This window comes from Marivita sp. (assembly GCF_051251565.1).
In the GTDB taxonomy this organism is placed as follows: domain Bacteria; phylum Pseudomonadota; class Alphaproteobacteria; order Rhodobacterales; family Rhodobacteraceae; genus Marivita.
Genome location: NZ_JBPOFB010000004.1, coordinates 280,674 through 329,991 on the forward strand (window position 1 = coordinate 280,674; position 49,318 = coordinate 329,991).

General features: G+C 59.8%; 50 protein-coding genes and 3 tRNA genes (1 of these 53 running past the window's edge). 32 read left to right on the top strand and 21 right to left on the bottom strand.

Translation table 11 applies throughout. From position 1 onward, the window contains the following. Window positions 1-553 carry the 5' end (the start) of a serine--tRNA ligase gene (gene serS / locus ACSHXH_RS08055; protein ID WP_435671263.1) on the bottom strand. Its footprint begins 740 nt before the window's first position, so only the first 553 of its 1,293 coding nucleotides appear in the window; it begins with the start codon at window positions 551-553; its stop codon lies off the left edge, out of view. Between the two features lie 72 nt (window positions 554-625). Next, window positions 626-1,339, bottom strand: a complete 714-nt coding sequence (locus tag ACSHXH_RS08060) for a trypsin-like serine peptidase (protein WP_435671264.1) — start codon at window positions 1,337-1,339, stop codon at window positions 626-628. 164 nt (window positions 1,340-1,503) lie between these two features. Here ACSHXH_RS08060 and yajC point away from each other — a divergent pair, with 164 nt between their 5' ends. The 10 genes from yajC to ACSHXH_RS08110 all read left to right on the top strand — a co-directional run bounded on the left by yajC (window position 1,504) and on the right by ACSHXH_RS08110 (window position 8,473). Continuing rightward, a complete protein-coding gene (gene yajC, locus ACSHXH_RS08065; RefSeq protein ID WP_435671265.1) occupies window positions 1,504-1,791 on the top strand; it encodes a preprotein translocase subunit YajC in 288 nt (95 codons plus the stop codon). A 30-nt stretch (window positions 1,792-1,821) separates the two neighbouring features. Next, window positions 1,822-3,480, top strand: coding sequence for a protein translocase subunit SecD (secD, locus tag ACSHXH_RS08070; RefSeq protein ID WP_435671266.1), 1,659 nt, complete (start codon window positions 1,822-1,824; stop codon window positions 3,478-3,480). A 1-nt stretch (window position 3,481) separates the two neighbouring features. Further along, window positions 3,482-4,450: a protein translocase subunit SecF gene (secF, locus tag ACSHXH_RS08075; RefSeq protein WP_435671267.1), complete on the top strand. Its 969-nt coding sequence runs from the start codon at window positions 3,482-3,484 to the stop codon at window positions 4,448-4,450. After that, window positions 4,443-5,189 (top strand): sulfite exporter TauE/SafE family protein, encoded by a 747-nt coding sequence (locus ACSHXH_RS08080; RefSeq protein ID WP_435671268.1) that lies wholly within the window; start codon window positions 4,443-4,445, stop codon window positions 5,187-5,189. The genes secF and ACSHXH_RS08080 overlap by 8 nt, the downstream gene beginning before the upstream one ends. A gap of 26 nt (window positions 5,190-5,215) precedes the next feature. Next, entirely contained in the window at window positions 5,216-5,572 is a 357-nt protein-coding gene (locus ACSHXH_RS08085; protein WP_435671269.1) for an Mth938-like domain-containing protein, read from the top strand. Between the two features lie 158 nt (window positions 5,573-5,730). Beyond that, window positions 5,731-6,345 carry a heme ABC exporter ATP-binding protein CcmA gene (ccmA, locus tag ACSHXH_RS08090; protein ID WP_435671270.1) on the top strand — a complete coding sequence of 205 codons (615 nt, stop codon included), beginning with the start codon at window positions 5,731-5,733 and terminating at the stop codon, window positions 6,343-6,345. After that, on the top strand, window positions 6,342-6,998 hold the full coding sequence (gene ccmB / locus ACSHXH_RS08095) for a heme exporter protein CcmB (protein WP_435671271.1): 657 nt from the start codon (window positions 6,342-6,344) through the stop codon (window positions 6,996-6,998). Before ccmA ends, ccmB begins: the two co-directional genes overlap by 4 nt. A 58-nt stretch (window positions 6,999-7,056) precedes the next feature. Further along, the gene (locus ACSHXH_RS08100; protein ID WP_435671272.1) at window positions 7,057-7,785 is read left to right on the top strand and encodes a heme ABC transporter permease; all 729 of its coding nucleotides are present in this window, start codon (window positions 7,057-7,059) and stop codon (window positions 7,783-7,785) included. Continuing rightward, window positions 7,782-7,934: a heme exporter protein CcmD gene (gene ccmD, locus ACSHXH_RS08105; protein WP_435671273.1), complete on the top strand. Its 153-nt coding sequence runs from the start codon at window positions 7,782-7,784 to the stop codon at window positions 7,932-7,934. The genes ACSHXH_RS08100 and ccmD overlap by 4 nt, the downstream gene beginning before the upstream one ends. Beyond that, window positions 7,934-8,473, top strand: a complete 540-nt coding sequence (locus tag ACSHXH_RS08110) for a DsbE family thiol:disulfide interchange protein (protein WP_435671274.1) — start codon at window positions 7,934-7,936, stop codon at window positions 8,471-8,473. The genes ccmD and ACSHXH_RS08110 overlap by 1 nt, the downstream gene beginning before the upstream one ends. Window positions 8,474-8,886: 413 nt before the next feature. Here the strand turns inward: ACSHXH_RS08110 and acnA are convergent, their stop codons facing one another. After that, complete coding sequence (gene acnA, locus ACSHXH_RS08115; RefSeq protein ID WP_435671275.1) at window positions 8,887-11,589, bottom strand: aconitate hydratase AcnA; 2,703 nt, start codon at window positions 11,587-11,589, stop codon at window positions 8,887-8,889. Window positions 11,590-11,802: 213 nt separating this feature from the next. Here acnA and ACSHXH_RS08120 point away from each other — a divergent pair, with 213 nt between their 5' ends. Further along, window positions 11,803-12,501: a DUF1223 domain-containing protein gene (locus ACSHXH_RS08120; RefSeq protein WP_435671276.1), complete on the top strand. Its 699-nt coding sequence runs from the start codon at window positions 11,803-11,805 to the stop codon at window positions 12,499-12,501. On the opposite strand, the gene ACSHXH_RS08125 is transcribed toward ACSHXH_RS08120, so the two are convergent. Further along, on the bottom strand, window positions 12,465-13,391 hold the full coding sequence (locus ACSHXH_RS08125) for a lysophospholipid acyltransferase family protein (protein ID WP_435671277.1): 927 nt from the start codon (window positions 13,389-13,391) through the stop codon (window positions 12,465-12,467). The genes ACSHXH_RS08120 and ACSHXH_RS08125 overlap by 37 nt on opposite strands. 208 nt (window positions 13,392-13,599) lie before the next feature. Here ACSHXH_RS08125 and ACSHXH_RS08130 point away from each other — a divergent pair, with 208 nt between their 5' ends. Next, the gene (locus ACSHXH_RS08130) at window positions 13,600-14,367 is read left to right on the top strand and encodes an SDR family NAD(P)-dependent oxidoreductase (RefSeq protein ID WP_435671278.1); all 768 of its coding nucleotides are present in this window, start codon (window positions 13,600-13,602) and stop codon (window positions 14,365-14,367) included. Between the two features lie 32 nt (window positions 14,368-14,399). Beyond that, a complete protein-coding gene (locus tag ACSHXH_RS08135; RefSeq protein WP_435671279.1) occupies window positions 14,400-15,119 on the top strand; it encodes a sirohydrochlorin chelatase in 720 nt (239 codons plus the stop codon). Window positions 15,120-15,165: 46 nt separating this feature from the next. Here the strand turns inward: ACSHXH_RS08135 and ACSHXH_RS08140 are convergent. Continuing rightward, window positions 15,166-15,242: transfer RNA gene (locus ACSHXH_RS08140), tRNA-Ile, on the bottom strand. A 114-nt stretch (window positions 15,243-15,356) separates the two neighbouring features. Between ACSHXH_RS08140 and purM the strand changes: the two genes are divergently transcribed. From purM to rnd, 3 genes are all read left to right on the top strand, one after another. Further along, window positions 15,357-16,403, top strand: a complete 1,047-nt coding sequence (purM, locus tag ACSHXH_RS08145; protein ID WP_435671280.1) for a phosphoribosylformylglycinamidine cyclo-ligase — start codon at window positions 15,357-15,359, stop codon at window positions 16,401-16,403. Continuing rightward, window positions 16,400-16,993 (top strand): phosphoribosylglycinamide formyltransferase, encoded by a 594-nt coding sequence (gene purN, locus ACSHXH_RS08150; RefSeq protein ID WP_435671281.1) that lies wholly within the window; start codon window positions 16,400-16,402, stop codon window positions 16,991-16,993. The genes purM and purN overlap by 4 nt, the downstream gene beginning before the upstream one ends. Before the next feature lie 92 nt (window positions 16,994-17,085). Next, entirely contained in the window at window positions 17,086-18,243 is a 1,158-nt protein-coding gene (rnd, locus tag ACSHXH_RS08155) for a ribonuclease D (protein ID WP_435671282.1), read from the top strand. Here the strand turns inward: rnd and ACSHXH_RS08160 are convergent. Next, window positions 18,240-18,818, bottom strand: a complete 579-nt coding sequence (locus ACSHXH_RS08160; protein WP_435671283.1) for a hypothetical protein — start codon at window positions 18,816-18,818, stop codon at window positions 18,240-18,242. The genes rnd and ACSHXH_RS08160 overlap by 4 nt on opposite strands. A gap of 70 nt (window positions 18,819-18,888) precedes the next feature. On the opposite strand from ACSHXH_RS08160, the gene ACSHXH_RS08165 reads away from it, so the two are divergent. Then, the gene (locus ACSHXH_RS08165; RefSeq protein WP_435671284.1) at window positions 18,889-19,302 is read left to right on the top strand and encodes a SufE family protein; all 414 of its coding nucleotides are present in this window, start codon (window positions 18,889-18,891) and stop codon (window positions 19,300-19,302) included. Between the two features lie 126 nt (window positions 19,303-19,428). On the opposite strand, the gene trpE is transcribed toward ACSHXH_RS08165, so the two are convergent. The 6 genes from trpE to fabI form a co-directional block, all read right to left on the bottom strand. Further along, complete coding sequence (gene trpE / locus ACSHXH_RS08170) at window positions 19,429-20,943, bottom strand: anthranilate synthase component I (protein ID WP_435671285.1); 1,515 nt, start codon at window positions 20,941-20,943, stop codon at window positions 19,429-19,431. A gap of 4 nt (window positions 20,944-20,947) precedes the next feature. Continuing rightward, a complete protein-coding gene (locus ACSHXH_RS08175) occupies window positions 20,948-22,792 on the bottom strand; it encodes a SurA N-terminal domain-containing protein (protein WP_435671286.1) in 1,845 nt (614 codons plus the stop codon). Window positions 22,793-22,834: 42 nt separating this feature from the next. After that, window positions 22,835-24,031: an aminotransferase gene (locus ACSHXH_RS08180; RefSeq protein WP_435671287.1), complete on the bottom strand. Its 1,197-nt coding sequence runs from the start codon at window positions 24,029-24,031 to the stop codon at window positions 22,835-22,837. A 114-nt stretch (window positions 24,032-24,145) separates the two neighbouring features. Then, window positions 24,146-24,649, bottom strand: coding sequence for a xanthine phosphoribosyltransferase (gene gpt, locus ACSHXH_RS08185; protein ID WP_435671288.1), 504 nt, complete (start codon window positions 24,647-24,649; stop codon window positions 24,146-24,148). Window positions 24,650-24,668: 19 nt separating this feature from the next. After that, window positions 24,669-25,271 carry a LysE family translocator gene (locus tag ACSHXH_RS08190; RefSeq protein ID WP_435671289.1) on the bottom strand — a complete coding sequence of 201 codons (603 nt, stop codon included), beginning with the start codon at window positions 25,269-25,271 and terminating at the stop codon, window positions 24,669-24,671. A 7-nt stretch (window positions 25,272-25,278) separates the two neighbouring features. Then, window positions 25,279-26,085, bottom strand: a complete 807-nt coding sequence (gene fabI, locus ACSHXH_RS08195) for an enoyl-ACP reductase FabI (protein ID WP_435671290.1) — start codon at window positions 26,083-26,085, stop codon at window positions 25,279-25,281. A 169-nt stretch (window positions 26,086-26,254) separates the two neighbouring features. Between fabI and pdxH the strand changes: the two genes are divergently transcribed. The 5 genes from pdxH to ACSHXH_RS08220 all read left to right on the top strand — a co-directional run bounded on the left by pdxH (window position 26,255) and on the right by ACSHXH_RS08220 (window position 32,310). Beyond that, window positions 26,255-26,860, top strand: a complete 606-nt coding sequence (gene pdxH / locus ACSHXH_RS08200) for a pyridoxamine 5'-phosphate oxidase (protein WP_435671291.1) — start codon at window positions 26,255-26,257, stop codon at window positions 26,858-26,860. Between the two features lie 103 nt (window positions 26,861-26,963). Next, window positions 26,964-27,503, top strand: coding sequence for a cold-shock protein (locus tag ACSHXH_RS08205; RefSeq protein WP_435671292.1), 540 nt, complete (start codon window positions 26,964-26,966; stop codon window positions 27,501-27,503). Continuing rightward, complete coding sequence (locus ACSHXH_RS08210) at window positions 27,482-27,958, top strand: DUF192 domain-containing protein (protein WP_435671293.1); 477 nt, start codon at window positions 27,482-27,484, stop codon at window positions 27,956-27,958. The genes ACSHXH_RS08205 and ACSHXH_RS08210 overlap by 22 nt, the downstream gene beginning before the upstream one ends. A gap of 58 nt (window positions 27,959-28,016) precedes the next feature. After that, a tRNA-Pro gene (locus tag ACSHXH_RS08215) sits at window positions 28,017-28,093 on the top strand. 539 nt (window positions 28,094-28,632) lie between these two features. Next, window positions 28,633-32,310: a vitamin B12-dependent ribonucleotide reductase gene (locus tag ACSHXH_RS08220; RefSeq protein WP_435671294.1), complete on the top strand. Its 3,678-nt coding sequence runs from the start codon at window positions 28,633-28,635 to the stop codon at window positions 32,308-32,310. A 198-nt stretch (window positions 32,311-32,508) separates the two neighbouring features. Here the strand turns inward: ACSHXH_RS08220 and ACSHXH_RS08225 are convergent, their stop codons facing one another. Further along, window positions 32,509-32,967 carry an RNA polymerase sigma factor gene (locus tag ACSHXH_RS08225; protein WP_435671295.1) on the bottom strand — a complete coding sequence of 153 codons (459 nt, stop codon included), beginning with the start codon at window positions 32,965-32,967 and terminating at the stop codon, window positions 32,509-32,511. A 222-nt stretch (window positions 32,968-33,189) separates the two neighbouring features. On the opposite strand from ACSHXH_RS08225, the gene ACSHXH_RS08230 reads away from it, so the two are divergent. Next, the gene (locus tag ACSHXH_RS08230) at window positions 33,190-33,441 is read left to right on the top strand and encodes a hypothetical protein (RefSeq protein WP_435671296.1); all 252 of its coding nucleotides are present in this window, start codon (window positions 33,190-33,192) and stop codon (window positions 33,439-33,441) included. Window positions 33,442-33,508: 67 nt separating this feature from the next. Here the strand turns inward: ACSHXH_RS08230 and ACSHXH_RS08235 are convergent, their stop codons facing one another. Together ACSHXH_RS08235 and ACSHXH_RS08240 are read right to left on the bottom strand one after the other, a co-directional pair. Next, on the bottom strand, window positions 33,509-36,709 hold the full coding sequence (locus ACSHXH_RS08235) for a reductive dehalogenase (RefSeq protein WP_435671297.1): 3,201 nt from the start codon (window positions 36,707-36,709) through the stop codon (window positions 33,509-33,511). Between the two features lie 50 nt (window positions 36,710-36,759). Further along, on the bottom strand, window positions 36,760-37,431 hold the full coding sequence (locus tag ACSHXH_RS08240) for a helix-turn-helix transcriptional regulator (protein ID WP_435671298.1): 672 nt from the start codon (window positions 37,429-37,431) through the stop codon (window positions 36,760-36,762). A gap of 187 nt (window positions 37,432-37,618) precedes the next feature. Here ACSHXH_RS08240 and ACSHXH_RS08245 point away from each other — a divergent pair, with 187 nt between their 5' ends. The 4 genes from ACSHXH_RS08245 to ACSHXH_RS08260 are packed head-to-tail and all read left to right on the top strand — an operon-like array spanning window position 37,619 to window position 40,084. Then, complete coding sequence (locus ACSHXH_RS08245) at window positions 37,619-37,837, top strand: twin-arginine translocase TatA/TatE family subunit (protein WP_435671299.1); 219 nt, start codon at window positions 37,619-37,621, stop codon at window positions 37,835-37,837. Window positions 37,838-37,843: 6 nt separating this feature from the next. Beyond that, complete coding sequence (gene tatB, locus ACSHXH_RS08250) at window positions 37,844-38,296, top strand: Sec-independent protein translocase protein TatB (RefSeq protein ID WP_435671300.1); 453 nt, start codon at window positions 37,844-37,846, stop codon at window positions 38,294-38,296. A 1-nt stretch (window position 38,297) separates the two neighbouring features. Next, window positions 38,298-39,251, top strand: a complete 954-nt coding sequence (gene tatC, locus ACSHXH_RS08255) for a twin-arginine translocase subunit TatC (protein ID WP_435671301.1) — start codon at window positions 38,298-38,300, stop codon at window positions 39,249-39,251. After that, complete coding sequence (locus tag ACSHXH_RS08260; protein WP_435671302.1) at window positions 39,248-40,084, top strand: ATP-binding protein; 837 nt, start codon at window positions 39,248-39,250, stop codon at window positions 40,082-40,084. Before tatC ends, ACSHXH_RS08260 begins: the two co-directional genes overlap by 4 nt. A gap of 234 nt (window positions 40,085-40,318) precedes the next feature. On the opposite strand, the gene ACSHXH_RS08265 is transcribed toward ACSHXH_RS08260, so the two are convergent. From ACSHXH_RS08265 to ACSHXH_RS08280, 4 genes are read right to left on the bottom strand one after another with little or no spacing between them, the layout of a single operon-like run. After that, on the bottom strand, window positions 40,319-41,401 hold the full coding sequence (locus tag ACSHXH_RS08265) for a methyltetrahydrofolate cobalamin methyltransferase (RefSeq protein WP_435671303.1): 1,083 nt from the start codon (window positions 41,399-41,401) through the stop codon (window positions 40,319-40,321). Beyond that, window positions 41,398-42,057: an HAD family hydrolase gene (locus tag ACSHXH_RS08270; protein ID WP_435671304.1), complete on the bottom strand. Its 660-nt coding sequence runs from the start codon at window positions 42,055-42,057 to the stop codon at window positions 41,398-41,400. The genes ACSHXH_RS08265 and ACSHXH_RS08270 overlap by 4 nt, the downstream gene beginning before the upstream one ends. A gap of 6 nt (window positions 42,058-42,063) precedes the next feature. Next, window positions 42,064-42,990, bottom strand: a complete 927-nt coding sequence (locus ACSHXH_RS08275) for a methylenetetrahydrofolate reductase (RefSeq protein ID WP_435671305.1) — start codon at window positions 42,988-42,990, stop codon at window positions 42,064-42,066. Between the two features lie 27 nt (window positions 42,991-43,017). Then, window positions 43,018-43,314, bottom strand: coding sequence for a virulence factor (locus ACSHXH_RS08280; protein WP_435671306.1), 297 nt, complete (start codon window positions 43,312-43,314; stop codon window positions 43,018-43,020). A 265-nt stretch (window positions 43,315-43,579) separates the two neighbouring features. Between ACSHXH_RS08280 and ACSHXH_RS08285 the strand changes: the two genes are divergently transcribed. Next, window positions 43,580-44,692, top strand: a complete 1,113-nt coding sequence (locus ACSHXH_RS08285) for a Ppx/GppA phosphatase family protein (RefSeq protein WP_435671307.1) — start codon at window positions 43,580-43,582, stop codon at window positions 44,690-44,692. Window positions 44,693-44,695: 3 nt separating this feature from the next. Here ACSHXH_RS08285 and aroQ read toward each other — a convergent pair whose 3' ends face one another. Beyond that, window positions 44,696-45,133, bottom strand: a complete 438-nt coding sequence (gene aroQ / locus ACSHXH_RS08290; RefSeq protein ID WP_435671308.1) for a type II 3-dehydroquinate dehydratase — start codon at window positions 45,131-45,133, stop codon at window positions 44,696-44,698. A gap of 153 nt (window positions 45,134-45,286) precedes the next feature. Here aroQ and ACSHXH_RS08295 point away from each other — a divergent pair, with 153 nt between their 5' ends. The 4 genes from ACSHXH_RS08295 (at window position 45,287) to ACSHXH_RS08310 (ending at window position 49,154) form a co-directional block, all read left to right on the top strand. Then, window positions 45,287-45,973 carry a fumarylacetoacetate hydrolase family protein gene (locus tag ACSHXH_RS08295; protein WP_435671309.1) on the top strand — a complete coding sequence of 229 codons (687 nt, stop codon included), beginning with the start codon at window positions 45,287-45,289 and terminating at the stop codon, window positions 45,971-45,973. 119 nt (window positions 45,974-46,092) lie between these two features. Beyond that, a complete protein-coding gene (locus ACSHXH_RS08300) occupies window positions 46,093-47,028 on the top strand; it encodes a dihydrodipicolinate synthase family protein (RefSeq protein ID WP_435671310.1) in 936 nt (311 codons plus the stop codon). Between the two features lie 30 nt (window positions 47,029-47,058). Then, a complete protein-coding gene (gene hydA, locus ACSHXH_RS08305) occupies window positions 47,059-48,507 on the top strand; it encodes a dihydropyrimidinase (RefSeq protein ID WP_435671311.1) in 1,449 nt (482 codons plus the stop codon). Continuing rightward, window positions 48,504-49,154 carry an aspartate/glutamate racemase family protein gene (locus ACSHXH_RS08310; protein ID WP_435671312.1) on the top strand — a complete coding sequence of 217 codons (651 nt, stop codon included), beginning with the start codon at window positions 48,504-48,506 and terminating at the stop codon, window positions 49,152-49,154. Before hydA ends, ACSHXH_RS08310 begins: the two co-directional genes overlap by 4 nt. A gap of 89 nt (window positions 49,155-49,243) precedes the next feature. On the opposite strand, the gene ACSHXH_RS08315 is transcribed toward ACSHXH_RS08310, so the two are convergent. Then, window positions 49,244-49,318: transfer RNA gene (locus ACSHXH_RS08315), tRNA-Asn, on the bottom strand.

Consider the following 49,318-nt stretch of genomic DNA (forward strand, 5'->3'; position numbering starts at 1 on the left):
TGTCTAGCATGAACTGTGCCAGCGCGCGGTGCACGCGGGCGACTGCGCCCGACATCACGACAAAGCGCGAGCCCGAAAGTTTGGCGGCGGTTTCAAAGTCCATACCGGGTTGAACGCCGGGGATCTCGAAATGTTCCTTGGGCGGGAAATCAAACGCGCGCGCTGTGCCCCAGCGGTGGATTTCGACATTGTCGGCTTCGTCTGCGCCTTCGGGCACGTCGTCAAACGGCAGGTTGGGCAGACCCAACAGCAAGGTTTGCAACGTCTCGTCCAGCTCTTTGGCGCGGGTCTGCATCTCGGCAACGGCGGCTTTCTTTGCGGCCACCTCGTTGCGCAGGCTTTCAAACGCGGCTTCATCGCCCGAAGCTTTGACCTTGCCGATTTCCTTGGCCGCCTTGTTCTGATCGGCTTGGGCGGTTTCGGCCTCAAGAATGGCGGCGCGGCGGGCTTCGTCGATGCGCAACACTTCGGACGAGACCGGTTCCAATCCACGACGCGACAGGGCTGCATCAAACGCAGGGGGGTTCTCGCGGATGGCTCGGATGTCATGCATGGGTCTGGTCCTTCTGACTCGCAATGGTGTTGCGCGGCGTTATGCACCGGAATGCACCGCTTTGGTAGGGGGTCAGGGCTGTGGCAAGCGCGACACGGGAACCGCCAGCGCGCCAGATTGGCCCATCGCGCTTATCACCGCTGTTACGGCCCAGCCCGTTGTGGATTTTGCCAGCACAGGGCCGCCTGAATTGCCGGGCAAAACCGGGCAATCCAGCCGCAGCAACCCGGATCGCACATCCCCGTCACAGGTGAAGGACGCGCTGAGCATATGCGGACGGTGGGTCGAATAGGCGGTGATGCCAAAGGGCGGCGCAGGGTCAGTTTGTGACATGGGCAACGGATCAACATTGGCCGCGCGGCCAAGTGTCAAAAGCGCGATGTCATAGCGCAAATCCAGCGCGCCTTCGGCATAGGCCTTGGGATGCACCCAGATCGACGCGCCTGCCACGCTATCGACGGCAGTGCCACGCAGCCATCCGGCAACAAAGGTCAGATCCTCGGGATTGGGGCCAAGCCCGTCTTCGCCCGACACGCAATGCGCGGCGGTCAACACGATGTTTGGAGCAATCAATGTGCCGGTACACATCTCGCGTTTGCGGTAGCCTGCGGCGTTCACGCGGCCGACCGCGTGCCATGTAGCATGGTCTTCGGCAGGCAGAACCGGCAGGTCTTGTGCCGATGTTGCGGTTGCAATGACCCCTGAAAGAATGACGGACACAAGACGCTTCATGGGCGGATTAAGACCAATATCGCGCCGGGCCACAAGGCAAGGGACAAAAAACATCAGCGTTTTTCGCAAAAGCGGTCACAGGCTTTTGCCGCGCGCCGTCACCGGTGTCACATCCGACCGAACCCGCCTTGCAAAGCAGGACATGGCAACATAGGTTCCGGCCAAATTTAAGGCCAGATCACGCGGGGGCTGCCCCGCCAACTTCAAGGAGCACGCCCATGGAAGGCAACGCCATTGCCCAGTTCGTCCCGCTTATCCTGATCTTTGCGATCATGTATTTCCTGCTGATCCGTCCGCAGCAGAAAAAGATGAAGGACCATCAGAAAATGGTTGAAGGCCTGCGTCGGGGTGACGTTGTTATCACTCAGGGCGGCCTGATTGGTAAGGTTGTAAAGGTCAAGGAAAACAACGAATTGGACGTTGAACTTGCCGAAGGCGTCAAGGTGCGTGTGGTGCAGAACACCGTTGCACAGGTCGTGTCCAAGACCGAACCCGCCAACACCTGATTTTCCTAACCCGCATCGGACCGTTCACTCATGCTTCAGATCGATCTCTGGAAGCGCCTTTTGATCTGGACCACCGTTGCGGTGGGGCTGGTTCTGGCTCTGCCCAACCTGTTTTACCCCCGCGTCGAGCAACATAATGACGCGGTCGCCGCGATAGAGCTGACCGGCGAAACCCCCGAGCTATTATCCCAAAGCGCAGGCTGGCCGGCATTCATGCCGTCCGGTCTGGTCAATCTTGGTCTGGACCTGCGCGGCGGGGCGCATCTTTTGGCCGAGGTGCGGGTTGGGGATGTGTATCAGGCACGGCTAGAAGCGTTGTGGCCCGAGGTGCGCGATGTGCTGCGCCCCGAGCGCGATACTGTGGGCACGATCCGGTTGCAGCCCTCTGCCGCGGACGAATTGCGGGTGCGTATATCCGACCCGGAGGGCATGGCGCGCGCATTGGAGCTTGTGCGCGGATTGGCGCAGCCGGTCGTGTCGATCACCGGCGCATTGAGCAATGACCTTGAGGTGCGGGCAGACGGCGCTGACATTGTTGTGACCCTGTCGGAAGCAGAACAAATTGCCACCGATGAACGCACGATGCAGCAAAGCCTTGAGATCATCCGACGCCGGATTGACGAGGTTGGCACCCGCGAACCGACGATCCAGCGTCAAGGCAGCGACCGTATCCTGATCCAGGTGCCCGGCATCGGATCGGCCGCCGAGCTGAAAGAGATCATCGGCACAACTGCGCAGCTGACCTTTCAGCCTGTTCTAGGCCGCACCGATGATGCGAACGCCAATGCCGGTGTGGGCAATGAAATCCTGCCGTATCTTGATCAGTCAGGTTTCGTGATCCTTGAACAAGCCCCAGTTGTGACCGGCGAAGAGTTGGTTGATGCGCAACCCGCGTTTGACCAAAACGGTCGCCCGGCGGTGAATTTCCGGTTCAACCCAACCGGCGCGCGCAAATTCGGCGACTACACGGCGGCCAACATCGGCAACCCGTTTGCCATCGTGCTGGACGACGAAGTGATATCGGACCCGGTGATCCAAAGTCACATTCCCGGTGGCTCTGGTATCATCACGGGCAGCTTTTCGGTTGAGGAAAGCACGCAATTGGCTGTGCTGCTGCGGGCAGGGGCATTACCTGCTGGCCTGGAGTTTCTTGAGGAACGCACCATCGGTCCCGAGCTGGGCCAAGACAGCATTGATGCAGGACGTATTGCGACCATGGTGGCCTTTGCCTCGGTGCTGGTCTTCATGTTCCTCAGCTACGGTCTATTTGGCATGTTCGCCAATGTCGCGCTGATCGTGAATATAGGTCTGATTTTTGGCCTGCTCAGCCTGATTGGTGCCACATTGACCTTGCCGGGGATTGCCGGGATCGTTTTGACCGTCGGCATGGCGGTTGACGCCAACGTGTTGATCTTTGAACGGATCCGAGAAGAGCTGAAAACCGCCAAAGGCCCGGCCCGTGCGATTGAGCTGGGCTATGAAAAGGCGTTGTCTGCCATTCTGGATGCCAACATCACCACTTTCATCACCGCTGTGATCTTGTTTGTCATGGGTTCTGGTCCGGTGCGCGGCTTTGCGATTACGCTGGGTCTGGGCATTATGACATCCGTCTTCACCGCTATTTTTGTCACCCGGCTTTTGATCGTGATTTGGTTCGAACGCCGTCGCCCCAAGACGATCGAGGTCTGATATGCGTTTGCGACTGGTCAAAGAGAATACGAATTTCGATTTCTTCAAGCGCTGGAAGCTCTGGTTTGGCATCTCGGCTTTTCTGATGGCGCTATCCTTTGGGTCATTCCTGTTGCAAGGGCTGAACTACGGTATCGACTTCCGTGGCGGCACGACGATCCGGACCGAGAGCACGCAACCGATTGATGTGGGCGTGTACCGCGATGCGATTGCGGCGCTGGAGCTGGGTGACATCACGATCTCCGAGGTGTTCGACCCTACCTTTGGCCCAGATCAGAACGTCGCCATGGTGCGCATTCAGGCGCAGGATGGCGAAGAGGCGGTCAGCACTGCTGTAATCGTCACGGTCGAAGCGGCTCTTGTCGAAGTGGTGCCGGACATTCAATTCGTCTCGGTGGAATCTGTGGGCCCGAAAGTGTCGGGGGAATTGATCCAGACAGCCGCTATCGCGGTCGTTCTCGCCATCGGGGCGGTTCTGATCTACATTTGGCTGAGGTTCGAATGGCAATTTGCCCTTGGGGCTGTTGCTGCGCTTGTGCATGATGTGATCCTGACCATCGGCATCTTTTCCGAGCTTCAGATCAAGTTTGACCTTGCCATTATTGCGGCGCTTTTGACCATTGTGGGCTATTCGCTGAACGATACCGTGGTTGTGTTCGACCGGGTGCGCGAGAACCTGATCAAGTATAAGAAAAAGGATCTCAAAGAGGTTCTGAACATCTCGATCAATGAAACGCTGAGCAGAACCTTCATGACTTCGGCCACAACCCTATTGGCGCTTGTTGCGTTGTTTGTGTTGGGCGGGGACGTGATCCGGGGCTTTGTGTTTGCGATGATCTGGGGTGTGATCGTGGGGACCTATTCGTCGATCTTCGTGGCCTCGGCGATCTTGCTGTGGCTGGGCGTCAAGCGGGATTGGACGAAGCCGACAGACACAACCGGCAACCAGTTCTCAAACGTGGATGCTTGACGCGCTTCTGACGGCATTGGCGACACCGGGCCTGGTCTGGCTCGTTCTGATCACCATTGTTGCGGGTGTCGTCTATGGGTTCGCAGGCTTTGGCGCGGCGCTTGTCTACATGCCGGTGTCAGTGATCTTTCTGGCCCCGGTCATTGCGATTGCCGCGTTTTCCGTCTCGGCGATGTCGTCGCTTGTGACGGTGTTTCCCAAAGCCTTGCCGCTGGTGAACCGCAAGGCGGTGACGGTGTTGATCCTGTCGGCCACGGTTTCCGCATCTTTGGGCATCTGGGTGCTGCGGGTGGCGGATGTGACCGCGATCCGCTGGGTGGTGGTTGGGGTCTGTGCGATCACCCTTGCCGCACTGATAGCCGGATGGCGCTACAAGGTAGAGCCGACCACGGGCACGCGCGCTCTGGTCGGCGGTGCGGCGGGGTTTATCGGCGGGCTGAGCGGCCTGACAGGGCCGATCATGGTGCTGTTCCAACTGGCTGGGCGCGACAGCATCGCTACAACCCGCGCGACAACGGTGGTGTTTCTGACAGCCACCAGCCTTTTGATGCTGCCCTTGATGGCGGTGCAAGGCGTGCTGACCGCACCGGCGGTGGCGCTTGGGCTGGTGCTTTTGATCCCGTATGGTGTGGGTGCGCTGATCGGGCAGGCGCTGTTCCGTCCAGACAGGGAACGGTTTTATCGGGTGATCGCTTATGGCATTATCGGACTTGCGACGCTGGCGGGCGTGCCGCTGTGAGAGACACTCTGAAGGAAGGGGCTGACATGCGTTTGAACGAGGTGGTCTATACCGATGCCCAGCCGATCGAAGGCTACGGCCCCGGCTTCTTCCGCATTGGCGGTGAGAAACACGCGGCTCCTTTGCTGACGGGCTACAAAGGCACGGCTCCTTGGGGCGGCTATGACGATGCTGACCCGTTGCTTGCCCTCGAAGGCGCGGTGGATGTTCTGTTCATCGGCACGGGAGATGACATCGCCCATATTCCGTCCGGTTTGCGCACTGTGCTTGAGGCGCGGGGGTTCGGGGTTGAGGCCATGAGCTCACCTGCCGCGTGCCGGACCTACAATGTCCTCTTGTCCGAAGGACGCCGGGTTGCGTTGGCTCTTCTGCCGACCGGATAGGGGGGCAGTTCTATAGGGCAAAGGGCTTGGCTCATTGGTGATGCGTGAACGCACTGTGGCTTTGCGTCACGGAAAGCCTCGCCCACGCACCAGCCAGAATTTCGCAAAGTGACGTTTTCGCGCTTTTGCCAGCCGCGCCCTTGGTCTAAGCCTCCCGCATGGTTTTGTCTGTCCGCGATCTTGCCGTCACCCGGGGTGGCCTTGCGATCCTTGAAGGCGTGTCGTTCGACTTGACGCCGGGCGAGGCGCTGGTCCTGCGTGGCCCCAACGGGGTGGGCAAGACAACGCTTTTGCGCAGTGTCGGCGGCCTGCAACCGCCCGAGGCCGGAACCGTGACCGGGGCCGAAGACCAGATTGCCTATGCGGGACACTCCGATGGGCTCAAAGCGATGCTCAGCGTCACAGAGAACCTGCGCTTTTGGGCGTCCGTGTTTGGACTGTCCGAGATCGAACCCGCGCTTGCGGCGTTCGATCTGGCAGAGTTGCGCAACCGCATGGCAGGCACCTTGTCGGCCGGCCAGAAACGCCGTCTGGGGCTTGCCCGCCTGATGGTGACGCGCCGCCCGATTTGGGTGCTAGATGAGCCGACCGTGTCGTTGGATGTGGCCTCGGTCGCATTATTTGCCGATGCGGTGCGCGGGCATTTGGCGTCCGGCGGCAGCGCGCTGATGGCGACCCATATCGACCTCGGGTTGGCCGAGGCGCGCGTGCTCGACCTCACGCCGTTCAAAGCCAAACCGCGCACCCGCCAGATGGACGAGGCGTTCTTGTGAGGGCGCTTTTGCTGCGGGATCTGGTGCTGGCGATCCGCGCTGGCGGTGGCTTTGGCCTTGGGCTTGCGTTTTTCCTGATCGTCACGGTTCTGGTGCCCTTTGGCGTCGGGCCTGACACCGGGCTGCTGTCGCGCATCGCGCCGGGCATCCTGTGGATCGGTGCGCTGCTTGCGTGCCTGCTGTCGCTCGACCGTATTCTTGCGCTGGATTGGGAAGACGGGTCGCTTGACCTGCTGGCCACAGCCCCTTTGCCGATGGAAGGGATTGTCACGGTCAAGTCCTTGGCCCATTGGATCACGACGGGTATGCCGCTGGTTTTGGTGGCGCCTGTGTTGGGCGTCCTGCTCAGCCTGCCGATTCCCGCCTACCTTTGGGTGGTGGTCAGCCTGGCTGTTGGCACGCCTGCGCTGAGCGTGATTGGCACATTTGGTGCCGCTCTGACCGTGGGATTGAAACGCGGTGGGTTGCTGATGTCGTTGCTTGTGCTGCCGCTTTACATGCCAACGCTGATCTTTGGCGCCGAAGTGGCGCGACGTGGGGCCGAAGGGCTTCCCGTGCAGACGCCGCTGATGCTTTTGGCGGGAATCAGCTTTGGCGTGATCGCGCTTTTGCCCTTTGCCAGCGCGGCTGTTTTGCGGATCAATCTGCGGTAACGCGTCCCATGCGCTTTTTTGAATTGAAGGGACGGGAAAAACCGCCTACCTCAGTGCCATGTCATTGTGGGAATACGCAAATCCTGTGAAGTTTATCCGCACCACCGACAAGGTGTTGCCATGGATATGGGTATTGACGGGTCTGTGTCTTGTGACCGGGCTTGTCTGGGGCTTTTTCTTTACGCCCGACGACTTCCGACAGGGATCAACCGTCAAGATCATCTACATTCATGTGCCCTCGGCGCTCATGGCCATCAATGCGTGGCTGATGATGCTGGTGGCCTCGCTTATCTGGATCGTGCGCCGGCACCATGTGTCAGCACTGGCCGCGCGCGCCGCTGCACCCGTGGGGGCCGTGATGACCATGATCGCGCTTGCGACCGGTGCATTCTGGGGCCAGCCGATGTGGGGCACATGGTGGGCGTGGGATCCGCGCCTGACCTCGTTCCTGATTCTGTTTCTGTTCTATCTGGGTTACATGGCGCTTTGGGAAGCGATCGAAAATGACGACACCGCAGCTGACCTGACCTCTATTCTGTGCCTGGTGGGGTCGGTGTTTGCGATCCTGAGCCGCTATGCCGTGAATTTCTGGAACCAAGGCCTGCATCAGGGCGCGACGCTTAGCCTCGACAAAGAAGAGAATATCTCTGACGTGTTCTGGATCCCTCTGCTGGTTTGCATAGCGGGCTTCGTGCTGTTGTTCATTGCGCTGGTGTTCCTGCGCACCCAGACCGAGATTCGCGCCCGCCGCACCCGAGCGCTTTTGGCGCGGGAGGGGCAGGCATGATGCCCGAACTTGGAAAATACGCGTTTGCGGTACTCAGCTCTTATGGCGTGACGCTTTTGCTTTTGGCGGTGATCGTGTTGTTCAGCTTTCGGCGTGCACGCAAAGTGCGGGCTGTTCTGGACGAGATTGAAAAACGGCGGGCTTCGTAATGGCACGGATTTCGCCGCTCATGGTGTTGCCGCCGATGATTTTTGGCGCGTTTGCGGTGCTGGCCTATGTTGGCATGTTCCGCGACGATCCGCAGGGCTTGCCGTCAACCCGTGTGGGTCAAACGGCCCCCCCGATCACCGAGGCAGCCCTTCCGGGATACACAGCGTTTTCGCCCGAGATGCTGACGGGTGGTGAGGTCACTTTGGTGAACTTCTGGGCAAGCTGGTGCCCGCCTTGCCGGATCGAGCATCCCAAGTTGCTGGAGATGCAGGCCGAAGGCATGCAGATCATCGGGGTGAACATCCGCGATCAAGAGGCGAACGCGAGCCGCTATCTTGAAGAGGACGGTAACCCGTTTGCCGCTGTTCCCTTTGATCCGGCTGGACGGACGTCCATTGATTGGGGCGTCACTGCCCCGCCAGAGACGTTTATTGTCGATGGCGATGGCACGGTGCTGTTCCGCTTTGCCGGACCATTGGTCGGATCAGATTACGAACAGCGCTTTTTGCCCGCTCTGGAACGGGCACTGGCCGACTGATCCCTTACGGGAAAAGGATCGGCGTGGCGTCTGGGACGCCTGCAAACACACTTGCCCCTGCAATCAGAAGCAAGGCTGCGGTCTGAAGAATTGTCAGCAGTTTCATGTCTCAACTCGCGTGGTTTTGTGCCAATACGACCTCTATCTGGGATAACCGGATCAAATGTGTAGGGGCCAAGCTGTCACATGCGACAGGATGTGCCAGAAAATGAAGTCGTTTTTCAAAAATACGCTGTTTTGACTCGGTTACCGCTTAGATTTGTGGCGATTTGAAAACAAGTCGTGCAGATTTTCCCTGATCCTGAGCCATCCCCCAAAACTATTGGCAAAGAAAAAGGCAGGCCCAAAGCCCGCCTTGATCTGGTTTGTCCTGTCTGGTGAATCGTCAACGACGGCGCATCAGATGTATCGCGTTACTCTGCCGCTACTGCGCTGCGGCCAGCAAGGTCGCGCAGCACGTAATGCAGAACGCCGCCGTTCTCGATGTATTCGATCTCGATCCCGGTATCGATCCGGCACTTGAGCGTGATCGTCTTCTCGGTGCCATCGGCATAGGTTATGGTACAGGGCACCTCGGCCAATGGTGTGATCGTGTCGAGCCCGTGGATCGCGACAGTTTCCTCGCCGGTCAGGCCTAGCGACTTGCGGCTGTCATCGCCGGTGAATTCGAACGGAATCACACCCATGCCAACAAGGTTGGAACGGTGGATGCGTTCAAAGCTTTCTGCGATCACAGCCTTCACACCCAAAAGCGCCGTGCCTTTGGCCGCCCAGTCACGAGATGACCCTGCGCCGTATTGTTCACCGCCAAAGATCACCAGCGGAGTGCCTGCCTCCTGATAGGCCATCGCGGCGTCAAAGATCGCCATCTGTTCGCCGTTCGGGCCTTTGGTATAGCCGCCTTCAACGCCGTCCAGCATCTCGTTCTTGATGCGAATGTTGGCGAAGGTGCCGCGCATCATGATCTCGTGGTTGCCACGACGCGATCCGTACGAGTTGAATTCACGCGGGCTGACCTGACGGTCCAGCAGGTACTGACCCGCTGGCGTGGTGTCTTTGAATGACCCGGCAGGCGAAATGTGGTCAGTGGTGATCATGTCGCCAAGCAGCGCCAGAACTTTTGCGCCTTCGATGTTCTCGATTTTTTTGGTGTCCATCGTGATGCCCTGAAAATAGGGCGGGTTCTGGACATAGGTCGAGGTCGGCGGCCAGTCATAGGTCATTTCATCAGTCGTTTCGACGCCCTGCCATTTTTCGTCACCTTTGAAGACGTCGGCATATTTGGTCTGGAACGCCTCGCGGGTGACGGTCTGTTCAACCAGCTCCGCAACTTCCTTGGAGGTGGGCCAGATGTCTTTGAGGAAGACGTCATTGCCGTCCTTGTCCTGACCAAGCGGCTCTGAGGTCAGGTCGATGTCGAGCGTCCCTGCCAACGCGTAGGCCACCACGAGGGGGGGCGAGGCGAGGTAGTTGGCGCGCACGTCCGGGCTGATCCGGCCTTCGAAGTTGCGGTTGCCCGACAGAACAGCAGTAGCCACCAGATCGCCTTCGGCAATCGCCGCCGAGATCTCTTTCTGAAGCGGGCCGGAGTTGCCGATGCAGGTGGTGCAGCCATAGCCAACAAGGTTGAAACCGATCGCATCCAGGTCTTCCTGAAGGTCGGCCGCTTCAAGATAGGCAGACACAACCTGTGACCCCGGCGCCAGGGACGTCTTGACCCATGGCTTGCGGTTCAGGCCCAAGGCCCGCGCTTTACGGGCCACAAGGCCTGCGCCGATCATGACATATGGGTTCGAGGTGTTGGTGCAGGATGTGATCGACGCGATGACCACCTTGCCCGATGTCATCGTGTAGTCTTCGCCTTCAACCGCCATTTCTTTGCCCATGGGGCGCTTGAATGTCTCTGCCATCTCTTTGGTGAAAGCGGCCTTGGCATTGGTCAGGGCAACATAGTCCTGCGGGCGCTTGGGGCCGGAAATCGCGGGCACGATGGTGCCCATATCAAGGTGCAGCGTGTCGGTGTAGATCGGTGCGTAATCCGCGCCGCGCCAGAAACCGTTCTCCTTGGCATAGGCTTCGACCAGCGCGATGCGATCCATGTCGCGGCCCGTTGTCTTGAGATAGCGCAGGGTTTCGTCGTCAATCGGGAAGAAGCCACAGGTCGCACCGTATTCCGGCGCCATGTTGGCGATGGTGGCCCGGTCCGCCAGCGGCAGCGTGTCGAGGCCCGCGCCGTAGAATTCAACGAATTTGCCAACCACCCCGCGTTCGCGCAGCATTTCCACAACCTTGAGAACAAGATCTGTGCCGGTGGTGCCTTCCATCATCTCGCCTGTCAGCTCAAACCCGACAACTTCGGGGATGAGCATCGAAATCGGCTGACCCAGCATTGCGGCCTCGGCCTCGATCCCGCCAACACCCCAGCCAAGCACAGCTGCGCCGTTGACCATGGTGGTGTGGCTGTCGGTGCCGACGAGCGTATCCGGATAGGCCACCTGATCGCCGTGCTGGTCCGCATCGGTCCAGACGGTTTGCGCCAGGTATTCAAGGTTCACCTGGTGGCAGATGCCGGTGCCGGGGGGTACAACGCGGAAGTTGTTGAACGCGTTCTGTCCCCATTTGAGAAAGGTATAGCGCTCCATGTTGCGTTCATATTCGCGGTCCACATTCATCTGGAACGCACGCGGATTTCCGAATTCGTCGATCATGACCGAATGGTCGATCACGAGGTCCACCGGGTTTAGCGGGTTGATCTTTTCGGGATCACCGCCAAGCGCCACGATGCCGTCGCGCATTGCCGCAAGGTCGACCACGGCGGGAACGCCGGTGAAATCCTGCATCAGCACGCGGGCCGGACGATAGGCGATTTCGCGCGGGTTTTGGCCGCCGTTTTCGCCCCAGGTGCCGAATGCCTTGATGTCATCGACACTGACGGTCTTGCCGTCTTCAAAGCGCAGCATGTTTTCCAGCACCACCTTGAGACAGGCGGGCAGGTTGGAAAATGTCCCAAGCCCGGCTGCTTCTGCGGCGGGGATCGAGTAATAGGCGATGGATGTGCCGTTGACCGTCAATGTCTTGCGGGTCTTGGCTGTATCCTGACCAACTGTGATGGGCATGACATGGCTCCTGGATGGGGAAATGCGGGTATCTAGGGTGCTCTTTGCCTTATGGCTGTGACTCGATCAAGGGGGGTGCGACGATTTTGGTATACTATTGTGCACAATTCAGCCGGGGCCGCTGATCGCGCTCTATCGCAAAACCTTGATTGGTTATTTCAATGCTGTGGGGCTAAGTGTTTGGACAAGGCAAAAATACGGGATAGCGGCAGGATGAACAGGCTTTTGGCATTTGTGACGGCACTCGTTCTGAGCGTGCAGGCAACCGCATCTTCGGCACAGGATACCCCGGTCGTGGTCGAGCTGTTTACATCACAAGGCTGTTCGTCCTGTCCGCCCGCAGACGAAATGCTGGCCCGGCTTGGGACGCGCGACAACATCATCGCGCTGGCCCTGCATGTGGACTACTGGGATTACATCGGCTGGAAAGACCAGTTTGCCCATGCCGCGTTCACAAAGCGCCAAAAGGGCTATGCCCAGTCATTTGGCAATCGGTCGATCTATACGCCTCAGATGGTGGTGAACGGTGCGCATGACGTGGTGGGCAACCGCCCGATGGATGTGACCGATCTGGTGCAGGCCCAAGCGGAAAAAGGCTTGCCCGTGCCGCTCAAGCTTGCACGCACCGAAGGATCACTGGCGATTTCGGCACCGGCGTCCACAGGTCTGGGCGATGCGGATGTCATTTTGGTGCGCTATGCGCCGTCTGAATCGGTCAGCATCCCGCTTGGCGAAAACGCCGGGAAAAAGCTGACCTATAGCCACATCGTGACTGAATGGTCCGACATCGGTGATTGGAATGGGCGCGCACCGCTCTCGGCCAAGGTGCCGGTGTCTGGTGCATCCCCGATTGTCGTGCTGATCCAGCGAAAGGGCTATGGCCCGATCTTGGCCGCCGCGCGTTTGCGCTGACGTTTCGGCTTCCAGCGGCGGTGAATCCAGAACCATTGCTCGGGATTTGCTTGGATGCGTGCTTCCAGACGCTGGGTGACATCGCGCATCATCTCAATTGGATCGCCATGCGGCACAGGTGCTTCGAACACCGCGTCGAAACTGATCCCATCGGCGTGGCGCACGCCAAAGAATGGCACCAAAAGCGCGCCGGTCTTGAGTGCGATATCCGCAGCCGAGGTCAGGGTTGGGGCAGGCTGTCCCATAAAGTCGATGGTTGCGCCGGCACTGTCATAGACATCGAACAGCAACACGCCCATGCCGCCCTCGCGGATATGCTTGATCAGCCCCATTGTGCCACGTCGACCCTGTTCGAACACCGGATCGGACAGCGCGTGCATGTTGGCGGCATAATGCGCGTTGAAAAACGGGTTGGACATAGGGCGGTAAAGACCGCCAATCCGGTAGCCGCGTGCGACCAAAGCAGCGCGGGGGGCTTCGAAATTGCCGAAATGGCCGGTGACAAACAAAACCGGGCGGCCTTCGGCATGGGCCTTTTCGACCTCGGCCAAACCATCCCCGGTGATGTTCGCTTTGGCCATGCGGCGCATCAGACCTGTGACATCGTAATTGTCGATCATCGTGCGCCCGGCATTGTCGGCCACCAGATCGGCCAAACGGCGGTGCTCTGAAGTGTCCATGTCGGGCCAGACATGCGCGAGGTTGTCCATCGCGCGGGCGCGGTATCCCGCCAAGGGTGCCACCACATGACGCACCAACCTTCCCATCAGCCATAGCCGCGCCCGCAGCGGCAGGCGCAGCGCCAGCCAGATCGTGCCGCGCAGCACGCGGTCGGTCGCCCAGTCCTGCCAGCCGCCGGGGGTGTGTTTGCGCGTCTTCGTTTGAGCCAAGAGAAACCTGTATGTTGTTGGCGGGCAAGCGCCTTCGAAGGCGCTTGATACGCGATTTCGAAATCGCGTGTCAAAGCCCGTTCCAACGGGCTTGCGCCGCCTGTGACCTGTGATGCGTTGGAGTGTCTTGTTTTTTCGCCTCGAAACACTTCAGAAAGGATCGCATTGCATCACCACGGGTGACAGCCAAGACCATGAGGAAATGACCATGTTCATCACGCAAAATACAGTCGCCATCGTCGCCGGAGGCGCATCTGGTCTTGGAGCAGCGGCCGCCACGGCCCTGGCCGAGGCGGGTGCAAAGCTAGTGATCCTTGACCGGGACGAGGCCGCAGGTAGCGCCCATGCCAAAGCACTGGGCGGTATGTTCGTGAAAACCGATGTGAGCGATCCAGCCAGCGTTGCCGCAGCACTCGAGTCTGTGAGAGCGACCCATGGCGCGCTCCATATCGCAGTGAACTGTGCGGGGGTCGCACCGGCTGCGAAAACCGTGTCCAAAGGGGCCCCGCATAATGCGGCGTCCTTTGCGAATACGATCACCGTCAACCTGATCGGCACCTTCAACGTCGCGTCCCAAGCCGCGGCGCTGATGGCTGGGAACGATCCGGTGGATGCAGACGGGTCGCGCGGTGTGATCATCAACACCGCGTCTGTGGCTGCCTATGAAGGGCAGGTGGGGCAGGTGGCTTATGCCGCCTCCAAAGGTGGTGTGGTGGGCATGACCCTGCCCATGGCGCGCGATCTGGCGCAGCTTGGAATCCGTGTTTGCGCCATTGCGCCGGGGTTGTTCAAGACGCCCATGCTCGAAGGGTTGCCGCAAGAGGTGCAGGACAGCCTTGGCGCGCAAGTGCCGTTTCCGTCGCGGCTTGGGGGGGCAGCGGAATATGCGCAATTGGTGCGCCATATCGTGGAGAACCAGATGTTGAATGGAGAGGTGATCCGTTTGGATGGTGCCATCCGCATGGCTCCGCGCTAAGTCTGTGCCAAGTCCGAAACCCGGAGACCGCCATGCCCCTTGAAGCGCTCATCGTCAGCCACGGCCAACCGTCCGACCCCGATGTCGGTGAGGCTGAGATCGCAGCTTTGGCCGCCGCCGTAGCGCAGCACCTGCCGGATGCGCGGGTCGACGGCGTCACCCTCGCCGCGCCGGGCCGGATCGAGGCGCTGTCGGCTGACCGTCCCGGTGCGTTGATCTATCCGATGTTCATGGCAGATGGCTGGTTCACGCAGGTGCAATTGCCCAAAAGGCTGGCAGATGGTGTTGGGCCGCGATTGGTCAGCTTTGGTCTGGATTGCACGTTGCCGATGTTGGCGGCGCATTGGGTGCGGCAGGTCTGTGCGGATCGCGGGTTTGATCCCAAGGACACCGACTTGATCATCGCCGGGCATGGATCGGGCAAGTCGCGGCGTGTCTCTGAAGCCACAAACGCCTTTGCCGCCCGCGTGGCCGGGGAGGTCAAACCACGGTCAGTGCGCTGCGGATTCGTCGAGGAAGACCCGTCGCTGACCGACGCTCTGACCGGGCTGGGGGAGAAATCGATCTGCCTGCCATTCTTTGCCGCCAAGCGGGGGCATGTGTTGGATGACCTGCCCGAGGCCGTCGCCGCATCGGGGTTTACAGGCGTCGTGCTCGACCCCATCGGTTTGCACCCGGACGTGCCCAAGATGATCGCCGACGCCCTGCGCTGGCGGGCAACGACCCCAAACGTGGCGCAGTGTGTGTTCTGAACGGGACATACTGTGTCGGCGGTGTTTTTTACCAAATGGTAAAATATGGTAGGCCCGGCAGGACTTGAACCCGCAACCAAAGCGTTATGAGCGCTCTGCTCTAACCAATTGAGCTACAGGCCCGCCATACGCGTTTCCTTACCAGACAATGGGGGCGCGTCAAGAGGTGGCGCACGCAGATGATGGACTCGTGCCCATGCCTGCGCTAAGGCACCCGCGACCTTCGGAGGGTGCGGCATGACAGACGGCAAAAATGGTATCACCTACGCAGATGCGGGTGTGGACATTGACGCGGGCAATGCGTTGGTGGAACGGATCAAACCTGCGGCCAAACGCACGGCACGGCCGGGGGTGATGTCTGGGCTGGGCGGGTTTGGCGCGCTGTTCGATCTCAAGGGCGCCGGGTTCACCGATCCGGTGCTGGTGGCCGCCACCGATGGCGTCGGCACCAAACTGCGGATCGCGATCGACACCGGCCATGTGGATGGCGTCGGTATTGATCTGGTGGCGATGTGTGTCAACGATCTGGTCTGTCAGGGCGCAGAGCCACTGTTTTTCTTAGATTATTTCGCCACGGGCAAGCTTGACACCGACACCGCTGCGCGGGTGATCGAAGGCATTGCCGAAGGGTGCGCGCGGTCTGGCTGTGCGCTGATCGGCGGCGAGACTGCCGAGATGCCGGGCATGTATCCAGCCGGCGATTTCGACCTTGCAGGCTTTGCTGTGGGCGCGATGGAGCGGGGCAGCGACCTGCCACGCGGCGTGGCCGAAGGTGATGTGCTGCTGGGTCTTGCTTCTGATGGAGTGCATTCGAACGGCTATAGCCTTGTGCGCAAGCTGGTTGAGGTATCAGGCCTTGGCTGGGACGCGGCATGCCCTTGGGCCGAAGGATCACTGGGGGCTGCATTGCTGACGCCCACGCGGCTTTACGTGACACAGGCATTGGCGGCGGTGCATGCGGGTGGTGTGCACGCGCTGGCGCATATCACGGGCGGTGGCCTGACCGAGAACCTGCCACGCGTTCTGCCCGAGGAACTTGGCGCACAGATCGATCTGTCGGCGTGGGATTTGCCGCCTGTGTTCAAATGGTTGGCACAGACTGGCGGTATGGCCGAGACGGAACTGCTCAAGACCTTCAATTGCGGAATGGGTATGATCCTCGTGGTAGCGCCGAACCGTGCTGCGGCGTTGACAACGATCCTCGAAGAGGCGGGTGAAACGGTGTCGGAGATTGGCACAGTCACCGGCACACCGGGCGTGGCCTACACAGGCGCGCTGGTTTGACGAAACGGGTTGCGATCCTGATTTCGGGCGGCGGCTCCAACATGGTGTCGCTGGTCGAGGACATGACCGGCGATCACCCGGCACGGCCTGTGCTCGTGCTGTCCAACCGGGCGGATGCAGGCGGGTTGGCCAAGGCCAAGGCGCGCGGCATCCCGACGGCGGTGGTCGATCACCGGCCTTTTGGATCGGATCGCCCCGCGTTCGAGGCGGCCTTGACCCATGTGCTTGATCAGGTGCGGCCTGATATCATTTGCCTTGCGGGCTTTATGCGCGTTCTTACCGAAGGGTTTGTGATGCGCTGGCAGGGCACGATGCTCAATATCCATCCCTCGTTGCTGCCGAACTACAAAGGTCTGCACACCCATCAGCGCGCAATTGATGCGGGTGATACCGAAGCGGGCTGTTCAGTGCACGAGGTGACGGCAGAGCTGGATGGCGGACAGGTTCTGGGGCAGGCGCGGGTCCCGATTGACCCGGAAGACCGCGCCGATGATCTGGCCGCGAAAGTGCTGGTGCAGGAGCATATCCTCTACCCTTTGGTTCTGCGCCGCTTTGCTGAAGAAAATCGCACCCGGATCGACTTGCCTTGACACTGCGTCCTATAACGCTAGGCAGGGAAAGGCTTTTCGGATATACCCGTGCTGGGGTGCAGCACATACAATAAAAACGAACGACCCGAATTATGCACATCATCACGACGACCTCCGACCTTGCCGCGTTTTGCGAACGTGCCGCACAAACGGCTTATGTGACTGTCGATACAGAGTTTCTGCGGGAGCGGACCTATTACTCCAAGCTGTGTCTGATCCAGCTTGCCTTTCGCGGCGACGGTGATAAGGACGCGGCGTTGGTTGATCCGTTGGTCGAAGGGCTGTCGCTTGAGCCGTTGCTGGACTTGTTTCGCAATCCCAACGTGGTCAAAGTGTTCCACGCGGCGCGGCAGGATCTTGAGATTTTCTATATTGATCATGGCGTTATTCCGCATCCTTTGTTCGACAGCCAGGTTGCCGCGATGGTGGCAGGTTTTGGCGAACAGGTCGGGTACGAGACGCTTGTGCGCAAGATCGCCAAGCAGGCGCTGGATAAATCTTCGCGCTTTACCGATTGGTCCCGGCGTCCCTTGTCGGACAGCCAAAAGACCTATGCGCTGGCAGATGTGACGCATCTGCGGGTGATCTACGAATATCTGCGGATGCGGCTGGCCGAGACGGGCCGGGACCGTTGGGTCGAAGAAGAGATTGCCACGCTGCTCGCGCCAGAAACCTATGTCACCCGCCCCGAAGATGCATGGATGCGGGTCAAGACCCGGTCCAATGCGCCGCGGTTTCTTGCGATTGTCAAAGAACTGGCACGGTTCCGGGAAACCTATGCGCAAGAGCGTAATATTCCGCGCAGTCGCGTATACAAGGATGATGCGCTGGTCGAACTGGCCTCGACCAAACCCAAGGACATGAGCGATCTCAACGGATCGCGGCTTTTGCTGCGCGAGGCCCGCAAGGGTGAGATTGCCAATGGCATCCTGGCGGCGGTGCACCGGGCGCAAAGCATGCCGAAAGAGCAATTGCCCTCGCCTGACAGTGCGCGGCAATCGCCACAGGTGAACCCGGCTTTGGCCGATTTGCTGCGGGTGCTGCTCAAGGCGAAAACCGAAGCGTCGGGCGTGGCGTCAAAATTGATTGCCAGCTCTGCCGATCTGGATGCCTTGGCCTCGGGCGACCGAAACGTCCCCGCGATGCAGGGCTGGCGGCGCGAAGTCTTTGGCGAAGATGCGCTGCGCCTGTGTGACGGGCGTGTGGCGCTTGCCGCGAAGGGCAAGCAGGTTCAGATCATCGAGCTTTAACGACGGACTGTGCGGGCGGTGTTGGCCCCGCGCACGGTGATCGTGCGGATGCCGCGCAGGTTTTGATCCGTGACCCATAGGGCAACAGTGACCTGTCGTGCCAGAGCGCCTGCATTGCGTGGCCCGGATTGTTGCAACGCTCTGAGGTCCAGCACGAGGGTGGACGGGTCACCATCGCTGTCATCGGCAATCAGACGCACATCGAACGGGCCTGCGCGTTCGGCCTGACCCGTGGCGCGGATGATGGCCCCGCCGGGGCGGCGTTCCACGAGCAATTCAGTGATGTCGGCTATGGGCGTCCCGGCAAATGCGTCAGGCTGGTTGCTGCGGAAAATCGACGCACGCCGCGCCGGGATCAACGGATTCACCGTGGCAGTGGCCACATCCATCGCGGCAGGGTCCGGTTCGCTTGAGCCAAACCAGTTGAACGGGTTTAAACGCGACTCGCTGACTGTTGCGCATCCTGTCAGCGCCACGGTTGCGAGGATCAAAAGCGTCACGGGTTTTCGCATGGTCGGTCCCTCTGCCTGTGCTCTTTCGACGTAACCGATTGTGCCGCCGTTGAAAAGCGTCATGCCCGGACTGGACCTTCGGGTCGGGTCTCCCTAGGTGTTCAGTCAGCACAATTCAGGACCGGAGACCGTTATGGCCAACGCGGCGTTTGAAGAGATAGTCGAGGATTTCGAATTTCTGGACGATTGGGAAGACCGCTACCGGATGGTGATCGAGCTTGGCCGCGCGATGGAGCCATTGCCGGATGCTTTGAAGGTGCCGGCCACCAAGGTCGATGGCTGCGCCAGTCAGGTCTGGCTGCATCCGCAGGTCGAGGACGGCGTGGTGCAGTTTGAGGGCGAATCCGATGCGATGATCGTCAATGGCCTGATCGCGGTGTTGCGCAAGCTCTATAACGGATTGTCCCCGTCAGAGGTCGCCGCCATTGACGCGCGGGCGGAATTGGGGCGGTTGGGCTTGAACGATCATTTGTCGGCACAAAGGTCAAACGGGCTGCGCGCGATGATTGAGCGTTTGCAAGGATTTGCGGGCGCATCTTCAGGTTAAGTGACCGCCTGCGGCGTACAGGTTTGAGCGTGCGCCCCGGTTGGAGGCTGACGACGGTTGGGGGCGCTGCCCCCGTCGCGCTGTGCGCGACTCCCCCGAGGTATTTAAGGCCCAAAGAAGACTGGGTCAGTCGTTGCCATTGCCAGTGAAACGCGCGGCGTCGGCCGCGGCACGGCGGATCGCGTTCGATTTGTGGACGGTTTCCTGATATTCGGCTTCGGGGTCGCTGTCATAGACAACGCCGCCACCGGCTTGGATATAAAGCTTTTTGTCCTTCACCAACGCGGTGCGCAGCGCAATGCACATGTCCATATCGCCGCCCGCGCTGAAATAGCCAAGGCCGCCACCATAGATGCCGCGTTTTTCCGGTTCCAGCTCGTCGATGATCTCCATCGCGCGGACCTTGGGTGCACCTGACACGGTGCCTGCGGGCAGACCGGCCAGCAGGGCCGACAGCGCGTCATGTTCGGGGCTGAGATCGCCCACCACGTTGGAAACGATATGCATGACGTGGCTGTAGCGTTCTATGATGAATTTCTCGGTGGGGCGCACTGTCCCAATTTTGGCCACGCGGCCCACATCGTTGCGGCCCAGATCAAGCAGCATCAGGTGTTCGGCGCATTCCTTGGGGTCGCCCAAAAGGTTAGCTTCGAGCGCGTCATCCTCGGCAGGTGTAGCGCCGCGCGGGCGGGTGCCTGCGATGGGGCGGATGGTGACTTCGTTGCCAAAGACCCGCACAAGGATTTCAGGGCTTGCCCCGATAACCTGGAAGCCCCCAAAGTTAAAGTAAAACATGAAGGGCGACGGATTAGTCCTTCGCAAAGAACGATAAAGTGAGAATGGCGGCAGTGGGAAGTCTTGCGTCCAGCGTTGCGCCGGGACCACCTGAAAAATGTCGCCTGCGCGGATGTAATCCTTGGCTTTCTCAACTGCGTGCTTGTAGCCCTCATGAGTGAAATTCGAAACGGGCGGGGCGCTGTCCGCCGGGTCGCCCATTTCCCGGGCCTGTTGCGGCAGCGCGCGTTCGAGATCGCGCACCGCGTCCATCACCCGCTCTGCGGCCTGTGCGTAGGCAGCACGTGCAGTCAGGCCATCGGTGACCCAAGCGGGTGACACAACAGTCACTTCGCCTTTCACCCCGTCCAGAACGGCCACCACCGACGGCCGCATCATGATGGCGTCAGGCAGGCCGAGCGGATCGGGGTTGATGTTGGGCAGATGTTCGACCAGCCGGATCATGTCGTAGCCCAGATACCCAAAGAGGCCAGCCGCTGCCTGCGGCAGGTTGTCGGGCAAGTCGATCCGCGATTCCGCGATAAGCGCGCGCAGCGTGGTCAGGGGGTCATCGTCCTGCGGTACAAACGCGTCAGGGTCGTAGCGGGCGACGCGGTTGATGCGGCTTTCCGTGCCGTGACATTGCCAGATCACATCCGGTTTCATCCCGATGATCGAGTATCGCCCGCGAACCTCGCCACCAGTGACGCTTTCGAGGACAAAGGCGTCTTTGGCGGCCCCGGTGAGTTTCAGCATCAGCGACACGGGTGTGTCGAGGTCGGCTGCGAGGCGCGCGTAGACAACCTGGTTTTGGCCGGCTTCGTAGGCGCGGGCAAAGCTGTCGAAATCGGGGGTCAAACTGGCCATGGGATCACTGAATGACTGCGTGAACGGCGTTGATCGCGGGTCGGTTCACTTCGACCCCGGCGCGGCGTTGCACATCGGTGGCAAAGGCGCGGAACAGGTCTTCGGCAACGCTGTTGGCGGCTTGGTTGCGCAGGGCTTGGGCCAACATTTCGATATCGGCATCGCTGCGATCGACGGCGTTGATGCCGTCAAGACGCAGCACCACGACCTCGCCGATGCCTGCAATCGCGCGGATGTCGCCGATGTCCATCTCGAACACAGCGCGGAGCAGGCCGGGCGTCAGGTCTGCAAGCTGGGCGTTGCGGCCAAGATCGGTTTCAGTTTGCGGAGTAAGGGCGACATCTTCGAACGTGGCACCGCCCGTCAGCGTTACGGCCAATTCTTCGGCTTGCACCATCAGTTGCGCGGTTTGTTCGCGGGTGTCCCAGCCTTGGCTTACTTGGTCGATCACGTCTTCAATGGCTTGCGGTGCGGGGGGCTGGATGCGGTTCAGACGCATGGCGAAGACGCCACCATCACCAAGCTGCATGACTTCCGGGAAGTCGCCTTCGTCCAATTGGCGCGCGGCTTCGCGGAACGCATCATACGCAGCGATTTCGCCATCGGCTCCGGGGAACCAGTCGATCTGCCCGATGCGGGCCTCGGTCGTGTCGGCGATTTCTTCAAGCGTGGCACCGGCGGCCAGTTCGTCGTCAATGGATTGCGCCAGCGTTTCGATCACGCGCCGGGCACGGTCAAGCGCCAGTTCGCCGCGCAGGTCGGGGCGGGCGTCGTCGAACGACGTGTTTTGCGGGTCGAGCACGGCGTTGATCCGGTAGAGCGCGGGACCAAGGTTTGACGGCAGTGGGCCAACAACGGCGCCGGTTTCGGCGGCGAAGACATCGTCGCCAGCGCCGTCCAGCATCTCGGGTGTGACGTCGCCCATATCCACATCCGACAGCGCGAGGCCACGTTCAATGACAAGGTCTTCAAACGTGAAATCGGGGCCAAGACGGGTCAGCGCGTCGGCGGCATCTGCGTCGGTGTTGAAGACAAGGCGTTCCACAAGGCGGCGTTCGGGCAGGTTGAATTCGTCAAACCGTTCGTCATAGGCGGCGCGCATGGCGTCTTCGTCCACATCGACCGTATCGACGATCATCTCGGGGGTGATCCACGCATAGGTGATGTCGCGCAGTTCAGGCAGCGTGTAGCTGGCGATATTGTCTTCATAATAGGCTTGCAGGTCGGCCTCGGACGGTTCGGGCAGGCCGGTTTGCAGGTTCGACCCGGTCAGCCGCGCCCATGTAAAGTCGCGGGTTTCGCCGGTGTAGGCGAGCAGCGTGTCGACATAGGTGTCGGGCAAGGTGTTGCCCGCGACCAGCGCGCTTTGCAGGATCGTGCGTGCGGTGTCATCGCGCAGCTGCTCTTCGAATTCCGATTCCGACAGCCCCTGATTGCGCAGCGCAAAGCTGTAGGCTTCGCGGTTGAAGCTGCCATCTGCGCTTTGGAAAGACGGAACTTGCAGCAGTTGTTCGGCCACCACCTCGTCGCCAACGGACAAGCTGATTACGGCCGCCTCATTATCGAGGCCACGCGCCGTGATGAGCTGGGCCAGAACCTGGCGATCAAGGCCGATGGCCTGGGCTTCGGACAGCGGCACGGCGCGACCGGCTTGGGCGGCGAAAGCGTTGATCTCGGTGCGCAGGTTGCGCAGGTAGGCGTCGGTTGACACTTCTTTTTCGCCCACGGTCGCCACGCTGCGGGCAGTGCCAGACAGGCTGGTTGCGCCAAAGCCTGCGAGGCCGATGATTAGAAGCCCCATCAGGATCCAGATGAAGGTCTTTGACAGCTTGCCTTTGCCCATGGCCATGCGGGTGCGCCCCTTGCTTGGTTGCGATTTGGTGCGATGTGTCTACGCGGCAGAGACAGGGGTCGCAAGGGGCCAGTCGAGGCTGGCCAGTCGGGTGAAGAGCGCCTCGATACCGGCGCGGTCGACATTGGCAAAAGCGACGCGGAATTGGCGGGCTCCCGATGGGTCCGTGGCGGGGGTGAACATGGTGCCGGGCAGGGCGAGCACGCCGATCTCTTGCACCAGTTTGGGAGCCAGTGTTGCGCTGCTTTCTGCAAAGGGATGTTCGAGATAGGCGAAATATGCCCCGCATCCCATCAGTCGCCAGCCATTGGCCGCAATGAGGGGCATGTGGTCTTCGATCGCTGCGCGCCGGTCCAGGATCTCGGCGCGTTCGCCAGCCAGCCAATCGCGCAGGTTTTGCAGCCCCCACAGCGCGGCGCGCTGGCCCAGTTGCGACGGGCAGATGGCGACCGTGTCGAGGAATTTTTCGATTTCGGACAGGAGGTCTTGGTTTGCGATGATCGCGCCGACGCGGTGGCCTGTCAGGCGGTAGGCTTTGGAGAAGGAGTAGAGCTGGATCAGGGTGTTGCCCCATGTGACGTCCGACAGCAGGCTGTGTGGCGGGCTGGGGCGGCTGTCGAAATCACGGTAGGTCTCGTCGACGATGAGCTTGATGCCGGTTTCGCGGGCGAGGTCGAAGAACGCGGAGAGCGTCTCTGCCGGGTATTCGACGCCGCCGGGATTGTTCGGTGTCACCAGCGCGATGGCGCGGGTTTTTGGTGTGATCAATGCGCGGGCGGCGGTGGGGTTTGGGATCAGATCTGCGCCTGTAGGAAGCGGGACAGCCGTCACGCCGGACATGTCGAGCCACATTTTATGGTTGAAATACCATGGGGTTGGCAGGATGACTTCATCCCCTTCGGCGCAGATTGACGCGATGGTGGCCGCAAAGGCCTGATTGCAGCCAGAGGTGATGGCAATCTGATCCGGGGTCGCAATGCCGTGGTAATGTGCTGACCATTGCGCGGCGAGTTCGTGCCGCAGCGCGGGCAATCCCAGCACCGGGCCATAGAGATGGGTTTCAGGCAGGTCCAACGCAGCGGCCATGGCGGCGCGCAGCGGGGCTGGAGGCGGATCGACGGGAGCGGCCTGGCTCACGTTGATAAGCGGTTGGTTGTCCGGGAAGGTCACACCGTCGAGCCAGCGGCGGGCCTCCATCACCGGAGGGGCGAATGTGGTCTTAGTGCGTGATGTCATGCCGGTCTTTCCACATTGAGCGCCTTCGGCGCGCTGATTTGTCTGATCTGAGGGGCGCTGCCCCTCGGCGCGTTGCGCCTCACCCCGAGGTATTTGTCGCCCAAAGAAACCGCGTCAGTCTGTACCGCGATAGGGTTCCACGTATTGCAGGGCCATGTCCCATGGGAAGAAAATCCAGGTGTCCTGACTGACTTCGGTGATGAAGGTGTTGACCTGCGGGCGGCCCATCGGCTTGGCGTAGACGGTGGCGATATGGGCATTGGGCATGTGCTTGCGCACGACTTCGAGCGTTTTGCCGGTGTCGACCAGATCATCCACCACCAGAACGCCGGTGCCGTCGCCGACGACGGACATGTCGGGGGATTTGATCACCCGCGGTTCGGTTTGGGACTGATGGTTGTAGCTTTTCACGCTGATTGTATCGACCATGCGAATGTCGAGTTCGCGCGCGACGATCATCGCCGGGGCCATGCCGCCTCGGGTGATGGCGACCACAGCGCGCCAGCCACCATCATCGGGACCTTCGCCCTGAAGCCGCCACGCAAGGGCGCGGGCGTCGCGGTGCAGTTGGTCCCAGCTGACGTGGAACCCTTTCTCGTGGGGAAGTCGGTCAGTCATGGCAGGCTCCTTTTTTATGTCAGCGTCCGAACAAAAGGCGCAGTCCAAGCGCGCCAAGGATTACGGAAGCTGTGCGGTCGATCATGGGTTTGAGCCGCAGATATCCGGCGCGGGCAGGGCCGCTGGACAGGCAGGCGGCAAACAAGGTGTAGACGATCAGTTCAACTACAAAGTGGTTCAGAACGATCAGGCCCTTTTGCCCAAGGCTGAGATCAGGTGGAAAGATCACCACCAGAACGGCACCGGCAAACAAGATGGATTTCGGATTTGCGGCGTTGATCAGCAGGCCGCCCAGAAACGCGCGGGCACCGGGATTGGCGCTGTCTGCGACCGGTGTGTGGGCGTGCTGCCAGAGCTGTACTGCAACCCATAGCAGGTAAAGCGCCCCTGCGATCTTAAGCGCAAGATAGGCCCACGGCACCACGGCAAAGACTGCGTTGAGGCCGAGCAAGGCTGCCCCAGTCCAGAGCGCCGCCATCAGCCCAAGCCCAGCCCCTGTGGCCACCCCCGTGGCAAAGCCACCGGCCACGGATTGGCGCAATGCGTACAGCAGCGCCGGGCCTGGGGCTGCCATGGCGGCCAGCAGGGTCAGGTTGAAGGCGATGAATTGGGCCGTGGTCATGGGGCCTTTATTCCTTGCTCATGTCCGGGGCATCAACGGCTTTCATGCCGACGACATGATATCCCGCGTCAACATGGTGGGTTTCGCCAGTGACACCAGATCCGAGGTCCGACAGCAGGTAAAGTGCGGATTTGCCCACATCGTCGATGGTCACGTTGCGGCGCAGTGGCGAATTGTATTCGTTCCACTTCATGATGTAGCGAAAATCGCCAATGCCGGAGGCGGCCAGTGTCTTGATCGGACCAGCAGAGATGGCGTTGACGCGGATGCCGTCTTTACCAAGGTCTTCGGCGAGGTAGCGGACAGAGCTTTCGAGTGCGGCTTTGGCCACGCCCATCACATTGTAATGCGGCATGATCCGCTCTGCACCGTAATACGTCATGGTGAGCGCTGCGCCGCCATTGGTCATCATCTTTTCTGCGCGCTGCATGACGGCGGTGAAGGAATAGACCGAGATGTCCATGGTCATCATGAAATTGTCGCGGCTTGTGTCAACGTACCGTCCGCGCAGTTCATTCTTATCGGAAAAGCCAATGGCATGGACAATGAAATCCAGGCTGTCCCAACGGGTCTTGAGGGCATCAAACAACGAATCGATTGATGCACCGTCGCCGACATCGCAGGGCAGAACGATGTCTGATCCAAGCTGTGCAGCAAGCGGATCAACGCGTTTTTTCAACGCATCGCCCTGATAGGAAAAAGCAAGCTCTGCGCCTGCGTCGCCAAGCGCGCGCGCAATGCCCCATGCGATGGATTTGTCATTGGCGAGGCCCATGATAAGCCCGCGCTTTCCCGCCATAATTTCGCTTTTCATGTCGCCTTGCCTTTTGTCTGTTCAGCTTCATGTCGTTTAGGCGAAGCATGCTTGCCCGGCAAGGCTGTCTGTGTCCGTGTGTCTGGCGCAATCCTGAGGTTACATAACGTCGCTGTGGACAACCCAGCATGTCGTCCGATACGCCGAGGCCGAGCCGTAGGAGGTTAAAATGAGTGATCGATCAGGGATATTTGCAGGGGATGATCCGTTTGTGATCGCCCGCAAATGGTTGTCTGAGGCAGAAGAGGCCGAGATCAACGACCCCAATGCGATTGCGCTGTCGACCGTAGATGCGGATGGCATGCCGAATGTGCGCATGGTTTTACTCAAAGAGATCGAAGATGACGCCTTTGTCTTTTACACGAATTACGACAGTCGGAAGGGGCAGGAGATCACCGCGGCTGGGAAGGCGGCTTTTGTCATGCATTGGAAATCCTTGCATCGGCAAATCCGGGTCAGGGGCACGGTCACCCGCGAAGACGGTGAAAAGGCCGATGCATATTACGCGTCGCGGTCTTTGAAGAGCCGTTTGGGGGCGTGGGCCTCGAAGCAATCGCAACCCCTTGGGTCTCGCACCGAGTTGATGGCCGAGGTTGCAAAACTCACTACCAAGCTGGGTACAAGTCCGAAGCGACCGCCGTTCTGGGGCGGTTTTCGGATAGAGCCAACTGAAATCGAGTTCTGGGCTGATGGGTCTTTCAGGTTACACGATCGGTTCAGGTGGGTCAGGCGTGACGCGGAAAAGTCATGGGAAATCAGTCGTTTGAATCCCTGACGTTCACGTTACGTGAATTGCAGGGTGGAAATATAGCCGTTTTTTCATGTAGTTTTGCCTTGAAAACCGAGCATGGGACGCCGACACTGTTGGTGGGAATTTGATGTTGGACAGAAACGTGGAACAAACACGACAACCTGACACACGGGTCGCAGGGTATGTGAAATGGTTTGACCCTGCGAAAGGGTTTGGCTTTCTTGTGTCGGACGAAGGCGGGCCTGATATCCTGCTGCATGCAAACGTGCTTCGAAACTTTGGACAGGGCTCGGTTGCGGACGGGGCGCGGATCAGCGTCGCTGTTCAAACGACCACTCGGGGATTGCAGGCGGTTGAAGTGCTTGAGATCGCACCGCCCGACCGGTCGGACGTTGCACCCCTTGAAGAGTTTACCGGCGTGTCACCCGAAGAGATCGCGGCCGCGCCGTTGGAACCAGCTCGGGTGAAGTGGTTCGACAAAGCCAAGGGCTTTGGCTTTGCCAACGTTTATGGCCGGTCCGAAGACATCTTTATCCATGTCGAGGTCTTGCGCCGTTCCGGTCTTTCGGATTTGCTCCCGGGCGAAGCGCTGGCGTTGCGATCCATCGAAAGCAATCGCGGGCGCATGGCGGTAGAGGTGCTCGCATGGGAAAGTGGTGTGGAATAGCAGCGGTCTTTGCGGTTGTCGCATCACAGGCAATCGCAGACGAACCCTGTAGGTCCGATACTGTTTTTCTGAAAGGCGATTGGGGCAGTGCCCGAATTTCCGTGGATGTTGCAGACACGCCTGAACGTCGAAGTCGCGGACTGATGTTTGTGGAAAGCATGCCGCGTATGAGTGGCATGCTTTTTGTATACGATCGCCCTCAGCTGGTCACCTTTTGGATGAAGAACACGCTGATCCCGTTGGACATGATTTTTGCCGACGCTTCGGGTGTGGTGCAGCGCGTGCATGACAATGCGGTGCCCGGCGATCTGACAAGCATACCAGGCGGCGATGCCATCCAGTATGTGTTGGAAATCAATGGGGGTATGGCCGAGCTGCTTGGAATCGACGCGGGCACAGAGATGCGCCATCCCGCCATTCCTGACGCTGTGGCCAGCTGGGCCTGTGCGTTCTGAGCAATACTGAAAAAAACCGCTTTTCAATTCCAGCAACGGCCGCTAAACGACGCGCAGTCGGGGCGTAGCGCAGCCTGGTAGCGCGACGGTTTTGGGTACCGTAGGTCGCAAGTTCGAATCTTGCCGTCCCGACCATTTCACCTTCCATAAAATATGAGCGGTGCATCTTTGGGTGCGCCGATTGCAGCGAACACGCGCTCAGTTCTTTTGCGGCGTTTGATGTGTGCCACATTTGGTGCACTGAACCGAGTCGCTGACACGGAAAATGGCCCGACTCGGGGCCGCGAAATGGGTTCATCCGCTTGGTCAAAGCCTGTGGATAACTTTCTGAGGGCACTTGGAATTTTATCCAATTGTTATCCACAGAGCTATACCAAGGGCATCCACAGCTGAATCACCACCTCTTGTGTCTTCGGTGTCGGTCAACCCAAAATCTATGCCAAAAATGGTAAAAAACGTGTTGACGAGTCTGTGAGAGATACGCCAGTTTGTGCAGGTCGATGCGATCAACCACAACATATAGTGTTTAGTGTCGGCAACAGGGACGAAACTACCGATCATAGGCTTTCAGGGGCTTAGCTGCGCGTTTTCGAATGCGCAGTCGGAACTTTCGTGCCTATCGCGGCCCCGTTGTGGGTCATGGGGTAGACACAGTAAAAAATGAGACCGGTGCGATGAAAATTGAAAGAAAATTCACAAAATCTGGGCAGGACGCGTACGAAGGCATCGAATTTGTTTCGACGACGTCGGAAATTCGGAACCCGGATGGATCCGTTGTCTTCAAGCTGGACAACGTAGAAGTACCCGACAGCTGGAGCCAGGTGGCCAGTGATGTCATCGCGCAAAAGTATTTCCGCAAGGCGGGCGTTCCGGCGACGTTGAAGAAGGTCAAGGAACAGGGCGTCCCAAGCTTCCTTTGGCGGTCGGTTCCCGTGGCCGACGACACACCGCGCACCGGCGAGGTGTCGTCCAAACAAGTGTTCGACCGTTTGGCGGGTGCTTGGACCTATTGGGGCTGGAAAGGCGGCTACTTCACAACCGAAGAAGATGCGCAGGCCTATTTTGACGAAATGCGCTTCATGCTGGCGACGCAAAAAGCCGCACCGAACAGCCCCCAGTGGTTCAACACCGGCCTGCATTGGGCGTACGGGATCGATGGCCCAAGCCAGGGTCACTATTATGTGGATTACAAATCCGGCGAACTGACCAAATCATCCTCGGCGTATGAGCACCCGCAACCCCATGCGTGCTTCATCCAGTCGGTCAAAGATGATCTGGTGGGGGATGGCGGCATTATGGACCTGTGGGTCCGCGAAGCGCGTCTGTTCAAATATGGGTCCGGCACCGGCACAAACTTCAGCTCGCTGCGTGCGGCAAGCGAACCGCTTTCGGGCGGCGGCAAGTCCTCGGGTCTGATGGGCTTCCTCAAGATCGGCGACCGCGCAGCGGGCGCGATCAAGTCGGGCGGCACCACGCGTCGTGCGGCCAAGATGGTCATTTGCGATGCCGACCACCCGGATATCGAGGAATTCATCAACTGGAAGGTCAAGGAAGAACAGAAGGTCGCATCCATCGTGGCCGGCTCCAAGATGCACGAGAAAATGCTCAACGCGATCTTCGCGGCACTTGGAAACTGGGACGGGCTTGAAGAAGACGCCTACGACCCCAAGAAAAACAATGCCTTGAAAGAGGCAATTCGCGCAGCAAAGAACGTGATGATCCCCGAGACCTATATCAAGCGGGTTCTGGATTATGCGCGGCAGGGCTATGCGAGCATCGAATTCCCGACCTATGACACCGACTGGGATTCCGAGGCCTATGCGTCTGTCTCGGGTCAAAACTCGAACAATTCGATCCGCGTCACCAATGCGTTCCTCAAGGCCGTCAAAGACGACGCCGATTGGGAACTGATCCGCCGCACCGATGGTAGCGTTGCCAAGACGATCAAGGCCCGCGACCTTTGGGAAGATGTGGGCCACGCCGCTTGGGCCTGTGCCGATCCGGGTATTCAGTTCCACACCACCGTCAACGAATGGCACACATGCCCTGAGGACGGCGAAATTCGTGGCTCCAACCCGTGTTCGGAATACATGTTCCTTGACGACACGGCGTGCAATCTTGCGTCGATGAACCTTCTGACCTTCCTCAAGGATGGTGAGTTCCAGTCCGAAGACTATATGCACGCGGCCCGTCTTTGGACGCTGACGCTCGAAATCTCGGTGATGATGGCGCAGTTTCCATCCAAGGAAATCGCCCAGCGGTCATATGACTTCCGCACGTTGGGTCTCGGCTATGCCAATATTGGCGGTTTGCTGATGAACCTTGGTTTCAGCTATGACAGCGACGAAGGCCGCGCACTGTGTGGTGCGCTGACCGCGATCATGACGGGCGTGTCCTACGCCACATCCGCCGAGATCGCAGGAGAGCTGGGCCCGTTCCCGGGCTACAAGAAAAACGCTGATCACATGCTGCGGGTCATCCGCAACCACCGCAACGCGGCCTATGGCGCAACGGATGGCTACGAGGCGCTTTCAGTCAAGCCGGTCGCACTGGATCATGCCAATTGCCCGGACAGCCGTCTGGTTGATCTGGCGATGGCCAGCTGGGATGAGGCGCTGCGCCTTGGGGAAAAGCACGGCTACCGCAACGCACAATCCACAGTGATCGCGCCCACGGGCACCATCGGTCTTGTCATGGATTGCGACACCACCGGGATCGAGCCAGACTTTGCGCTGGTGAAGTTCAAGAAGCTCGCTGGTGGTGGGTACTTCAAGATCATCAACCAGTCCGTGCCGGGCGCTCTTGAAAAGCTGGGCTATGCCTCTGCGCAGATCGAAGAGATCGTGTCTTACGCCGTGGGTCACGGCACGATCGGCAATGCGCCTGGCATCAACCACACCTCGCTTGCGGGTCATGGGTTTGGTCCGGCACAGCTTGCCAAGGTGGATGGGGCGCTGGCCGCAGCGTTCGACATTCGCTTTGTGTTCAACCAGTGGACACTGGGCGACGAGTTCTGCCGCGAAGTCCTGGGAATCCCCGAAGCCAAGCTGAACGACCCGACCTTTGATCTGCTGCGGCATCTGGGCTTTACCAAAGCTGAAATTGACGCTGCGAATGACCATGTCTGCGGAACGATGACTCTGGAAGGTGCGCCGTACCTTAAGGTGGAACATTACCCAGTCTTCGATTGCGCCAACCCGTGCGGCAAAAAGGGCAAGCGTTTCTTGTCGGTGCAGTCCCACATCACCATGATGGCCGCTGCCCAGTCGTTTATCTCGGGGGCGATCTCCAAGACGATCAACATGCCCAATGACGCGACTATCGAGGATTGCCAAAAGGCCTACGAGCTGAGCTGGTCGCTAGGCACCAAGGCCAACGCGCTCTACCGTGACGGTTCCAAGCTGTCGCAGCCTTTGGCGGCGTCGCTGGTCGAAGACGACGAAGAGGCGGCAGAGATCCTTGAAAGCGGATCAATGCCGGAAAAAGCGCAAGTGCTGGCCGAAAAGATCATCGAAAAGGTGATCATCAAGGAAATCCAGAAGTCGCACCGCGAAAAGATGCCAGAGCGCCGCAAGGGCTATACCCAGAAAGCCATCGTTGGTGGTCACAAGGTTTATCTGCGCACCGGCGAATACCAAGACGGCAATCTGGGCGAGATCTTCATCGACATGCACAAGGAAGGTGCGGGGTTCCGCGCCATGATGAACAACTTCGCAATCGCGGTGTCGGTCGGTCTTCAATACGGTGTGCCGCTCGAAGAATTTGTGGATGCGTTCACCTTCACCAAGTTTGAACCTGCCGGCATGGTGCAGGGCAATGACAGCATCAAGAACGCCACGTCCATTCTTGACTACATCTTCCGCGAATTGGCTGTGTCCTATCTGGACCGCACCGATCTGGCGCATGTGAAACCTGAAGGCGCGTCTTTCGACGATCTGGGCCGCGGCGAAGAAGAAGGCGTATCGAATGTGCGCGAGATCTCGGAAACCGCCGCGTCGCGGTCTCTCGAAGTGCTCAAGCAGATCAGCTCAACCGGGTATTTGCGCAAGCGTCTTCCGCAAGAACTGATCGTGTTGCAGGGCGGTCAGGCAGCAAGCATGAGCTTTGCCGCAGCCGATCCGGTGACGGCGCTCAACAACCTCGTGCCTGAAACGGGTGGTGTTGCAACCGTGGCTTTGGCGGCATCCACGACAACGACAAGCACCTCGGCCCCAGCGATGGCCGCTGTGACCCGCGCGAAGATGCAAGGTTATGAGGGCGAAGCCTGCGGCGATTGCGGCAACTACACCTTGGTGCGCAACGGCACCTGCATGAAGTGCAACACCTGTGGTGGCACGAGCGGGTGTAGCTAAACCGTACCCAGTCACGAGGCGGGTGCGCCCGCCTCTGACGCGCGCCGGGCCGCAGGCAGAATATTCCGAGCGGTGAACAAATTAAGAGCTCGGTGAGCGAAACTCGAAAGGGGGCCTTCTGCGGCCCCCTTTTTTTCCGTGTTTCTTTGGGCTTCAAATACCTCGGGGGAGGCCGAAGGCCGGGGGCAGAGCCCCCAGTCAGAACACGGAAACGATCCCGACCGCGTTGCGCAGTCGGGCGCGGGCGCGTGCAAGGCGGGACATGATTGTCCCCACGGGGACATCCAGTTCCTCGGCCAACTCGGACGGGGTCACGCCCTCATAGGCCACGCGTCGCAACAGCGCGCGGTCAGTTTTCGGCAAGCTGTCCAATTTGATCAGCACTTGGGTACAGAAACACGCCAACGCGGCGTCTTCGACCTGCGGCTCATAGCTGTCTTCCATCGGGGTCTCGCGTGCTGCGGACCGGGCGCGGCTGGCCGCGGCATGGCGCAGCGCAGTCATCATATAGGGAAGGGGCCGGGAAATCCGGGCCCCGATCGCTTCGCGTTCCAGAACGGCAAGGTAAACCTCGTGGCACAGGTCTTCGGCGTCCTGAGGGCTGCGCGACAGGCGCCGGGCGCGGGCGCGCAATTTGGAAAGGTGATGTGTGTCCATGCACACAGGTATGACAGCGGGAAAATCCCCGACCATCCCGGGGGTTTCCGCCGATGGCGAAACGCGGCCTGATGTGCGCGGTGGATTGCGCATGGCACGGTTGGATTTGGGCAGGTCTGCGCCGGGTTGCGCGTCGGCGGGACGCGGGTGCGGGTTTCGCGCTCATACAGGGTGAAGGTCGCAAACGCGGCGCTTCGTATACCAACAGAACTGGAGACCGATATGACTTTGTCCCTGACCCGCCTGATTGCTGCAAGTGTTGTGGCACTCCCCATGGCTGCTTTTGCTGCCGATTACATGGCCGCTGATGCCAACCAGGACGGCATGCTCTCGCTTGAAGAGGTGCAGGCCATTTTGCCCGAGGTGACAACAGACACGTTCCTTGCGGTGGATTCTGATGGCGATGGCCTGATCAACGCGGATGAGCTTGCCATGGCGCAGAGCGAAGGCTTGATGCCTGAAGCCGACAGCTAAGGCGCCGGTGTTTGGCGCGGCCTGTGGTGGGTCGCGCCTTCCTTTTTATCAAAATAGATTCAATAGATTACAGGTCTATCTTGATCTCTCCGCCCGGTGCCGCGGCGCGGGATTGGCACAGGATGATCTGATCCGTGCGCTGCGCATTCGACAGCACGAAATCCCGGTGTTCGACATCGCCGCTCAGAACCTTGGCTTTGCACACCCCGCAAATCCCGTCTGAACATTTCACATCCACCGCCACCCCGTTTTCGCTCAGAACATCCGTGGCAGTTTTGTCCGCCGGTACAGCAAAGCTGCGCCCATCCTTAAGCGTCAGGGTGAAGGGGTGGTTTTCATACTCGGGAAGATCCGGCACCGCGAAGTATTCCAGATGTTTTGTATCCTCCGGAAATCCCTTTAGATCAGCAGCTTGTATAACGGCGCTCATGTAAGCGTCTGGTCCGCAGGTATAGATGTGCTGGCCGTCCGTGTGGTTCGGCAGCAGCGCGTTCAGGTCTGCACGGCTGCCTTCGTCGCTCACATGGACTTGCACCTTGTCTGCCCAAGGGACGGCGCGCAGATCCTCTAGATATCCGGCTTCGGCGCGGGTCTTCACGGAATAATGCAGCGCAAAGGGCCGTCCCAACGCGTGCAGGCGGTGGGCCATGGGGATCATCGGCGTAACCCCGATCCCGCCCCCCATAAGCCAGGTAAAGCTTGCGTCTTCGATCAAGGGAAAATGGTTGATCGGGCGGGACACAAACACCCGTCTGTCTTGGGTGAAGATGCGGTGCAACAGCGCCGATCCACCGCGCCCGTGATCCTCGCGCAGCACGCCAATCTGGTAGACTGACCGATCCGCAGGGTCGCCGGACATCGAGTATTGCCGCAGGAATTCGGGGGCCACGACCAGATCAAGATGACCGCCGGCCGTCCATTCCGGCAGATCGGACCCGTCCACGCTGCGGAATTCGTATTTTGTGACCGAGGTCGACATCTGTTCGACCTTGCTGACAATGACCGGCACCACCGGACTTTCTGTGGCGTCTTTGGTCCGGTGCAGGTGGGAGGTGTCGCCCTTGGCCAGTCGCGATTTGTGCTCATCCGCACTGACCATACTGCCATAAGCGGCGATCCCTGCTTCGCGGTCCATTGGATCGGGATAGGGGTAGGGATGCGGCGCCAGCGGTGCCGGGTAGACGGCAAGGGTCTGGTCCTCGTATTTCAGCCTGAGGTCCGTTTGCAGATCGCGCGCGTTCACGGGATGCTGCGTCGGACGATACCCTCCGTCTTCCTGCAATTCGAGATCCCACCACCATTTTTTCACCGGGTTCAGCCCACCGCGCCCAACGGCATCGTCAAGCTTGGCCAGAAGAGGTGCCGCTTGGGGTACGTTCATCGCAGCCCATCGGAACGGCTTTTCGGCAAACAGCCCTTCGAGGTTCCAGGGGCAGGTCTTCATGCAGCGCCCGCACATCGCGCCGCCTTCGGTGGTGATGCGATAGGTGGCGCATTTCTGACTGTCGGATTTCCAGATCTCGTAGCCGTTGAACATCCGCTTTGGCCCGGCGGTGATTGCCCCCGAGGGACATTCGCGGGCGCATTTGTTGCAGCTCTCGCAAAAGCGTTGCAGGCCAAAGTCGATGGGTTTGTCATGCGCCAGCGGCATGTCGGTGGTCACGACGCCAGATTTCAGGCGGGGGCCAAGGAACGGGTTGAGGATCACTTCGCCAATGCGGCTCACCTCGCCCAGACCGCTGAGCAGCAGCAGTGGCGGTTGCAGGACCTCACCATCCATCACGCTATGGGCTTTGGCGCTATAGCCCAGATTGCGGATTTGCCGGGCGATCACGCCGCCCAAAAGCGAGAACCGCAAATAAGCGCGCATGGATTGCGCCACGCTGATCCAGTCGTCGCCGGACGCGCCTTCCATCGTCTCGAACCCTTGGTCGATGATGATGCTGATGGCTTGATCATGCGGCGGGTCAATAGGATCGCCGCGGGCGTCATGGCTGTACCATGCCCAGTCAGGGCATCGGCTTATTCCAATGGCATCGACGCCCAGCCAATAGGCGGTGGCCTTGATCGCGTTGGCGTGCAGTTCTGGCGCGGGAGCAACTGCGGCGGCGGCGGGTGCGCCGTCTTGCAGCAATACAAACGCCCCCAGCACCCGGCGCTGTGCCGATGAGGGCGCGGCCTTACGAACGTAATATCCGCCCTTTGCGCCATCCTGAACTTTTTTGCCCATGTCCCCGAACTGCGCGCGCGCAAACAGGTCAGCGCGCTTTGGCACGCGGGGGACGTTGGGTTCGTCGATATAGGTGGTCGGCGTATCCACCCTTTTGAGCGTCTCGAACGGGTGCGCGCCGTCCACATAACGACGACTGTCGAACGGGTTGCCGTTCATGGCAGATCGCGCGGATGTGGTGCCCAGTGCCCATGCCAGCCCAGAGGTCAGGGCTTTGGGCTGGTCGGGCGACAGGGGGGTATCCTGTGCCAGCTCGAAAGTGGTGGTCACCACGGCAACTCCGAACCTGTCGCCCAGCCACGGATTGCTCAGGCGTCCGGCCTTTGGAACGGCCAGACCAGCAGCCACCGTGCAGATGTTGAGATCCACATCGGTGCTCGTCGCGGAATGGGCCTTTGCGTCCCAGCCAAGCAGGCGGATGTAATTGGCGATCACCACGGCGGTTTCGGTGGCGCGCAGGCAAGCTCGATGCTGTTGCGCGTCTGCGATCCATTCAGTGCCGGTTTCGCCGCGCTTGGGATCCCGGGGGATTTCATAAAGAAACACCAATGCGGTGTGGTGGCTGTCGATGGTGCCGGATGGGGCCTGCATCGACTCTTTCAGGTCCGCCATAATTAGGTCAATCCCGGCAGCGAGGGTCTTGGTCTGGCGGGTTTTCAGATCATTGGCCAGCCGGTCAATATCCGGGTTCCGGCGAGGGTCACGCAAGCGTGCCTGAGCGAGCAACGGGCCAATTCCCACCATGGCGGCATCCGAAAAATAGCCGAATGCTTTCAGATGATTGGCGCGCTCTGTTATATCATCGGGACAGGCAGATTTGACCTTGTTCACAAAGCCGTCGCGGATTGCATCCATCATTGCCTGGTAGTCGGTCATCGCGTTGACGATCGACGAGGGGTCGTCGGGTCGGCGAAAGCTGCATCCGGGATGTCGCGGGAGGGTTGACAGGTCGGGCATTGGGCCGCGTTCGGCGCGTTCCAACGGGAACGGCCCCAAATGCACGGGCCGGGTTTTGTCGGAAAAGAACCGCAGTCCCATGATGTCCTCCCAATAGGCGTTGTGATGTGCGCCTTGGCTAAAGCATCATTCTAAACGCGGGACTGCAAGGCATGAAAATCCTTCAGCGTTTTTCCGGCCTCGTCGACAAACAGCCCGGGCAGTGGGGTGAGACCGGCCACGCGATCCATGCGGAACGTCGCAAAGCTGCTGTCGGTTTCGTCCCAGACCACGCAGGTCCAGATGCGTCCCCAGTAATCAAGATGCAATGGGCGGATCGTGTGGGTCTGGTCTTCGCCGTCCAGCCGCAGTTGAAGTTTCTGGCGCGCGCGGATCGCCTTTCTAAAGGCGGGCATGTGGCGAAAGCCCTGTGCGGCTTCGGCAAACGGGTAGGTGGCAAACCCGAACCGAGCCGATGGGTTGCCGACGTCTTCGGGCAAAACTGCGTCGATCTTGTCAGCCAGCGCCCGCGCGGCGGCGGCCAGATCCTCGGTTTCGGAAACGCCCACGGCGGCAAGGCCCATATGCAGCGCCTCAAGTTCGGTCTGGGTGAGATTGAGCGGCGGCAGGGTGATCATCGCGCGTGCGGTATACCCGGACCCGCGCGCGCCTTCGACGGGCACACCCGACGCCGCAAGCGTGTCCATATCGCGGTAGATGGTGCGCACCGACACGCCCAAATCCTGCGCCATCGCCTCGGCGGTGTGCAAGGTGCCATCCTTGAGGCGTTGCATTAGGGCGTAAAGCCGGTCGCTGCGTTTCAACTTTGTCTTCCTGTGATTCTGCCATGCGGTACCGCCCCAATACTGACAAAAAACTGTCAACTGACAAGCTCTTGACAAAAACGCATGAAATTGGCGTGTTTTCCGGCTTTCGGATGGGCGTGCGAGTCATTAGATAAGCCAAGTGGAATACAACGCAGGCAGGAGCCTGCCGGTTAGGAGAGACTTCATGGGTATCGGAAATATCGGTCTGCCGGGACTTTTGCTCATCGCCGTTGTCGTGCTGGTGCTGTTTGGCCGGGGCAAGATTTCGGCACTGATGGGCGAAGTGGGCAAAGGCATCACCGCGTTCAAAAAGGGCGTGGATGAAGGCAAGCAAGAGCTTGAGGAACAGAAATCCGAAAGCGCCAAGGACGTGACGCCCGAGGACGAGAAAGACAAGGTCTAACCGCATATGTTCGATCTTGGCTTTGCCGAGCTGTTGGTGATCGGGATCGTGGCGTTGATCGTCGTGGGCCCAAAGGATCTGCCGGTGCTCTTTCGGAAGGTTGGCAACTTCATGGGCAAGGCCCGTGGAATGGCGCGCGATTTCTCGCGGGCCATGAACGAGGCTGCGGACGAGTCAGGCGTGCGGGACGTGCAAAAGACGTTTAAATCCGCAACCAACCCGTTGGGCAGTGCGATGGACGGCGTCAAGGATGCGGCAAAGTCGATGACGAATATCGACGCCGACAGCAACACCGGAAAACTGTCCGCTGAACGCGAAGCGGCCAAACGAAAGATTGAGGTCAGCGCCGCGCGCGCGGCCGCAGATCGCAAGAAACGCGAAGCGGATGAGGCCCTGAAAAAGGCTGAAGACATGGAAGCGGCGTTAAAATCAGACGACGCGCCGAATAAGGACACATGACATGAGCGCCCGCGACGACGACCTTGAGGAAAGCAGCGCGCCACTCATCGAACATCTGGCAGAGCTGCGCACCCGGTTGATCCGGTCCGTGCTGGCACTGCTTGCGGGCATCTGCGTTCTGTTTATCCCCATTCAGGGGGATTTTCTGGCCGAGCATGTGTTGCGGTTCCTGCTGGTCCCGATCGAAGACACGCTGCGCGCGCTTGGTGATCCGTCGCCCACGCTGCAATACACAAGCCCGCAGGAATATCTGTTTGTGTTGTTCCGCATCGGTCTGGTGTTCGGCTTTGCGCTGTCTTTTCCGGTGATTGCGCACCAGATGTGGCGGTTTGTGGCGCCAGGGCTGTACAAGTCCGAGAAATCCGCGTTTCTGCCGTTTGTGATCGCCTCGCCAGTGATGTTCATGCTTGGGGCCGCGTTTGCGCATTTCGTGGTCACACCATTGGCGATGTCGTTCTTCCTTGGATTTACAGATGCACCGTCGCTCTTTGCCAACCTATTGACCGATACTGTCGATGTGGACGCGAACGCCGTGGTGCCTGCCACGAATGACGGCTTGAAGATCACGTTCTTCGGCAAGGTCAATGAAAGCCTGCAAACCTCGCTGGTGTTTATCATGGCCTTCGGATTGTGCTTTCAGTTGCCGGTGCTGCTGACGCTGATGGGCAAGGCCGGGTTGGTATCGGCTGACGGTTTGGGCAGTGTGCGCAAATACGCGATGGTGGCCATTTTGATCCTTGCCGCCTTGGTAACACCCCCAGATGTGGTCACGCAGTTGATCTTGTTCACGGTCGTATACGGGCTTTACGAAGTGTCTATTATCCTTGTGCGTGTGGTCGAAAAGAAGCGCGAAAAGGAATTGCGCGCCCAAGGCTTGTGGTTCGAAGACGATCCCGCAGACAGCATGGACGACGATCCATTGATGCGCGAATTTGACGAGGACGCCAAGAAGTGACCGACCCGTTGGAACGGATTGCCTCTGCGTTGGAGCGGTTGGCCCCGGCACCGCAGCCTGCACCGGATTTTGACGCGGCAGACGCCTTTGTCTGGCACGTGGACCCCGATCATCTGCAACCCGTGCACAAGGTCAGTCGTGTTCCTGTTGACCTGCTGATCGGTGTGGACCGGAGCCGTGACACGCTGCTGACCAACACGCGGCAATTCGCCAAAGGCCTGCCCGCGAACAACGCGTTGCTTTGGGGCGCGCGGGGCATGGGCAAATCCAGCCTCGTGAAAGCGGTGCATGCCGCGGTTCTGGACGACGGTGTGCCGGTCAAGCTGGTCGAATTGCAGCGTGAGGATTTGCCTAGCGTGGCACGCCTTCTCAACTTACTGCGGGCGTCTGACCATCGGTTTGTGCTGTTTTGTGACGATCTGAGCTTTAGCCATGATGACCAGCATTACAAATCGCTCAAGGCCGTTCTGGATGGCGGGGTCGAGGGGCGACCTGACAACGTGGTGTTTTATGCCACGTCGAACCGCCGTCATCTGATGCCGCGCGACATGATCGAAAACGAACGCGGATCCGCAATCAACCCGTCTGAGGCGGTCGAGGAGAAAGTGTCACTATCGGATCGGTTCGGGCTGTGGCTTGGTTTTCATCCGTGTGATCAGGACGACTACCTTGCGATGATCCGGGGCTATTGCGATGCGCATGGGGTTGCTATTGACGATGTGACCTTGCGGGCCGAGGCGATCGAATGGCAAGCTACACGCGGTGCGCGGTCAGGCCGGGTGGCATGGCAGTATTTCACCGATCTGGCCGGTCGTCAGGGTGTGATGCTTTAGGCCCGGCTGTTTGGCAGGGAGCGCCTGTTGGCGAAGTGTTTATCTGCGCACCAGAATTTTATGGGCGATGCCAAGAATCTTCGTACGAAGATTCTGACGACCATCTGTTAAAAAATTGCAAACGACGATCTTTTGTCTCGTTGCTCAGCCAAAGTGTAACCGGCGTGTCGTCCAAAGCCCGGTACCTGAAAAAGCCGCACCTGTGATGGGCGCGGCTCTCCCTTAACCCCTTCATCACGTCCGCCGACGACGGCCCCCGACACGCCCGGCGCGCCCGCGTCCTTCGTGACCCGCTTTGGGGGGCTGCTTGTTGAACTCGATCCACGAGCCGCCACCTTCGTCATTGTTGGTCAGGAAATTGGCCGCGCGGATTGCTTCCATTTCCTTCCCGGGGCGCGGTTTGGTTGAGCCAAGTCCGAACAGGATGCAGAACGTTTCGTCGTCCATGTCTTCAGGAAGGACAAGGCCGGCTGCTGCGACCTCGGCTTTCTTCTCGGCGAGTTTGATCGCACCGACGGGAAGGGCGACGGGGTTCATGATGGCGCTGGTCATGCCAGCACCCATCGCCATCGGCAGAAATGCGTTGTTGATGCCGTGGCGGTTGGGCAGACCGAAGCTGATGTTGGAGGCCCCGCAGGTGGTGTTAACGCCCAGCTCTTCGCGCAGGCGACGCACAAGGGTAAAGACCTGAAGTCCGGCCGTGCCCATCGCGCCGATAGGCATGACCAGCGGGTCAACCACGATGTCATGCGCGGGGATGCCGAAGTCGGCGGCGCGTTCGACGATCTTCTTGGCGACGGCAAAGCGCACATCGGGATCTTCAGAGATGCCGGTATCGTCGTTCGAGATCGCCACGACGGGAACGTTGTATTTCTTGACCAGCGGCAGGACAAGCTCAAGCCGTTCTTCTTCGCCGGTGACAGAGTTCAGCAACGGGCGGCCTTCGGCGGCGGCAAGGCCGTTTTCGAGCGCGCCGGGCACCGAACTGTCGATGCACAGCGGACAATCTGTGATGGCCTGCACGCGCTGCACAAGTTCGCGCATCAGCGTGGGTTCGACAAAGTTGTTGTCGGCATAGCGCGGGTCTTCTGCCATCTTGTTTGAGAACACAGCGCCCGAATTGATGTCGAGGATATTTGCGCCTGCCGCCACCTGCGCCAAGGCATCCGCTTCAACCCGGCTGAAATCGCCGCGCTCTAGCTCTTCGTTCAGGATCTTGCGGCCTGTCGGGTTGATCCGTTCGCCAATGACGCAGAACGGCTGATCAAATCCGATAATGGCGGTTTTGGTCTTGGACTCGACGATCGTGCGGGTCATGCGGCTACTCCTTGAATGCGGGCCAGAATGTCCGGCAACGCGGGGTCTGTGAAATCCTGTACGGTCAGATCGGCACCGGCGGCGCGCAGCGTAGCGTCGTCAAGGCCAGAGCGGATGCCAATGCTATACGCCCCAGAGGCAGCGGCGGCGCGCATACCCGAAGGGCTGTCCTCAAAGGCGATGCAGTCGGATGGGGTTTCGCCCAAAGCCTTCATCGCGGTCAGATATGGCAGCGGATGTGGCTTGCCATGCGCGCATTCCTCGCCGATCACGATGACGTCGAACCGGTCGCGCAGGCCGATGGCGCGCAGCATCGCTTCGGCGTTCAGGCGCATGGCGTTGGTGACTACGGCCACCTGCCAGCCCTGCGTCTGTGCGCGGTTTAGAAACGCCTCCAGCCCCGCGGTGGGAGGGTAGGGCGCGGGCAGGCGGGCGCGGAACTGGGCCTCTTTCCAATCGCTGAGGGCCTGCGGGTCGGGCTCATCGGGCAGATGATCTGCAAAGACATCGACATTCAGACGACCATGCACCTGTTCAAGGTAAAACCCATTGGGCACCGGCAGGCCACGGGACATCCACAATTCCGTAAACACGGCCTCGTGGATCGGGTCCGAGTGCAGCATTGTGCCGTCGAGGTCAAAAAGCAGAGCTGGCATATTGTGTCAGTCAGCTGCGGCCGGTGCGGTTCCGGCACCGCCGTTTTCAATCGCCCAGGTGGCGTTGGCCGTGATCCCGCCCAGTGGGAAGAAATGCACCTGTTCGATGTTGAAATCCGGGTTCTTGGCCTTGTGCGCGGCCAACTTGGTCAGCACCTCTGTCGGTTCATAGGGCAAGAGTAGCTTGGTCACGTCCATTGCGCGTTTTTGCAAAACCTTCAGCGACGGACCAACACCGCAAGCGATGGCGAATTTGATCAGGGTTTGCAGTTTTGCAGGTCCGGCTATGCCAATATGCACGGGGATCGTGATGCCCGCCGCCGACAGGTCATCGACCCATTTGATAATGGGGTCCGCGTCAAACGCAAATTGCGTGGCCAGCGCCATCTTGGCGTCGGTGCGCTCGGAAAACGCCTGTTTCCAGCGCAGCGCGTCTTCGACGTTTTTCATCCCGCCATTGGGGTCGATGTCTTTGTTACCTTCGGGGTGACCGGCGACATGCAGGCGTGTAAAGCCCGCCTTGTCGAACAATCCGGTTTCCATAAGCTGCATGGAGCTGTCGAACGCGCCATGCGGTTGCGCGACGCCGCCAGCCAGCAAAAGTGCCTGATCGACACCTGCTTCGCCCTGATAGCGGGCAATCCAATCGGCCAGCATGGCCTGATCTTTGATGATGCGCGCGGGAAAGTGCGGCATAACCGGGTAGCCATCATCGGAAAGGCGTTTTGCGGTGGCGACCATGTCTTCGATGGGTGTGCCTTCGATATGGGCGATATAAACACGGGTGCCGGGTGCCAGCAGGGCGCGGAAATCGGCGACCTTTTCCGCGGTACGTGGCATGACTTCGATCGAGTAGCCTTGCAGGAACGCAGCCATCTCGGGCGTGGTGCCGGTGCCTGCGTCGTCGCGCTTGCGGAAATTCAACAATGCCATGATGGCCTCCCTCAGGGTCATGGGGACTTAAGCCCAGCCTTCGTTATCAATCAGCGTCTTGAGACGCGCCTTGTCATATTCTGTGTCGATCCGGGCAAGTTCGGCTGCGCATACCTCATCGGGCTCGCCTTCGACCTCGTAGGGGGCGGCCTTGCGCCATTCGGCAAGATAACTGTCTGTGTCAGAGGCACCGATTTTCATTGCGGCGCGGTCAATCGCTTGTTCGAACCGTTCGGGCAATTGCGCCTTTGATCCGCGGCGGCCTTTGCCGACGATCACCTGCGCCGGGATATCGCGCCAATAAACAATTGTGACATCCGGCATCCGCTGATTCCTTCGATTGACTTGCGCCTTGGTAGATGACGCTGGCACCCATGTAAGTGCGGTTTTCGACTTGTCCGCTTCTGTCTGCGACCCACTATGACAATACGGCAGGGCGATGTGGATGGCGATGCAATGCGGTGCCTAAAATTCTCAGGCTTTGCATGAGTTTTGTTCATAACCGCGTCCAGCTGCATTACGAAACTTGCGATAGTTCAAAAGCCCGCATAGGGTTGGGGTAACTTACATATTCGGAAGGCGCAAAGTCATGGCGCCAAAGCGTCCCAGAGGTGCGGGCGCATTCCCGAAACCGGTAGAGAGCCCCGCGCCGTCACGGCCCGATCCATCAGAGCTTTATGCCGCGCTGGACTTGGGTACTAACAGTTGTCGCATGTTGATTGCCCAGCCAAAGGGCAACCAGTTTCACGTGGTCGACAGCTTTTCCAAATCTGTCCAATTGGGCGCAGGTCTTGAGAAATCTGGCCGGCTCAGTCGCGCGTCCATGAACCGGACGATTTCGGCATTGCGGGTGTGCCAGCAGAAGATTCGCCGCCACGAGGTGACGCGGATGCGGCTTGTTGCCACCGAAGCGTGCCGCCGGGCGCACAACGCACGGGAATTTATCCGTCAGGTGAAACGCGAAGCGGGCCTGACGCTTGAAATCATCCAACCCGAGGAAGAAGCCCGGCTTGCGGTGATTTCCTGCGCGCCGCTGGTCAGCACCAAGACCGAGCAATTGCTGGTGGTCGATATCGGGGGGGGGTCAACCGAACTGGTCTGGATTGATCTGACGGCGGTGCCGAGCTTTGACCGCCCGCGCGCGATCATGCGCCTGCATGCGGGCTTTCACACCAAGGACAGTCCGTTTCCGGCCGCCCGCGTGGTCGATTGGATCAGCGTGCCGCTGGGGGTTGCAACACTCAGGGACCAATTCTCGGACGTTGAAAGTGACAGCGCCCGCTATGCGCTGATGAGCTGGTATTTCGAGGAAAATCTGGCCGAATTCGCGCCCTACAAGAATGAACAGGCGCGCGATGGGTTCCAGATCATCGGCACCAGCGGCACAGTGACAACCGTTGCCGCCAGCCATCTGGGGCTTAAACGGTACGACCGGACAAAGGTGGACGGGCTGCGCATGACCTCGGATCAGATTGAAAAGGTGATCTCGGGGTATTTGCATCTTGGCCCCGAAGGACGCCGGGCCGATCCGCGCATCGGGCTGGACCGTCAGGCGCTGATCATGTCGGGGGCCGCGATCTTGCAAGCGCTGTTGCGGTGCTGGCCCACGGATCGGTTGTCCGTGGCGGATCGCGGTCTGCGCGAAGGTTTGCTTTACGCGCAGATGTCGGCGGACGGTGTGCTGGAAGACGGACCGTTCTGAGCGTCAGCCCAAAAGGCTGATCACCCGACGCAGCGCCAGCTCGTAGCCTTCAACGCCGAACCCGGCGAGCACGCCATCGGCACGGGCCGAGACATAGGAATGGTGACGGAACGCCTCGCGTTTGTGGACGTTCGAGATATGCACCTCGAACACCAGCCCTTCATAGGCCTGCAATGCATCGTAGATAGCGACCGATGTGTGCGTGAAAGCGCCGGGGTTGATAATGATGGCCACCGAAGTTTCGCGGGCCTCGTGAATCCAGTCGATGATCTGGCCCTCGTGGTTCGATTGCTCTGATCTGATTACGACACCTGCCGGACCCGCAAGGGCGCTGCACTTTGCGGTCACATCGTCCAGAGTGTCCGCGCCGTAAATCTCGGGTTCCCGTTTGCCCAAAAGGTTGAGGTTTGGGCCGTTGATCAGAAAAACGGTGTGCGACATGACGATGCTCCATCTGTGGTGCTTTAGCTGTGCCAGCTTGCCACGATCCGTGCAACCGGCTTCCCTAATGCTTTAGCCACGAGTTGCGATTGATTTGTACCGAAAGGCTGGGCTAGGGGAGAGGGACATCTCATCCAAATCCCGGAGCCCCGCATGACCCAATACGCAATTGAAACGCCGCCCGTTGTGACGTTGCCCGTGGCAGGAGAAGACACAGTGTTCCCGGTGCGCCGCATTTACTGCATCGGTCGGAACTACGCGGCGCATGCTATCGAGATGGGGCACGACCCGGACCGCGAAGACCCATTCTTTTTTCAGAAAAACCCGGACAACCTGAATGCATCCGGCGTGTTTCCCTATCCGCCGCACACATCGGATGTGCATCACGAAGCGGAGATGCTGGTTGCGCTTCGGAGCGGTGGAAAAAACATTCCGGTGGACACGGCGCTGGACCACGTCTTCGGCTACGGTCTTGCGCTGGATATGACGCGGCGTGATCTTCAGGGCGTCGCCAAAAAAGCGGGCCGCCCGTGGGAAATCGGCAAGGCGTTTGAACACTCCGCGCCCTGCGGCCCTGTGCATCTGGTCTCGGAAGTAGGCCACCCGGACCAAGGCTATCTTGAGCTAAAGGTCAACGGAGAGGTCCGTCAGCAAGGCGATCTGAACCAGATGATTTGGAAGGTGCCCGAGATGATTTCCTACCTGTCCGAATATTTCGAACTGGCCCCCGGCGATGTGATCCTGTCGGGTACCCCGTCCGGTGTTGGCCCAGTGTCAGTGGGCGACACGATGGAGCTGTCGATTGATGGGTTGGGTATGTTGACGGTGACCGTCGCCTGAACCATCCCTCACTGCTTGGTGTTGATCCGGCTTCTGTTTGCGCAGAGGCCGGATTTTTTGTTGGTGCGCGCGCTGTGCTGGTGCGTATGTTCGGCGCAACACATTTGGGAGAACCGGCAATGGCAAACAAGATCGACAGGCAGTCAGAGGGCGTGTTCATCATCGCCGCCACGCCTTTCTCAAGCGATGGCGCACTGGATTTGGACAGCACCGACCAGATGGTCGACTTCTATCTTGAGTGCGGTGTTTCGGGCATGACCATTCTTGGCATCATGGGTGAGGCACCAAAACTCGCGGGTGAGGAATCGGCGCGTTTTGCCAACCATGTTCTGGACCGGGTTGCGGGTAGAGTGCCCGTGGTTGTTGGTGTGTCGGGGGCCGGGCTTGATAATATGGCACGCCTGTCGCACAGCGTGATGGATGCAGGTGCGGCGGGTGTGATGGTCGCCCCGATGCCGGGACTTGGAACCGAGGCCAAACTGCGGGGATATTTCGCGCAGGTCTGTGGTGCGCTTGATCAGGATGTGCCTGTGTGCCTTCAGGACTATCCGCAAACGACGGGCGTGCAGTTCAGCGTAGAGACGATCCTGAACCTTGCCCGCGATCACGACCAGATTGTCATGCTCAAACACGAGGATTGGCCGGGCCTGAACAAGCTGTCCCGCGTGCGGGCCGAGACTGGCACCGCCGACATCCCGCGCTTGTCGATCCTGACCGGCAACGCAGCGCTGTTCCTGCCGCAGGAGCTTCAGCGCGGGGCGGATGGCGCGATGACGGGCTTTGCCTATCCCGAGATGCTCGTGCAGGTGGTCGCGCGTCACAAAGCGGGCGATGCGGACGGGGCCGAAGATTTGTTTGACGCCTATCTGCCGATGGTGCGCTACGAGCAACAGCTTGGTCTTGGCCTCGCCATTCGCAAGGAAATTCTGCACCGTCGCGGCGTGTTGGCAAGCGCCAAGGTGCGCGCGCCGGGGCCGTCCATGACCAAGGCCGACCACACAGAACTCACGCGGCTGATGGACCGGCTGGACCGCAAGCTGGCGGCGCTGGAATAACACAAGGGCGCACACAGAAGGGAGACATCCATGCAGCATGATTTGGTGATCAAGGGTGGCACGCTCGCCACAGCTTCGGACACGTTTGGCGCTGATATCGGCATCCGCGATGGGCGCATTGCCACATTGGGCCATGACCTGACCGGCGATGACGTGATCGACGCCACGGGAAAGCTGGTTTTGCCCGGCGGGATCGAGGCGCATTGCCATATCGCGCAGGAAAGCGGCATGGGGCTGATGACGGCGGATGATTATGAGACCGGGTCGATCTCCGCGGCCTTTGGGGGCAATTCGTGCTTTGTGCCCTTTGCCGCACAGAAAAAAGGGCAGAGCGTGGCCGAAACGCTGGCCACCTATGATGGCCGTGCCGCACCCAAATCGGTGATCGATTATTCTTACCACCTGATCCTGACCGATCCGAACGCGGATGTTTTGGCCGAACTGCCCGATGCCTTCGCACGCGGTGTGACGTCGTTCAAGGTGTTCATGACCTACGCCACCCGCGTCAGCGATGCACAGTTTCTGGATATCCTCACGGTGGCGCGCCGACATGGCGGGCTGACCATGGTGCATGCCGAAAACCACGACATGCTGACATGGATGGCCACGAACTTGGTCAAGAACGGCTATACCGATCCCAAGTACCACGCCCCCGCGCGTCCCGCGTTGGCCGAGGAAGAGGCGATCAACCGTGCGATCAGCCTGTCCAAGCTTACAAATGCGCCTTTGATGATCGTGCATGTCTCGACCCCCAAAGGCGCACAATTGGTGGCACAGGCGCGGGCCGACGGGGCCTATGTGTTTGGCGAAACCTGTCCGCAATACCTGTTCCTGACGCGGGACGATCTGGACCGGCCCGGACAGGACGGCGCAAAGTATATCTGTTCGCCACCGCTGCGTGACACCGAGACCCAAGACGTGCTTTGGCGTCATATTGCGGGCGGCACGTTCAGCGTTGTGACCTCGGACCATGCGCCGTTCCGGTTTGACGAAAGCGGTAAATTCTCGAATGGGCGCGATGTGGATTTCCGCCAGATCGCCAACGGGATGCCGGGGATCGAGATGCGCCTGCCCATGCTGTTTTCGGAAGGTGTGGTCAAAGGCCGGATCAGCCTGAACCAATTCGTGGCCCTGTCATCGACCAACGCGGCGCGGCTTTACGGGATGCACCCGACCAAGGGCACGCTGGCCATAGGAGCGGATGCCGACATTGCCATCTGGGATCCGACGGACACCCGCATCGCCGGAGAAATGCATGACGCGATGGACTACAACCCCTTTGAGGGCATGAAGGTGACAGGCTGGCCGGTGACTGTGCTCACGCGCGGTCGGCGCGTGGTGGATCAGGGCACATTGGTGGCCAAACCCGGCGACGGCGCGTTCGTGAAACGCGGACGCAGCGATCTGTCGGGTCTGACGGGAACACGTCTGCCTGAAACCGATCCTGCAACGAATTTCGGCGCACAGGTGTTGCGATGACCGGACCGATTGTTGTCATCAACCCCAACTCGAACAAGGCGGTCACTGACGGTCTTAAAGACGCGCTGGCGCGGTTTGATCTGCCCGGTGGCCCGGACATCGAATGTCTGACCCTTTCCGAAGGGCCGTTCGGTATCGAAAGCCAGCGCGATTCTGACAGCGTTATCCTGCCCTTGGCTGCGCTGATGCAGTCACGTCCCGATGCGGGAGCCTTTGTGATTGCCTGTTATTCGGACCCCGGCCTCGACACTTGTCGGTCGGTTGTCCCGCAGCCTGTCTTCGGAATTCAGGAAAGCGGCGTGCTGACCGCAATGGCGCGGGCCGATCGGTTCGGGATCATCGCCATTGCCCAGGCGTCGGTCCCGCGTCACCGCCGCACAATGGCGCGCATGCAGGTGCTGGACCGATTGGCCTGTGAGATCCCGTTGAACATGAGCGTCGACGAAAGTGCACGCGGTGCGGGCACGTTTGATCGCTTGATTGAAGTGGGGTCCGACCTGAAAATACAGGGTGCTGGCGCCATCATCTTGGGCTGTGCCGGAATGGCGCGTCATCGTGCCGGGCTTGAGACCGAATTGAACATGCCTGTCATTGACCCCACCCAAGCTGCCGTTGCGATGGCCCTCGGCGCACTGCTGGCAGGCTGAGACACATCACTCGACGTTCGGCAAAAGACACAAAAAAACGCGCCGAAGCGCGTTTGATGTCGTAGCAATTTGACCGCTTGGTCTAATTTTGGCTCCGGCGGTAGGGATCGAACCTACGACCAATTGATTAACAGTCAACTGCTCTACCGCTGAGCTACGCCGGA

Coding starts and splice junctions, on each gene's coding strand:
- ACSHXH_RS08060 (WP_435671264.1), bottom strand. CDS start 1,339: ATGTTTTTTGTCCCTTGCCTTGTGGCCCGGCGCGATATTGGTCTTAAT.
- yajC (WP_435671265.1), top strand. CDS start 1,504: ATGGAAGGCAACGCCATTGCCCAGTTCGTCCCGCTTATCCTGATCTTT.
- secD (WP_435671266.1), top strand. CDS start 1,822: ATGCTTCAGATCGATCTCTGGAAGCGCCTTTTGATCTGGACCACCGTT.
- secF (WP_435671267.1), top strand. CDS start 3,482: ATGCGTTTGCGACTGGTCAAAGAGAATACGAATTTCGATTTCTTCAAG.
- ACSHXH_RS08080 (WP_435671268.1), top strand. CDS start 4,443: ATGCTTGACGCGCTTCTGACGGCATTGGCGACACCGGGCCTGGTCTGG.
- ACSHXH_RS08085 (WP_435671269.1), top strand. CDS start 5,216: ATGCGTTTGAACGAGGTGGTCTATACCGATGCCCAGCCGATCGAAGGC.
- ccmA (WP_435671270.1), top strand. CDS start 5,731: ATGGTTTTGTCTGTCCGCGATCTTGCCGTCACCCGGGGTGGCCTTGCG.
- ACSHXH_RS08100 (WP_435671272.1), top strand. CDS start 7,057: ATGTCATTGTGGGAATACGCAAATCCTGTGAAGTTTATCCGCACCACC.
- ccmD (WP_435671273.1), top strand. CDS start 7,782: ATGATGCCCGAACTTGGAAAATACGCGTTTGCGGTACTCAGCTCTTAT.
- ACSHXH_RS08110 (WP_435671274.1), top strand. CDS start 7,934: ATGGCACGGATTTCGCCGCTCATGGTGTTGCCGCCGATGATTTTTGGC.
- acnA (WP_435671275.1), bottom strand. CDS start 11,589: ATGCCCATCACAGTTGGTCAGGATACAGCCAAGACCCGCAAGACATTG.
- ACSHXH_RS08120 (WP_435671276.1), top strand. CDS start 11,803: ATGAACAGGCTTTTGGCATTTGTGACGGCACTCGTTCTGAGCGTGCAG.
- ACSHXH_RS08130 (WP_435671278.1), top strand. CDS start 13,600: ATGTTCATCACGCAAAATACAGTCGCCATCGTCGCCGGAGGCGCATCT.
- ACSHXH_RS08135 (WP_435671279.1), top strand. CDS start 14,400: ATGCCCCTTGAAGCGCTCATCGTCAGCCACGGCCAACCGTCCGACCCC.
- purM (WP_435671280.1), top strand. CDS start 15,357: ATGACAGACGGCAAAAATGGTATCACCTACGCAGATGCGGGTGTGGAC.
- rnd (WP_435671282.1), top strand. CDS start 17,086: ATGCACATCATCACGACGACCTCCGACCTTGCCGCGTTTTGCGAACGT.
- ACSHXH_RS08160 (WP_435671283.1), bottom strand. CDS start 18,818: ATGACGCTTTTCAACGGCGGCACAATCGGTTACGTCGAAAGAGCACAG.
- ACSHXH_RS08165 (WP_435671284.1), top strand. CDS start 18,889: ATGGCCAACGCGGCGTTTGAAGAGATAGTCGAGGATTTCGAATTTCTG.
- trpE (WP_435671285.1), bottom strand. CDS start 20,943: ATGGCCAGTTTGACCCCCGATTTCGACAGCTTTGCCCGCGCCTACGAA.
- ACSHXH_RS08175 (WP_435671286.1), bottom strand. CDS start 22,792: ATGGCCATGGGCAAAGGCAAGCTGTCAAAGACCTTCATCTGGATCCTG.
- ACSHXH_RS08180 (WP_435671287.1), bottom strand. CDS start 24,031: ATGACATCACGCACTAAGACCACATTCGCCCCTCCGGTGATGGAGGCC.
- gpt (WP_435671288.1), bottom strand. CDS start 24,649: ATGACTGACCGACTTCCCCACGAGAAAGGGTTCCACGTCAGCTGGGAC.
- ACSHXH_RS08190 (WP_435671289.1), bottom strand. CDS start 25,271: ATGACCACGGCCCAATTCATCGCCTTCAACCTGACCCTGCTGGCCGCC.
- fabI (WP_435671290.1), bottom strand. CDS start 26,085: ATGAAAAGCGAAATTATGGCGGGAAAGCGCGGGCTTATCATGGGCCTC.
- pdxH (WP_435671291.1), top strand. CDS start 26,255: ATGAGTGATCGATCAGGGATATTTGCAGGGGATGATCCGTTTGTGATC.
- ACSHXH_RS08205 (WP_435671292.1), top strand. CDS start 26,964: ATGTTGGACAGAAACGTGGAACAAACACGACAACCTGACACACGGGTC.
- ACSHXH_RS08210 (WP_435671293.1), top strand. CDS start 27,482: ATGGGAAAGTGGTGTGGAATAGCAGCGGTCTTTGCGGTTGTCGCATCA.
- ACSHXH_RS08220 (WP_435671294.1), top strand. CDS start 28,633: ATGAAAATTGAAAGAAAATTCACAAAATCTGGGCAGGACGCGTACGAA.
- ACSHXH_RS08225 (WP_435671295.1), bottom strand. CDS start 32,967: ATGGACACACATCACCTTTCCAAATTGCGCGCCCGCGCCCGGCGCCTG.
- ACSHXH_RS08230 (WP_435671296.1), top strand. CDS start 33,190: ATGACTTTGTCCCTGACCCGCCTGATTGCTGCAAGTGTTGTGGCACTC.
- ACSHXH_RS08235 (WP_435671297.1), bottom strand. CDS start 36,709: ATGGGACTGCGGTTCTTTTCCGACAAAACCCGGCCCGTGCATTTGGGG.
- ACSHXH_RS08245 (WP_435671299.1), top strand. CDS start 37,619: ATGGGTATCGGAAATATCGGTCTGCCGGGACTTTTGCTCATCGCCGTT.
- tatB (WP_435671300.1), top strand. CDS start 37,844: ATGTTCGATCTTGGCTTTGCCGAGCTGTTGGTGATCGGGATCGTGGCG.
- tatC (WP_435671301.1), top strand. CDS start 38,298: ATGAGCGCCCGCGACGACGACCTTGAGGAAAGCAGCGCGCCACTCATC.
- ACSHXH_RS08265 (WP_435671303.1), bottom strand. CDS start 41,401: ATGACCCGCACGATCGTCGAGTCCAAGACCAAAACCGCCATTATCGGA.
- ACSHXH_RS08270 (WP_435671304.1), bottom strand. CDS start 42,057: ATGCCAGCTCTGCTTTTTGACCTCGACGGCACAATGCTGCACTCGGAC.
- ACSHXH_RS08275 (WP_435671305.1), bottom strand. CDS start 42,990: ATGGCATTGTTGAATTTCCGCAAGCGCGACGACGCAGGCACCGGCACC.
- ACSHXH_RS08280 (WP_435671306.1), bottom strand. CDS start 43,314: ATGCCGGATGTCACAATTGTTTATTGGCGCGATATCCCGGCGCAGGTG.
- ACSHXH_RS08285 (WP_435671307.1), top strand. CDS start 43,580: ATGGCGCCAAAGCGTCCCAGAGGTGCGGGCGCATTCCCGAAACCGGTA.
- aroQ (WP_435671308.1), bottom strand. CDS start 45,133: ATGTCGCACACCGTTTTTCTGATCAACGGCCCAAACCTCAACCTTTTG.
- ACSHXH_RS08295 (WP_435671309.1), top strand. CDS start 45,287: ATGACCCAATACGCAATTGAAACGCCGCCCGTTGTGACGTTGCCCGTG.
- ACSHXH_RS08300 (WP_435671310.1), top strand. CDS start 46,093: ATGGCAAACAAGATCGACAGGCAGTCAGAGGGCGTGTTCATCATCGCC.
- hydA (WP_435671311.1), top strand. CDS start 47,059: ATGCAGCATGATTTGGTGATCAAGGGTGGCACGCTCGCCACAGCTTCG.
- ACSHXH_RS08310 (WP_435671312.1), top strand. CDS start 48,504: ATGACCGGACCGATTGTTGTCATCAACCCCAACTCGAACAAGGCGGTC.